Annotated in this window: 46 protein-coding genes (2 of these 46 cut by a window edge); 13 read left to right on the top strand and 33 right to left on the bottom strand. The window is 67.4% G+C overall.

The annotated features are described in order from the left end of the window. Window positions 1–852, top strand: partial view of a COX15/CtaA family protein gene (locus tag ABIB26_RS08325; protein ID WP_354241281.1) — the 3' portion only. The gene continues 93 nt to the left of window position 1, outside the view; 852 of the gene's 945 nt are visible here — the last part of the coding sequence; the start codon falls outside the window, past its left edge; its stop codon occupies window positions 850–852. A gap of 128 nt (window positions 853–980) precedes the next feature. Here ABIB26_RS08325 and ABIB26_RS08320 read toward each other — a convergent pair whose 3' ends face one another. After that, complete coding sequence (locus tag ABIB26_RS08320) at window positions 981–1,940, bottom strand: EAL domain-containing protein (RefSeq protein ID WP_354241280.1); 960 nt, start codon at window positions 1,938–1,940, stop codon at window positions 981–983. A gap of 618 nt (window positions 1,941–2,558) precedes the next feature. Beyond that, complete coding sequence (locus ABIB26_RS08315) at window positions 2,559–3,521, bottom strand: heme o synthase (protein ID WP_354241278.1); 963 nt, start codon at window positions 3,519–3,521, stop codon at window positions 2,559–2,561. Between the two features lie 557 nt (window positions 3,522–4,078). Between ABIB26_RS08315 and tkt the strand changes: the two genes are divergently transcribed. From tkt to pgl, 6 genes are all read left to right on the top strand, one after another. After that, entirely contained in the window at window positions 4,079–6,196 is a 2,118-nt protein-coding gene (tkt, locus tag ABIB26_RS08310) for a transketolase (RefSeq protein WP_354241388.1), read from the top strand. Between the two features lie 68 nt (window positions 6,197–6,264). After that, a complete protein-coding gene (tal, locus tag ABIB26_RS08305; protein ID WP_354241276.1) occupies window positions 6,265–7,407 on the top strand; it encodes a transaldolase in 1,143 nt (380 codons plus the stop codon). A 6-nt stretch (window positions 7,408–7,413) separates the two neighbouring features. Beyond that, window positions 7,414–9,057, top strand: coding sequence for a phosphoglucose isomerase-related protein (locus ABIB26_RS08300; RefSeq protein ID WP_354241275.1), 1,644 nt, complete (start codon window positions 7,414–7,416; stop codon window positions 9,055–9,057). Window positions 9,058–9,071: 14 nt separating this feature from the next. Further along, entirely contained in the window at window positions 9,072–10,631 is a 1,560-nt protein-coding gene (gene zwf / locus ABIB26_RS08295; RefSeq protein ID WP_354241273.1) for a glucose-6-phosphate dehydrogenase, read from the top strand. Next, window positions 10,628–11,569 (top strand): glucose-6-phosphate dehydrogenase assembly protein OpcA, encoded by a 942-nt coding sequence (locus ABIB26_RS08290; protein ID WP_354241271.1) that lies wholly within the window; start codon window positions 10,628–10,630, stop codon window positions 11,567–11,569. Before zwf ends, ABIB26_RS08290 begins: the two co-directional genes overlap by 4 nt. Beyond that, window positions 11,559–12,377 carry a 6-phosphogluconolactonase gene (gene pgl, locus ABIB26_RS08285; protein WP_354241269.1) on the top strand — a complete coding sequence of 273 codons (819 nt, stop codon included), beginning with the start codon at window positions 11,559–11,561 and terminating at the stop codon, window positions 12,375–12,377. Before ABIB26_RS08290 ends, pgl begins: the two co-directional genes overlap by 11 nt. On the opposite strand, the gene ABIB26_RS08280 is transcribed toward pgl, so the two are convergent. The 18 genes from ABIB26_RS08280 to ABIB26_RS08195 form a co-directional block, all read right to left on the bottom strand. Further along, window positions 12,330–12,725: an RNA polymerase-binding protein RbpA gene (locus ABIB26_RS08280; protein WP_354241267.1), complete on the bottom strand. Its 396-nt coding sequence runs from the start codon at window positions 12,723–12,725 to the stop codon at window positions 12,330–12,332. The genes pgl and ABIB26_RS08280 overlap by 48 nt on opposite strands. A 117-nt stretch (window positions 12,726–12,842) precedes the next feature. Then, window positions 12,843–13,100 (bottom strand): preprotein translocase subunit SecG, encoded by a 258-nt coding sequence (secG, locus tag ABIB26_RS08275; protein ID WP_120950437.1) that lies wholly within the window; start codon window positions 13,098–13,100, stop codon window positions 12,843–12,845. Window positions 13,101–13,149: 49 nt separating this feature from the next. Continuing rightward, window positions 13,150–13,965, bottom strand: a complete 816-nt coding sequence (gene tpiA, locus ABIB26_RS08270; RefSeq protein ID WP_354241265.1) for a triose-phosphate isomerase — start codon at window positions 13,963–13,965, stop codon at window positions 13,150–13,152. Between the two features lie 142 nt (window positions 13,966–14,107). Then, window positions 14,108–15,334 (bottom strand): phosphoglycerate kinase, encoded by a 1,227-nt coding sequence (locus ABIB26_RS08265; protein ID WP_354241263.1) that lies wholly within the window; start codon window positions 15,332–15,334, stop codon window positions 14,108–14,110. A 10-nt stretch (window positions 15,335–15,344) separates the two neighbouring features. Beyond that, entirely contained in the window at window positions 15,345–16,355 is a 1,011-nt protein-coding gene (gap, locus tag ABIB26_RS08260; protein ID WP_354241261.1) for a type I glyceraldehyde-3-phosphate dehydrogenase, read from the bottom strand. 266 nt (window positions 16,356–16,621) lie between these two features. Then, on the bottom strand, window positions 16,622–17,245 hold the full coding sequence (locus tag ABIB26_RS08255) for a superoxide dismutase (protein ID WP_354241259.1): 624 nt from the start codon (window positions 17,243–17,245) through the stop codon (window positions 16,622–16,624). Between the two features lie 178 nt (window positions 17,246–17,423). Continuing rightward, window positions 17,424–18,404: a DNA-binding protein WhiA gene (gene whiA, locus ABIB26_RS08250; RefSeq protein ID WP_354241257.1), complete on the bottom strand. Its 981-nt coding sequence runs from the start codon at window positions 18,402–18,404 to the stop codon at window positions 17,424–17,426. 10 nt (window positions 18,405–18,414) lie between these two features. Further along, window positions 18,415–19,434 carry a gluconeogenesis factor YvcK family protein gene (locus tag ABIB26_RS08245; RefSeq protein ID WP_354241256.1) on the bottom strand — a complete coding sequence of 340 codons (1,020 nt, stop codon included), beginning with the start codon at window positions 19,432–19,434 and terminating at the stop codon, window positions 18,415–18,417. Continuing rightward, window positions 19,434–20,357, bottom strand: coding sequence for an RNase adapter RapZ (rapZ, locus tag ABIB26_RS08240; protein WP_354241254.1), 924 nt, complete (start codon window positions 20,355–20,357; stop codon window positions 19,434–19,436). Before rapZ ends, ABIB26_RS08245 begins: the two co-directional genes overlap by 1 nt. Before the next feature lie 927 nt (window positions 20,358–21,284). Further along, complete coding sequence (locus ABIB26_RS08235) at window positions 21,285–21,590, bottom strand: response regulator transcription factor (protein ID WP_354241252.1); 306 nt, start codon at window positions 21,588–21,590, stop codon at window positions 21,285–21,287. Window positions 21,591–22,359: 769 nt separating this feature from the next. Continuing rightward, a complete protein-coding gene (uvrC, locus tag ABIB26_RS08230) occupies window positions 22,360–24,381 on the bottom strand; it encodes an excinuclease ABC subunit UvrC (RefSeq protein WP_354241250.1) in 2,022 nt (673 codons plus the stop codon). A gap of 42 nt (window positions 24,382–24,423) precedes the next feature. Next, on the bottom strand, window positions 24,424–25,092 hold the full coding sequence (locus tag ABIB26_RS08225) for a lysophospholipid acyltransferase family protein (protein WP_354241249.1): 669 nt from the start codon (window positions 25,090–25,092) through the stop codon (window positions 24,424–24,426). Next, the gene (locus ABIB26_RS08220; protein ID WP_354241247.1) at window positions 25,079–25,867 is read right to left on the bottom strand and encodes an HAD hydrolase-like protein; all 789 of its coding nucleotides are present in this window, start codon (window positions 25,865–25,867) and stop codon (window positions 25,079–25,081) included. Before ABIB26_RS08220 ends, ABIB26_RS08225 begins: the two co-directional genes overlap by 14 nt. A gap of 169 nt (window positions 25,868–26,036) precedes the next feature. Continuing rightward, on the bottom strand, window positions 26,037–28,937 hold the full coding sequence (gene uvrA, locus ABIB26_RS08215; RefSeq protein WP_354241387.1) for an excinuclease ABC subunit UvrA: 2,901 nt from the start codon (window positions 28,935–28,937) through the stop codon (window positions 26,037–26,039). Between the two features lie 171 nt (window positions 28,938–29,108). Beyond that, the gene (locus ABIB26_RS08210; RefSeq protein WP_354241245.1) at window positions 29,109–29,501 is read right to left on the bottom strand and encodes a GntR family transcriptional regulator; all 393 of its coding nucleotides are present in this window, start codon (window positions 29,499–29,501) and stop codon (window positions 29,109–29,111) included. Further along, window positions 29,498–31,279 carry an ABC transporter ATP-binding protein gene (locus ABIB26_RS08205; RefSeq protein WP_354241385.1) on the bottom strand — a complete coding sequence of 594 codons (1,782 nt, stop codon included), beginning with the start codon at window positions 31,277–31,279 and terminating at the stop codon, window positions 29,498–29,500. Before ABIB26_RS08205 ends, ABIB26_RS08210 begins: the two co-directional genes overlap by 4 nt. 215 nt (window positions 31,280–31,494) lie before the next feature. Then, entirely contained in the window at window positions 31,495–33,270 is a 1,776-nt protein-coding gene (locus ABIB26_RS08200) for an ABC transporter ATP-binding protein (protein ID WP_354241383.1), read from the bottom strand. A gap of 164 nt (window positions 33,271–33,434) precedes the next feature. Next, on the bottom strand, window positions 33,435–34,214 hold the full coding sequence (locus ABIB26_RS08195) for a trans-aconitate 2-methyltransferase (RefSeq protein ID WP_354241244.1): 780 nt from the start codon (window positions 34,212–34,214) through the stop codon (window positions 33,435–33,437). A 165-nt stretch (window positions 34,215–34,379) separates the two neighbouring features. Here ABIB26_RS08195 and ABIB26_RS08190 point away from each other — a divergent pair, with 165 nt between their 5' ends. The 3 genes from ABIB26_RS08190 to ABIB26_RS08180 all read left to right on the top strand — a co-directional run bounded on the left by ABIB26_RS08190 (window position 34,380) and on the right by ABIB26_RS08180 (window position 38,866). Then, window positions 34,380–36,926: a DEAD/DEAH box helicase gene (locus tag ABIB26_RS08190; protein WP_354241242.1), complete on the top strand. Its 2,547-nt coding sequence runs from the start codon at window positions 34,380–34,382 to the stop codon at window positions 36,924–36,926. A gap of 13 nt (window positions 36,927–36,939) precedes the next feature. Then, entirely contained in the window at window positions 36,940–37,440 is a 501-nt protein-coding gene (locus ABIB26_RS08185; protein ID WP_354241240.1) for a GNAT family N-acetyltransferase, read from the top strand. A 142-nt stretch (window positions 37,441–37,582) separates the two neighbouring features. Continuing rightward, window positions 37,583–38,866 (top strand): alpha/beta fold hydrolase, encoded by a 1,284-nt coding sequence (locus ABIB26_RS08180; protein ID WP_354241381.1) that lies wholly within the window; start codon window positions 37,583–37,585, stop codon window positions 38,864–38,866. Window positions 38,867–38,982: 116 nt separating this feature from the next. Here the strand turns inward: ABIB26_RS08180 and ABIB26_RS08175 are convergent, their stop codons facing one another. The 4 genes from ABIB26_RS08175 to coaE form a co-directional block, all read right to left on the bottom strand. After that, entirely contained in the window at window positions 38,983–40,350 is a 1,368-nt protein-coding gene (locus tag ABIB26_RS08175) for an MFS transporter (protein WP_354241238.1), read from the bottom strand. A gap of 27 nt (window positions 40,351–40,377) precedes the next feature. After that, on the bottom strand, window positions 40,378–41,406 hold the full coding sequence (locus ABIB26_RS08170; protein WP_354241236.1) for a TerC family protein: 1,029 nt from the start codon (window positions 41,404–41,406) through the stop codon (window positions 40,378–40,380). A 178-nt stretch (window positions 41,407–41,584) separates the two neighbouring features. Next, window positions 41,585–43,666 (bottom strand): excinuclease ABC subunit UvrB, encoded by a 2,082-nt coding sequence (gene uvrB, locus ABIB26_RS08165; protein WP_354241234.1) that lies wholly within the window; start codon window positions 43,664–43,666, stop codon window positions 41,585–41,587. A gap of 40 nt (window positions 43,667–43,706) precedes the next feature. Continuing rightward, window positions 43,707–44,972: a dephospho-CoA kinase gene (gene coaE, locus ABIB26_RS08160; RefSeq protein WP_354241232.1), complete on the bottom strand. Its 1,266-nt coding sequence runs from the start codon at window positions 44,970–44,972 to the stop codon at window positions 43,707–43,709. 22 nt (window positions 44,973–44,994) lie between these two features. Between coaE and ABIB26_RS08155 the strand changes: the two genes are divergently transcribed. After that, on the top strand, window positions 44,995–45,693 hold the full coding sequence (locus tag ABIB26_RS08155) for an IMPACT family protein (protein ID WP_354241230.1): 699 nt from the start codon (window positions 44,995–44,997) through the stop codon (window positions 45,691–45,693). After that, window positions 45,677–46,201: a GNAT family N-acetyltransferase gene (locus ABIB26_RS08150; protein ID WP_354241228.1), complete on the top strand. Its 525-nt coding sequence runs from the start codon at window positions 45,677–45,679 to the stop codon at window positions 46,199–46,201. Before ABIB26_RS08155 ends, ABIB26_RS08150 begins: the two co-directional genes overlap by 17 nt. A 266-nt stretch (window positions 46,202–46,467) precedes the next feature. Here the strand turns inward: ABIB26_RS08150 and ABIB26_RS08145 are convergent, their stop codons facing one another. The 4 genes from ABIB26_RS08145 to polA all read right to left on the bottom strand — a co-directional run bounded on the left by ABIB26_RS08145 (window position 46,468) and on the right by polA (window position 52,981). Beyond that, window positions 46,468–46,899, bottom strand: a complete 432-nt coding sequence (locus tag ABIB26_RS08145) for a VOC family protein (RefSeq protein WP_354241226.1) — start codon at window positions 46,897–46,899, stop codon at window positions 46,468–46,470. Between the two features lie 378 nt (window positions 46,900–47,277). Further along, window positions 47,278–48,753 (bottom strand): 30S ribosomal protein S1, encoded by a 1,476-nt coding sequence (rpsA, locus tag ABIB26_RS08140; RefSeq protein ID WP_354241224.1) that lies wholly within the window; start codon window positions 48,751–48,753, stop codon window positions 47,278–47,280. Between the two features lie 228 nt (window positions 48,754–48,981). After that, window positions 48,982–50,271 (bottom strand): GNAT family N-acetyltransferase, encoded by a 1,290-nt coding sequence (locus ABIB26_RS08135; protein WP_354241222.1) that lies wholly within the window; start codon window positions 50,269–50,271, stop codon window positions 48,982–48,984. A gap of 67 nt (window positions 50,272–50,338) precedes the next feature. Beyond that, a complete protein-coding gene (gene polA, locus ABIB26_RS08130; protein ID WP_502913640.1) occupies window positions 50,339–52,981 on the bottom strand; it encodes a DNA polymerase I in 2,643 nt (880 codons plus the stop codon). 220 nt (window positions 52,982–53,201) lie between these two features. On the opposite strand from polA, the gene ABIB26_RS08125 reads away from it, so the two are divergent. Next, window positions 53,202–53,666 carry a hotdog fold thioesterase gene (locus tag ABIB26_RS08125; protein WP_354241220.1) on the top strand — a complete coding sequence of 155 codons (465 nt, stop codon included), beginning with the start codon at window positions 53,202–53,204 and terminating at the stop codon, window positions 53,664–53,666. A gap of 74 nt (window positions 53,667–53,740) precedes the next feature. Here ABIB26_RS08125 and ABIB26_RS08120 read toward each other — a convergent pair whose 3' ends face one another. From ABIB26_RS08120 to ABIB26_RS08100, 5 genes are all read right to left on the bottom strand, one after another. Continuing rightward, entirely contained in the window at window positions 53,741–54,292 is a 552-nt protein-coding gene (locus ABIB26_RS08120) for a dihydrofolate reductase family protein (RefSeq protein ID WP_354241218.1), read from the bottom strand. A gap of 119 nt (window positions 54,293–54,411) precedes the next feature. After that, a complete protein-coding gene (locus ABIB26_RS08115; protein WP_354241217.1) occupies window positions 54,412–54,633 on the bottom strand; it encodes a hypothetical protein in 222 nt (73 codons plus the stop codon). Further along, window positions 54,633–55,844 (bottom strand): inorganic phosphate transporter, encoded by a 1,212-nt coding sequence (locus ABIB26_RS08110; protein WP_354241215.1) that lies wholly within the window; start codon window positions 55,842–55,844, stop codon window positions 54,633–54,635. The genes ABIB26_RS08115 and ABIB26_RS08110 overlap by 1 nt, the downstream gene beginning before the upstream one ends. Before the next feature lie 197 nt (window positions 55,845–56,041). After that, on the bottom strand, window positions 56,042–56,710 hold the full coding sequence (locus ABIB26_RS08105) for a hypothetical protein (RefSeq protein WP_354241213.1): 669 nt from the start codon (window positions 56,708–56,710) through the stop codon (window positions 56,042–56,044). Window positions 56,711–56,811: 101 nt separating this feature from the next. Next, window positions 56,812–57,671 carry the 3' portion of a universal stress protein gene (locus tag ABIB26_RS08100; RefSeq protein WP_354241212.1) on the bottom strand. Its footprint extends 10 nt past the window's final position, so the window shows 860 of its 870 coding nt (coding positions 11–870); its start codon lies beyond the right edge, outside the window; its stop codon occupies window positions 56,812–56,814.

Genomic DNA, 57,671 nt, shown 5'->3' with positions numbered 1-57,671 from the left:
TTGTCCTTGATCGGCCAGACCGTGCTGGTGGTGACCGGCGGCGCTGTCCGGCTGACCGCCTCGGGACTTGGCTGCCCCACCTGGCCGCGCTGCACGGACGCCTCGCTGGTGAACACCCCGGAAATGGGGATTCACGGCATCATCGAGTTCGGCAACCGGCTCCTGACGTTCGCGCTGGCCGCCGTCGCAGTGATGATGCTGGTCTACCTGTGGAACCTCCGCAAGGAGCGCCGAGACCTCTTCCTGCTGGCCCTGGCCCTGCTCGCCAGCATCCCGGCGCAGGCCGTGATCGGCGGCATCACGGTGCTGACCCAGCTGAACCCGTGGGTGGTGGGCCTGCACTTCCTCGTCTCCATGGCCCTCGTGGTCCTCGCGACGCTGCTGGTGAACCGCGCCTACGGCCGCACGGGCAAGGCCCGGGCTGCCGGGCTCACCGCGCTCCCGGGCGCCGCACGCCCGGTGATGACCGCCGTCGCGCTCATCTCGGCCGTGGCGGTCTGCCTGGGCGTGGTGGTGACCGGGGCGGGCCCGCACGCGGGCGACGCCGATGCCCCGCGCAATGGCCTCGACTGGGACCTGTTCTCGCACATCCACGCCGTGCCGGCCTACCTGGTGACCGCCGGCGCACTCTTCGGGCTGTTCCTGGTGCTCCGCGGCCGGATCACCGGGCCGTTCCGCACCGCCGTGCTCCTGCTCCTGGGCGTCACCGTGCTGCAGGCCATCATCGGCTTCACCCAGTACTACAACGGCATCCCGGCGCTGCTCGTCGGCGCGCACATGCTGGGGGCCGCGCTGCTGATGAGCGCGGCCACCAACGCCGCCGACCTGGCCCGCTACAGCCCGGTGAAGTAGGCATCCGCGGCAGGCGCGCAGCGGCCTGCCTTGTCGCTGCATAGGACCCCGGTCCCGGCGGGCCGGGTTCCGCCGTCGAAACAGTGCCGTGGGCTTTGTCCTGCCCGGCGGCAGACCGTCGTTCGTTTTCATGACCGCGCGGACGCGTCAGGATCCGTCAACGACTCGAAAGCGTGCGCGGGGATGCTCCAGCTGTCCCAGTCCTGAGGCCGGGTGGATGGCCGGCCCAGGAAGTAACCCTGCCCGGCTGTTAATCCGAGCCCGGTGACGGCTGCGAGTTCAGCACTGGTTTCGATTCCTTCCGCGGTAACCGACGCACCGATCTGCCCGGCGATGCCGGTCATGGCCTCGCTGAAGGCGTGGCGCAGCGGGTCGGTGTCGATTCCCTCGATGAGGTTCCGGTCCAGCTTGATGATGTCTGGTTCGAGCTGCCTGACGTGGCGGATCGAGGCAAAGTACGAGCCCACATGGTCAATCGCCAGGCGGACTCCCCGCCGTCGTAGGGGTTCCAGCGCTGCAGCAAGGGCAGCGGGCTCCTCGTCGGTCAGCGCCTCGGTGAGCTGAAGTACCGTCCGGCCGGGGGACAGCCCCGATTCCTGAAGAAATTGCGGCAGGAGCGGGTCCAGGCAGATGGCCGGGGAGAGTTTCAGCGCCACGTACAGGTGGGCAGGCAGGTGCTGCGCGGCAGTAAGGGCGGACTCCAGCGCCGCGAATTCAAGTTCGCTACCGAGCTGTGCGTTGGCGGCCTCGGTAAACCAGTAATCGGCGCTGTCGCTCCCGTCGCTGACGAACCGTGTGAACGCTTCGACACCGACGACCGCGGCGGTAGAGAGATCGAATATCGGCTGGAAAGCCGTCAACAGCGTCCGGTGTGCCAGGACCGCCTGAATGCGCGAAGCACTCTCGGTTGTCGCCGTGGCCGTCGTTTCGACGGCGTCTATCCCCTCTGACGGGACGGGCGGGTGCTGCACTTGATGCACGCCACCCGTGTAATCGGCCAGGGATCCGAGGGAGACCAGATGCTCCGCGAGTGCTATTTCCGGGCGTCCTGGGTTGGAGGCAAGGTGTATGCGAAGTTGATCCCGCATGGGGGCGTTCTCTGGTGAAGTCTGTGACAGCACCGCATCGACGATATCCGCGGCCTGTCGGCGTATCCCCGAAGCCTCATCCTCAGGCTTCCCCCTTAGCGCGGGTGCCACTGGGCGTTGGCTGTCGCTGCAGGATGGAAAGGACGACGGCTCCGTCGACATTGGCATTCCTTTGTTCCATGTTCCGGCTAGTCCGGAACCGGCCTGCACACGTCCGGCGTCTCCGGCGCTGGAACGAGGAAGTCCGTGACAGCACTGTACAAGGGGATCAACCGGTCTGTCACGCTAATTGTTCAGCCCGGCAATGTTCCTTACATGCAGAAGAAGGACTTGACATATATGGTTATGCGCTCAGATGCTCATCCGGGCGTGTTCGCCTAGGCTCGGGACCTCAACCCGACCGGGCCGTCGCTCTCCTCGTGGCCGTCGTTCCACGAAATCCTGCGGTAAGTGCCTGCGACGCCTATGGTCCGATTCGCTGGATCCATGCCAGCAGCCTACGGACCCTCCCGGCGCCCGCCTCGTCCGTTCCCCATCCACACGACGGACGCTCCCTCACATCAGGTGAGGGAGCGTCCGGCTAAACCGTGCGAAAGGTGAGGGAGCGTCGTGGGGGGGCTAGCCGCCGACGATGGCGGAACCGACGAACGGGTCCACGGCCAGGGCGATGAAGAGCAGGGTCAGGTAGCTGATCGAGCCGTGGAAGACCTTCATGGCGCCCTTGTTGGAAACGTCCCCGCCCTGTGCCCGCTTGTACAGCGCGTGCGATTCGTACAGGAACCAGGCACCCGCGACGACGGCGGTGACGGTGTAGACCCAGCCGGCGCCACCGGCCGGAACCATCAGCAGCGAGCACGCGACCATGGCCCACGCGTACAGGACAACCTGCACCGAGACCACCTTGGCGCCGGCGATGGCACCGAGCATCGGCACCTTGGCGTTGCGGTAGTCCTCGCCGTAGCGCAGGGACAGCGGCCAGTAGTGCGGCGGGGTCCAGAGGAAGATCACCATGAAGAGGACGACGGCGGGCCACTCCACCGTGTTGGTCACGGCGGCCCAGGCAATCAGCACCGGGAAACAGCCCGCAGCCCCGCCCCAGACGATGTTCTGCGCGGTGCGGCGCTTGAGGATCATCGTGTAGATGACCACATAGAAGATGATGGCGCCAAGGCCGAGCCACGCAGCGAGGGGGTTGGCTCCGAACCAGAGAATGCCAATCGCCGCCGCGCCCAGGAGCCAGGAGAAGACGAGGGCCTCGCGCGGCGTCACTTCGCCCGTGACCAGCGGCCGGTTCTCGGTGCGGTGCATGAGCTTGTCAATGTCGCGGTCGATGTAACAGTTGAAGGCACCGGCGCTGCCTGCCGCGAAGGCGCCGCCCACGAGCGTTGCCAGGATCAGACCGATTGACGGGAACCCGCGTTGCGCGTAGATCATGGTCGGCAGCGTGCTCACGAGCAGGAGCTCGATGACGCGGGGCTTTGTGAGCGCCAAGTATGCCTTGGCTTTGCGGGAGAAGCCGATCCTTCCGGGGATCGTGGAGGCGTTCAGCGGCGTATCGGTTGTGCTCACGGTGGCAGTCACTCTGTTCTGTCTGGCTGTTCAGTCGGGCTGGTTTTCGCAGGGCGTCTTGAAGCAGTGCGTCTTGAAGCAGTGCGCCTTGGATCCGGCGCGTTGCTGGAGGGGGTCCACGCACCGCGTACGGGTGTGTCCTCGCCCCCGTTGGTAGCCACGCACCATCATACCGTGACCCCGCCGACGTCGGGGTCCCGGGTTGCCGTCGTGAAGTTGCCGTGCTGAGGCCGCCGGAACACCGCCGTGATTCGAACAGGTTAATGCGGGCTCACCGCCGCGGCGCCGGGCGGTGATTCATATAAGCGACAAATCCGGTCCAATTGGTGAGATATACGCCACCCGACGGGTGGAATAGGGCTAAGCTATCTGCAGATCAGCGCGCACGGGCGATAGCCGCGAGAGACGTAACAGTTTCACGTGCAGTTGCCGGCGCGACTGAATGATTGATCAACGTTTCGATGGTGAACGGCTGGTACGTACCGCAGCGGGCACCGAACTGTGCCCGGACGGGACTGACCATTCCACCCGCCGTCAGCACAGAGAGGGGCCCGGTTTTCGTGCCACATTTGGAAGAGCAAGAACTGTCTTGGACCAGTTTGGACCAGCGTGCGGTGGACACTGTCCGCGTTCTCGCTGCGGACGCCGTGGAGAAGGTCGGTAACGGCCACCCGGGGACCGCGATGAGTCTGGCTCCGGCCGCGTACCTGCTGTTCCAGAAGCTGATGCGGCACGACCCGAAGAACCCGGACTGGCTGGGACGGGACCGGTTCGTCCTCTCCCCCGGCCACACCTCCCTGACCCTGTACATCCAACTGTTCCTCGCCGGCTACGGCCTGGAGCTGAAGGACCTGCAGGCGCTGCGGACCTGGGGCTCGCTGACCCCGGGCCACCCGGAATACAAGCACACGGCCGGCGTCGAGATCACCACCGGCCCGCTGGGCCAGGGCCTCGCGTCCGCGGTCGGTTTCGCGTACTCCCAGCGCCGAATGCGCGGCCTGTTCGACGCCGACGCCGCCGCGGGCGCCAGCCCGTTCGACCACACGATCTGGGTGATCGCCTCCGACGGCGACCTGCAGGAAGGCGTCACCTCCGAGGCCTCCTCGCTCGCCGGGCACCAGGAACTCGGCAGCCTCGTGGTGATCTACGACGAGAACCACATCTCCATCGAGGACGACACGGATGTGGCGTTCACCGAGGACGTCCTCAAGCGCTACGAGGCCTACGGCTGGCACGTCCAGCGGGTCGACTGGACCCGGACCGGCGAATACGTCGAGGACGTGGCCGAACTGCACGCCGCGCTGCTCGCCGCGAAGGCCGAGACGAACAAGCCCTCCATCATCTCGCTGCGGACCATCATCGGCTACCCGTCCCCCAAGAAGCAGAACACCGGAAAGATCCACGGTTCCGCCCTGGGCGCCGAGGAAGTCGCCGGCCTGAAAAAGGTCCTCGGCTTCGATCCGGAGCGTTCCTTCCAGGTCGACGACGACGTCCTCGCCCACACCCGTGACGCCGCCGGCCGCGGCGCGGCGGCCCGCAACGACTGGCAGGACGCGTTCGAGGCGTGGCAGGCGTCCAACCCCGAGGGCGCCGCGCTGCTGGAGCGCATCGAGGCCCGCAAGCTTCCGGCCGAGCTCGACGCGGCCCTCCCGGTCTTCGAAGCCGGCAAGGACGTCTCCACCCGCGCCGCGTCCGGCAAGGTCCTGAACGCGATCGGCCCGGTCATGCCGGAACTGTGGGGCGGCTCCGCGGACCTCGCGGAGTCGAACAACACCACGATCGAAGGCTCGCCCTCGTTCATCCCCTCCTCCCGGCAGACCGAGGCGTGGAAGGGCAACCCCTACGGCCGGGTCCTGCACTTCGGCATCCGCGAACACGCCGCCGCGTCGATCGTGAACGGCATTTCCCTGCACGGGAACACCCGGGCGTTCTCCGGCACCTTCCTGATCTTCAGCGACTACCAGCGCCCGGCGATCCGGCTCGGCGCCCTGATGGGCGTCCCGTCGCTGTACGTCTGGACCCACGACTCGATCGGCCTGGGCGAAGACGGCCCCACCCACCAGCCGGTGGAGCAGCTCGCCAGCCTCCGGGCCGTCCCGGGCCTGGACGTCGTCCGCCCGGGAGACGCGAACGAGGTCGCAGCGGCCTGGAAGATCATGCTGGAAAACCACGGGAACCCCGCCGGGATCGTGCTGACCCGGCAGAACATCCCCACCTACGCCCGCGGCACCGGCGACGCGGAGGCCGACACCTTCGGCTCCACCGCCGGCGTCGCCAAGGGCGGCTACGTGCTGGCCGAAGGCTCCGCCGACGGCGCCACCGCCGCGCCGAAGGTCATCCTGATCGGCACCGGCTCCGAGGTCCAGCTCGCCGTCAAGGCCCGCGAAGCCCTCCAGGCCGAAGGCATCCCCACCCGCGTCGTGTCCATGCCCTGCGTGGAATGGTTCAACCAGCAGGACCCCGCGTACCGTGAAGCGGTCCTGCCCGCCGCAGTCAAGGCACGCGTCTCGGTCGAAGCCGGACTCGCGCTGGGCTGGAAGGAATTCGTCGGCGACGCCGGCCGTTCCATCTCCCTCGAGCGCTTCGGCGCCTCCGCCGACTACAAGCGCCTCTTCCAGGAATTCGGCATCACCGCCGAAGCCGTCACCGCGGCCGCCAGGGAATCCCTGGCCGGCCTCACCGCCTGATCCACACCTTGTTTCCCGGGCCGCCGCCCCAACTGACGGCGGCGGCCCCAGACTTTCAGGAGTTAAACATGACCACCAGCCCCAGCTCCACCCCCACCTCTTCCCCTACTCAAAAGCTGTCCGACGCCGGCGTCTCGATCTGGCTCGACGACCTCTCCCGCGGCCGCCTCACCACCGGCTCGCTGCGCAAGCTGATCGAAGAGCGGAACGTGGTCGGGGTCACCACGAACCCGAGCATCTTCCACGCGGCCATCTCCACCGGCCACGACTACGACGCCAAGATCAAGGAAATGGCAGCCGCCAACGCCAGCGTCGAGGAGACCGTCTTCGCGATCACCACCACCGACGTCGCCGACGCCTGTGACCTCTTCGCCCCCGTGGCCGCCGCCACCAAGGGCGTCGACGGCCGCGTCTCGATCGAGGTGGACCCCCGGCTCGCCTGGGACACCGCCGCAACCATCGCCGAAGCCAAGCACCTCTACGGCCAGGTCAACAAGGACAACGTCTACATCAAGATCCCCGCCACGCTCGAAGGCCTCGAAGCCATCACGGCAACCCTCGCGGCCGGCATCAGCGTGAACGTGACCCTGATCTTCTCCCTCGAGCGGTACCGCGCCGTCATCAACGCCTTCCAGGGCGGCCTCGAGCAGGCCAAGGAGAACGGCCACGACCTCTCCAGGATCCACTCCGTGGCATCCTTCTTCGTCTCCCGCATGGACACCGAAATCGACAAGCGGCTCGACGCGATCGGCACCGACGAAGCCCGCGCCCTGAAGGGCAAGGCCGGCGTGGCCAACGCCCGCCTGGCGTACCAGACCTACGAGGAACTGTTCTCCACCGAACGCTGGGCGCTCCTGGCCGATGCCGGCGCGCTCCCCCAGCGCCCGCTGTGGGCCTCCACCGGCGTGAAGGATCCGGCCTACCCGGACACCCTGTACGTCACGGAGCTCGTCGCTCCCGGCGTCGTGAACACCATGCCGGAGAAAACGCTCAACGCCACCTTCGACCACGGCACCGTCACGGGGAACACCATCACCCGCGGCTACGACGACGCCAACGCCACGCTCAACGCGATTGACGCCCTGGGCATCTCCTACAACGAGGTTGTCGCGGTGCTCGAGTCCGAAGGCCTCGACAAGTTCGTGGCCAGCTGGAAGGAACTGCTGGGCGACGTCGAGGCGGCCCTCGCCGCTGCACGGAAAGACGCATAGTCCACCGTGACGACTCTCAGCTACGACGCCACGGGCGCTGCCCGTCAGGCCCGCGAACAGCACCTCCCGGCCCTGCTGGAAGACAAGATCGCCACCCGGATCTTCGCCAAGGACGCCACCCTGTGGGGTCCCGACGCCGAGGCCGAGGCTTCCGTCCGGCTCGGCTGGGTTGAGGCGGCCACCGTCTCGCAGCCGCTCGTCGCGGACATCCTTGCGCTTCGTGACGCGCTCCGCGCCGAGGGCGTCAGCCGGATCGTGCTGTGCGGCATGGGCGGTTCCTCGCTGGCCCCCGAGGTCATCGCCGGGACCGCCGGCGTCGAGCTGACCGTGCTGGACAGCACCGATCCCGAACAGGTTTCGGCCGCCCTGGCGGACCGTTTGCGCGAAACCGCGATCGTGGTGTCCTCGAAGTCCGGCTCCACCCTGGAAACAGACTCGCAGCGCCGGATTTTCGAACACGCCTTCACCGAGGCCGGCGTCGACGCCAAGAGCCGGATCATCATCGTCACCGATCCCGGATCGCCGCTGGACAAATCCGCCCGCGAGGCCGGCTACCGTGCCGTCTTCAACGCGGATCCGAACGTCGGCGGCCGCTACTCGGCCCTCACCGCGTTCGGGCTGGTGCCCTGCGGCCTGGCCGGAGTGGACATCCAGACCTTCCTGGACGAGGCCGAGGAAGCCGCGGAAGTCCTGAACGATGACTCGGAGGAGAACATCGGCCTCGCCCTGGCCGCGGCGCTGGGCGGCACCAACCCGCTGCGCAACAAGATCGTGATCGCCGAGGACGGCTCCGGGATGGCGGGCTTCGCCGACTGGGCCGAACAGCTCATCGCCGAATCAACCGGCAAGCTCGGCACCGGCGTGCTGCCGGTCGTGGCGGGACCGAAGTCACCCGAGGCCACCCTCGGTGCCCCGGACGTCCTCGTGATCCGCCTTGTTGGGGTGGATGCCGACGTCGAACTCGGCTCAAACGAGGTGGCCATCGCGGGCGGGCTCCCGACCCAGATGATGGCCTGGGAATTCGCCACCGCGGTGGCCGGCCGCCTGCTCGGCATCAACCCCTTTGACCAGCCCGACGTCGAAACTGCGAAGGTGGCCGCCCGCGGCCTCCTGGATGCCCAGCCGGAACCGACGCCGGCCAACTTCACCGACGGTGCCATCGAGGTCCGCGGCGGGGAATGGCTTGGCGGTGCCGGCACGGCAGCCGACGCGGTCAGCGCGCTGCTCGGCGAGCTTGGCCCGGACGGCTACCTGAGCGTCCAGGCCTACTTCGACCGGCTCGCCTACGCGCCCCTCGAGGGTGTCCGGGACCAGCTGGCGGCGCTCAGCGGCCGGCCCGTCACGTTCGGCTGGGGCCCGCGGTTCCTGCACTCCACCGGCCAGTTCCACAAGGGCGGACCCGCCATTGGTGTGTTCCTCCAGGTGACGGCGGCGTCCGCCACCGACCTGGCCATCCCGGACCGTCCCTTCACCTTCGGCGAGCTGATCTCCGCCCAGGCCGCCGGGGACGCCCAGGTCCTGTCCGAACACGGCCGGCCCGTCCTCCGGCTGCACCTCACGGACCGCGCCGCGGGCGTCCGGCAGCTGCAGGACCTGGTCTCGGCCCTGGCCGGCCAGGGCCGAGACCAGGCCCCCTCCACCAAGAGCTAAGGCACCACGCAACCATGCCAGAAACAATGACCTACGGCCCGAAGGCCACGGGCCGGCGCAACCCGCTCCGGGACCCGCGGGACCGCCGCCTGAACCGTATTGCCGGACCGTCGTCGCTGGTCCTCTTCGGGGTCACGGGGGACCTCGCCCGCAAGAAGCTCATGCCGGCCGTGTACGACCTGGCCAACCGCGGGCTGCTCCCGCCGAGCTTCGCCCTCGTCGGCTTCGCCCGGCGCCAGTGGGACAACGAGGACTTCGCCGCGGAGGTCAAGGCCGCGGTCAAGGCCTACGCCCGCACGCCGTTCGACGAAGTCGTGTGGAAGCAGCTGTCCCAGGGCATCCGCTTCGTTCAGGGCGAATTCGACGACGACGAGGCGTTCGAGCGGCTTTCCGCCACGATCAAGGAACTGGACGAACACCGCGGCACGCGGGGAAACCATGCGTTCTACCTGTCCATCCCTCCCAAGGCGTTCGAACTGGTCTGCCGGCAGCTCTCCAAGCACGGCCTGGCCCAGGCCGGGGAGGACCAGTGGCGGCGGGTGGTGATCGAGAAGCCCTTCGGGCACGACCTCGAATCGGCCCGGCAGCTGAACGACATCGTCGAGTCGGTCTTCCCGCAGGACGCGGTCTTCCGGATCGACCATTACCTGGGCAAGGAGACGGTGCAGAACATCCTGGCGCTGCGCTTCGCCAACCAGCTCTTCGAGCCGCTGTGGAATGCCAACTATGTGGACCACGTCCAGATCACCATGGCCGAGGACATCGGCACCGGCGGCCGCGCAGGCTACTACGACGGCGTCGGCGCGGCCCGCGACGTCATCCAGAACCACCTGCTGCAGCTGCTGGCGCTGACCGCGATGGAGGAGCCGATCTCCTTCAACGCCGACGACCTCCGCGCGGAGAAGGAAAAGGTCCTGGCCGCCGTCCGGCTGCCGGAAGACCTCTCCACCCACTCGGCCCGGGGGCAGTTCACGGGCGGCTGGCAGGGCGGCGAAAAGGTCGTCGGCTACCTGGACGAGGACGGCATCCCGGCCGACTCCAAGACCGAGACCTTCGCCGCGATCCGGGTGGACATCAACACCCGCCGCTGGTCCGGTGTGCCGTTCTACCTGCGGGCCGGCAAGCGGCTGGGCCGCCGGGTGACCGAGATCGCCGTCGTGCTCAAGCGCGCGCCCAACCTGCTCTTCACGGACCACGGCGAGGACGACTTCGGCCAGAACGCCGTCGTCATCCGGGTCCAGCCCGACGAGGGCGCCACGATCCGTTTCGGGTCCAAGGTGCCCGGCACCCAGATGGAGGTCCGCGACGTCACGATGGACTTCGGCTACGGCCACTCCTTCACCGAATCCAGCCCGGAGGCCTACGAGCGGCTCATCCTCGATGTGCTGCTCGGCGAACCGCCGCTGTTCCCCCGGCACGCCGAGGTGGAACTGTCCTGGAAGATCCTGGATCCCTTTGAGGATTACTGGGCGAGCCTGGACGAACAACCCGAGCCCTACGCGCCCGGAAGCTGGGGCCCCGCCTCCGCCGGCGAGCTGCTAGCCCGCGACGGACGCACCTGGAGAAGGCCATGATCGTAAATCTTCCCGACACCACAACCTCGAAGATCTCCAAGGAGATCATGGCGCTGCGCGAGCAGGGCGGCGTGATCGCCCTGGGCCGGGTGCTGACCCTCGTGGTGGTCACCAAGTCCGGGCTCGAAGATGAGGCCATCGAGGCGGCCAACGAGGCCAGCCGTGAGCACCCCTGCCGGATCATCGTGCTCGCGGACGCCGGGGCCTCCGCCCCGACGCGGCTTGATGCGCAGATCCGGGTCGGCGGGGACGCGGGCGCCTCCGAGGTGATCCTGCTCCGCGGCTACGGCGAACTCGCCGAGGAAAGCGAGTCGCTCGTGGCGGCCCTGCTGCTGCCGGACGCGCCGATTGTGGCCTGGTGGCCGCACGGTGCCCCGAAGAACGCCTGCGAGACGTCCATCGGGCGGATCGCGCACCGCCGGATCACGGACTCGGCCAACGAGGCCGATCCGCAGCGTGCCCTGGACAACATCCGCAGGACCTACAAGGCCGGCGACACGGACCTTGCCTGGACCCGCCTCACCAACTGGCGGATCCAGCTGGCCGCGGTGCTGGACCAGGTGGACGGTTCCCCCGTGACGGCCGTCGCCGTCGAAGGTGCCTCGGACTCCCCCAGCACCATCCTGCTCGCGGCGTGGCTCACCCTCGCGCTGGACGCACCGGTCACGATCGTGGCGGATCCTGCAGGCACCGGCATCCGGCGGGTCCGGCTGACCAGGACCAGCGGCGATGTCCAGCTGTTCCGACCCGGCCTCACCATCGCCGAACTGACCCAGCCCGGCCAGCCCATGCAGCGGATCTCACTCCCACGACGCAGCCTCAAGGACTGCCTCGCCGAAGAGCTCCGCCGCCTCGATCCGGACGAAGTGTTCGGCGAAGTGATTACCATCGGACTGCCACGTACCAATCTAAGGAGTGTCCGTCCCAGTGAGCGCTGACCCCAGAGTAAGCATCCATCCCGACTCGACCGTCCTGATGGCTGCCATCGCGGCCCGCCTGATCACCAAGCTGGTGGACATCCAGGACAAACACGGCGAGGCGACGGTGGTGCTTACCGGGGGCTCGATGGGGATCGGTTCGCTCAAGGCTGTCGCGGAGTCGCCCGCGGCCCCGGCCGTCGACTGGTCCAAGGTCAATTTCTGGTGGGGTGACGAACGCTTCGTCACCGCCGACGACGCCGAGCGCAACGCGCGCCAGGCGCATGAGGCGCTGCTCTCGCACATTCCGGTGGACCCGGCCCGGGTGCACGTTCCGGGCGCCGCGGGCGACTTCGGCACCCCGGAAGAGGCCGCTGAGGACTACGCCCGCCGGCTGGCCGAGGCGGCGGCGGCGGAACACGCCGCAGACACGTCGGATGAGCGCCCGGAACACGCCCGCATGCTCCCCCGCTTCGACGTGGTCCTGCTCGGCGTGGGGCCTGATGCCCATGTGGCGTCGCTGTTCCCGGAGCAGGCAGGCATCCGTGAGAAAGAGCTCTCGGTGGTGGGGGTGCGCAATTCGCCCAAGCCCCCGCCGGCCAGGATTTCCCTCACCTTGCCTGCGATCAATACGGCCTCGGAGGTGTGGATGGTGGTGGCGGGCGAGGACAAGGCCGGAGCCGTGGGACTGGCACTCGCCGGCGCCAACCCGGTCCAGGTTCCGGCGGCAGGTCCCCGCGGGCGGGACCGGACGCTGTGGCTAATCGACGAAAACGCGGCCTCACGGGTCCCGGAGCAGCTCGTCCGCAAGGGCCTGGCCGGCGCGTAGTCTCTCGAGCGCTCCGGCCAGCACGTCTTCGGCGTCCTGGCTGGAGCGCCGTTCTTTAACGTATTCCAGGTGGCTTTTGTAGCCCTCGGCCGGAGCGTCCTCGAGGGCGAACTGCGCCTCGTCCCGGGTGGCGGTGCCGCCGCAGCGGCGGCAGTCCCAGACCCCGGGGATCTGGTCCTCGGGAAGCTGGGCGAACACCAAACCCGTTTCGTGGCCTTTGGCGCACCGGTAGGCGACGCGGATCCGCGGCTGCCGGGAGCCGACGCCTTCAAGGGGCTCGTGGCGGGGTGGGGCGCCTTCGGTGGCACCCACGCGGATGCCCCTGAATCCGGAAGCAGAATGCAGCATCGGGAACTCCTGGCTACTGGGCGGACGGAATGCGCATGCAATCACCACAGTGTAGTTTGGAGTTCCCGATGCCGGGAGGGCCAGAAGGACCCCTTATCAAGTTTTTGGGAAGGCGGGCTAGGAGTCGGCCCCGGTGCTGAACCGCATCAGCAGCCCGAGGGCGATGATCACGACGCCCCAGGTGACACCCAGGATGATCGTGAAGCGGTTGAGGTTCCGCTCGGCAACGCCGGAGGAGCTGAGTCCCGAGCTCATGCCGCCACCGAACATGTCGGACAGACCGCCGCCACGTCCCTTGTGGAGCAGGATGAGCAAGGTCAGCAGGAGGCTGGTGATGCCCAGAAGAACCTGCAGAATGACATGAAGAACGTCCACGACGGCCTTTCAGAAGAATTGGATTGCGGGGGCCAAGCCTGCGTCCGGACTAATCCGTCAGCAGGTGACTCTCGAACCTCACAATATTAGCAAACTCGGCAGCATCAAGGCTGGCACCGCCGACAAGCAATCCGTCCACGTCGCGTTCCTTGAGGATGGACGCCGCGTTGTTGGCCTTGACCGAGCCGCCGTAGAGCAGCCGGGCCTTGGCGGCGACGTCCGCACCGAAGAGGGTGGACAGCTCGGCGCGGATGGCGGCGCACATTTCCTGCGCATCCCCGGCACCGGCGACCTCGCCGGTTCCGATGGCCCAGACCGGCTCATAGGCGACCACGAGCTCGGCGGCCTGCTCCGGCGTGAGGCCTGCGACGTCGGCGCGGAGCTGGGTGAGGCTGTGCTCGACGTGGGTGCCCGCCTGCCGGATTTCGAGGCCTTCGCCGACGCAGAGCACGGGCGTGAGGCCGTGGCGGAAGGCGGCCTTGGTCTTGGCGTTCAGCAGCTCATCGGACTCCTGGTGGTGGGTGCGGCGTTCGCTGTGGCCCACGAGGACGTACTGGCAGCCGAGCTTGGCGAGGAACTGCCCGGAGATGTCTCCGGTGTACGCGCCGGAGTCGGACGGGGAAAGATCCTGGCCGCCGTAGACAAGCTTCAGCTCATCGCCCTGGACGAGGGTCTGGACGCCGCGGAGGTCCGTGAACGGCGGGAAGACGGCAACCTCCACCCGGCTGTAGTCCTGCTTGGCGTCGGACAGTGTCCAGGCCAGCTTCTGCAGGAGGGTGATGCCCTGGACATGGTCCATGTTCATCTTCCAGTTGCCTGCGATGAGGGGCGTGCGGTCAAACGTGCCGTTGGTTGACGTTGTCACATGGTCTCCAAAGAGGTGCGGATCGAAAGAGGCGGATCGAAAGAAGCAGGTCGAAAGAATCAGTCAGCGAAGCAGCCGGCAGCGCGCCCGAATAGTTGCGGACCCGCGTTGTGCGGTACGGGCGCGCCGCCGGCTGGATTGCTTAGCGGTCCAGGACGGTCAGTCCGGGGAGTTCCTTGCCTTCAAGGTATTCCAGGCTGGCGCCGCCGCCGGTGGAAATGTGGCCGAACTGGTCATCGGCGAAGCCGAGGGTCCGGACTGCCGCTGCGGAGTCGCCGCCGCCGACGACCGTGAACGCCTCCGTCTCCGTGAGCGACCGGGCGATCGCGCGGGTGCCGGCCGCGAATGCCGGGAACTCGAAGACGCCCATCGGACCGTTCCAGAACACCGTCCTGGCACCCTTGATACGTTCCGCGAAGGCCGCTGCCGACTCGGGGCCGATGTCCAGGCCGATCCCCCGGGGGCCGAAGCTGCTGTCCTCGATCGCCTCCGCCCGGACCGTCTCGTGGTCCGCGTCGGCGGCGAACTTGCTGGCCACCACTACGTCGGTGGGGACCACGAATTCGGTTCCGGCGTCCGCGGCGCGCTTGAGGTAGTCCTGGACCACCGGAATCTGGTCCTCTTCCAGCAGGCTGCCAGCCACCTTGTGGCCCGCCGCGGCGAGGAAGGTGAACAGCATGCCGCCGCCGACCAGGATGGTGTCCGCCTTGCCGATCAGGTTGTCGATCACGGCGAGCTTGTCCGAGACCTTGGAACCGCCGAGCACCACCACGTAGGGGCGCTGGGTGTCGGTGGTGAGCTTGCGCAGCACCTCGACCTCCGTGCGGACCAGGTCGCCCTGGTAGGACGGCAGCCGGGCCGCGACGTCGTACACGCTGGCATGCTTGCGGTGCACGGCGCCAAAGGCATCGTCCACGAAGGCGCCGCTGGCTCCGGTGAGGGCCACCAGCTCATCCGCGAAGGCGCCACGCTCGGCGTCGTCCTTGGACGTTTCGCGGGCGTCGAAGCGCACGTTCTCCAGCACGAGGGCTTCGCCGTCCAGCAGCGCCGCGGCGAGTTCCTTCGCCGAGTCGCCGACGGTGTCCTTCGCGAGGGAGACCTTGAACGAGGCAAGCTCGGCCAGCCGCGACACAGCGGGCTTGAGCGAGTACCTCTCTTCCGGGGCGCCCTTGGGGCGGCCGAGGTGCGCCGTGACCAGCACGCGGGCACCGGCGTCCGTAAGCTTCGCCAGCACTGGCAGGGAGGCCTTGATGCGGCCGTCGTCAGTCACTGTAGAGCCGTCGAGCGGCACGTTCAGGTCACTTCTGACCAGAACGTACCGCCCGCGGACACCATCAGCGATCAGTTCGTTGAGGGTGTGGAATGTCATGTGTCTTACCCTAGCCCAGCTTGGCTGCGACAAGCTCCGTCAGGTCCACGAGGCGGTTCGAGTAGCCCCATTCGTTGTCATACCAGGCAACAACCTTGACCTGGTTGCCGATCACCTTGGTAAGGCCGGAGTCGAAGATCGACGACGCCGGGTCGCCGACGATGTCCGAGGAGACGATCGGCTCGTCGGTGTAGGTCAGCAGGCCCTGGAGCGCCTCGGTCTCGGAAGCTGCCTTGAGGGCGGCGTTGACTTCCGCGACCGTGGTTTCGCGGGACACGGTGACGGTGAGGTCCGTGGCCGAACCGGTCGGGACCGGGACGCGGATGGCGTAGCCGTCGAGTTTGCCCTTGAGCTCCGGCAGGACCAGGCCGATTGCCTTGGCCGCACCCGTGGAGGTGGGGACCAGGTTGATGGCGGCGGCGCGGGCGCGGCGGAGGTCCTTGTGCGGGCCGTCCTGCAGGTTCTGGTCGGCGGTGTAGGCGTGGATGGTGGTCATCAGGCCGCGCTCGATGCCGAACGAATCGTTGATGACCTTGGCCAGCGGGCCGAGGCAGTTGGTGGTGCAGGACGCGTTGGAGATGATGTGGTGCGCTGCCGGGTCGTAGAGCTCGTGGTTGACGCCCATCACGATCGTGATGTCCTCACCCGAGGCCGGAGCGGAGATCAGGACCTTTTTGGCGCCGGCGTCGATGTGCTTCTGCGCGTCCGAGGCCTTGGTGAAGAAGCCGGTGGACTCGATGACGACGTCGACGCCCAGCTCGCCCCAGGGCAGCTTGGCCGGATCGCGCTCGGCGAGGACCTTGATGATGTTGCCGTCGACGACGATGTTGCCGTCCTTGACCTCGATGGTCTCCTGCAGGCGCCCGCCGACGGAGTCGTACTTGAGCAGGTGGGCGAGGGCTTCCGGGCTGGTGAGGTCGTTGACGGCAACGATCTCCAGGTCTGCCCCCTGGGCCAGGGCGGCGCGGAAGTAGTTGCGGCCGATGCGGCCGAAGCCGTTGATACCAATACGGGTGGTCACGTTTTCAGTCTCCTTGGTGCTTTTGCAAGCACGACTAGTTGAGTCGGGCGTTCAAGCCAACTAACAGATCCCGCACGCCATTGGGCAGAGATGATTACCAGATCGGAGGGCGACCAGCCACATTGCTGAAGGCTAACCGCCTTCCGTGACCTATCTTACGTTTAACTAAGCCTGCCCCCGCAAGTGCGGGGGCAGGCCGTCCACGATTCGGCCTCAACGGCGCGAAATGTGAGCTTTGTTACAACCGGATGTGCACTACACCACCCTTAGAGGGTAATGAGCCCGGTGGCGTTCCTGCGGGCCCCGTCGAACCGCTTGGCGACGTCGGCCCAGTTGACGATGTTCCAGAAGGCCTTGACATAGTCTGCCTTGACGTTGACGTAGTCCAGGTAGAAGGCGTGCTCCCACATGTCCAGCATCAGCAGCGGGGTGGTGCCCAGCGCGACGTTGCCCTGCTGGTCGTAGAGCTGCTCGATCACGAGGTTTCCGCCGATCGGCTCGTAGGCCAGGAAACCCCAGCCGGAACCCTGCAGGCCGAGGGCCGCCGCGCTGAACTGGGCGCGGAAGGCGTCAAAGGAGCCGAACGCGTCGTCGATGGCGGCCGCGAGCTCGCCCTCGGGCTTGTCGCCGCCGTCCGGGGAAAGGTTCTTCCAGAACACGGAGTGGTTGATGTGGCCACCGGTGTGGAAGGCGAGGTCCTTGGACAGCCGGTTGATGTTGGCGAAGTCGCCCTTCCCGCGGGCTTCGGCGAGCTGGGCCAGGGCGTTGTTGGCGCCCGTCACGTAGGCGGCATGGTGCTTGCTGTGGTGCAGCTCCATGATCCTCGCGGAAATGTGGGGCTCCAGCGCGGCATAGTCATAATCGAGGTCTGGCAGTACGTACTCGGTCACAAAGTCCTCCAATGTCGTGGACGGGTTGTCCGGTTCGGTAACTCTCGGATGGTGCATCCGGATGGTATGTCACCCGGACAGTTGTGGGGAATCCGGAATCCGGTGGGCATAACCTCCGGCGTCGCTGAGGTATTTCCGCCGTCTGGATCCGATTCGGCAATTGTTTCTGCGGGAGAGGCTACTCGTCCAGCATGTCCGGAGTCACATTGGCCTCCGTGCCGGGGATGCCAAGGTCCTGGGCCCGTTTGTCCGCCATGGCCAGGAGCCGCCGGATCCGGCCGGCCATGGCGTCCTTCGTCATCACGGGATCGGCAATCCTGCCGAGCTCGTCCAGGCTGGCCTGTTTGTGCGCCACGCGCAGTTCGCCCGCGTACTTGAGGTGCTCCGGGACGTCGTCGCCGAGGATCTCCAGGGCACGGTCCACGCGGGCCCCCGCGGCCACTGCGGCCTGCGCCGAGCGGCGCAGGTTGGCGTCGTCGAAGTTGGCCAGCCTGTTGGCGGTGGCCCGGACTTCCTTGCGCATCCGGCGTTCTTCCCAGACCATCAGCGCGTCGTGCGCGCCCATCCGGGTCAGCAGCGCGGCGATGGTGTCGCCGTCGCGGATCACGACGCGGTCCACTCCCCTGACCTCGCGGGCCTTGGCCTGGATGCCGAGGCGGCGCGCCGCGCCGACGAGGGCCAGTGCCGATTCCGGCCCGGGGCAGGTGACCTCCATGGCGGAGGAGCGTCCGGGTTCGGTGAGGGAACCATGGACGAGGAAGGCCCCGCGCCACACTGCCTCGGCGTCGGAGGCGGAACCGTTCACCACCGCCGAGGGGAGGCCGCGGACCGGGCGCCCGCGGGCGTCAAGGAGGCCGGTCTGGCGGGCCAGGGCCTCGCCGTCGCGCACCACCCGGACCACGTAGCGGCTGCCGCGGCGCAGTCCCCCGCCGGAGACGACGATGATTTCACTCTGATGCCCGTAGACCTCGGCGATGGCCGCGCGCAGCCGGCGGGCGGTCGAGGCGAGGTCGACTTCGGCCTCGATCACGATCCGGCCGGAGATGATGTGCAGTCCGCTGGCGAAGCGGAGCATGGCCGACACTTCAGCCTTACGGACCGAGGACTTCTTGATGTCCAGCCGGGAAAGTTCTTCCTTGACTGATGCTGTCAGTGCCATGGCACCTTTCTTAACTGTTCCCGAAAATGTCATGGTAAGCCGTTGCCAGACGCAGCGGGTCGTGGATCGGCCGGCGGCTCGACGCCCCCACTTTACCCAACACCACCTCGGCACCCAGCATCCCGGCCGCCCGTTCGAACTCGCGGAGGTCCGGGACCGACGCCGGATCGGCCAGGACGACGTCCACCGTGAACTCCGGGGCGTACTGGCGCAGCACGCGCAGATGGTCGGCGGCGGTCATCCCCAGGGTTTCCTTGGTGTCGGTGGCCAGGTTCATGGTGAGGCAGCGGCGGGCCGCGGTGTTGCACAGCGCTTCCCGCATTTCCGGCAGCAGCAGGTGCGGCAGCACCGAGGTGTACCAGGACCCCGGGCCTAGGATCACCCAGTCCGCCAGTTCAATGGCGGTGAGGGCCTCGATGCAGGCCGGGGCGTCCTCGGGCAGCAGGCGGACCCGCTCCAGCGACCCGGCCACAGCGCATTTCGCCTGCCCGCTGAGGGTCTGCAGCACCGAGGTGCCGTCCGGCGCGGTGACGCGGACCTGGCCTTCGATGGTGAGCGGCACGCTCGACATCGGCAGGACCTCGCCGCGGGCGCCCAGCAGGGCACCCGCCCACTTGAGGCCGGCCACGGTATCGCCGAGGAGCTCCCAAAGAGTCACGATCAGCAGGTTGCCCATGGCGTGTTCGTCGAGCGAACCGCCGCGGCCCTTGCCCGGCACGAAGCGGTGCTGCATGACGTCACGCCAGGTGCGGCCCCAGTCCGTGTCGTCGCACAGCGCCGAGAGTGCCATCCGGAGGTCGCCGGGCGGGAGGACGCCGTACTCCTCGCGCAGCCGCCCCGAGGAGCCGCCGTCGTCCGCCACGGTGACGATAGCGGTCAGTTCGGAGGTGAGCAGGCGCAGGGCGGACAGCGAAGCGGACAGGCCATGGCCGCCGCCGAGGGCCACCACGGAAGGACCCTTGTCCTGCTGGCTGGCGAAGGCGGCGCTGGCCGGCGGGACGAGCGGCAGGGGCCCGGTGAGCAGCGCCATTATTCGCGGCCCAGGTCCCGGTGCGTCGTGGTCACGGTGACGCGCGGATACTGCGCGAGCCGGCGGGAAAGCTCGACGGCGACCGCCACCGAGCGGTGCTTCCCGCCGGTGCAGCCGATGGCGATCGTTGCGTAGTGCTTGTTCTCGCGCCGGTAGCCGTCCAGGACCGGTTCCAGGGCCAGGACGTAGCGCTCGACGAAGTTGCTGACCCCCTGGGCCTCAAGCACGTAATCGCTCACGTCCTGATCCAGGCCGGTGTGCGGGCGCAGCGCCGGGACCCAGTGCGGGTTCGGAATGAAGCGGGCGTCCGCGACGAAGTTGGCGTCCACGGGAAGGCCGTACTTGAAGCCGAAGCTCATGACGTTCAGGCGCAGCGCGACGGGGCCGGTTTCGCTGAACAGCTCCGTGATCGCGGTAGCCAGTCCGTGCACGTTCAGGGCCGAGGTGTCCAGCACAATGTCCGAGGAGGTCCGGAGCTCGTGCAGCAGCTCGCGTTCGGCGGCGATCCCGTCGAGGATCCTGCCGCCGCCCTGCAGCGGGTGCGGCCGCCGGCCCTGTTCGAAACGGCGGACCAGGACGTCGTCGTTCGCGTCGAGGAAGAGTACGCGGAAGGTGACGCCACTGGCCTCAAGGTTGCGGAGGGCGGCGCGGATGTCCGGGAAGAGCTCCTTGCCGCGGACGTCCATCACGACGGCGAGCTTTGAAATGGAGCCGGGCGCATGGGAGACGAGTTCGGCCAGGGTGCCGAGCATCTGCGGCGGGAGGTTCTCCACGACGTACCAGCCGTGGTCCTCCAGCGCGTCCGATGCTGTGCTCCGGCCTGCTCCCGACATCCCGGTCACCACCAGCAGTTCCGCCTCGACGGGTTTGACCGGCGTCATGCCGTCCGTCTCCGTGCCGGATCCTGCCGTTGACTCTGCCATCTGTGAAGCCCCGTTCTGCTGCGAAATTCTTTGTTGTCACGTCTTAGTTGTCACGTCTGTGTTTTCACGTCTGTGTTGTCACGGCCCTGCGGCGTCCGCCGCAACCGAATGTGCCGTTTCCCAAGTCCTTACCCTAGCTAAGTTTGCAGGGGCTAGCTAAGTTTCGAGGATTTCGCCCAGCGTTGGCGCGGCTTTTATGGTCTTACCTCGATATGACTTCCGTTGTGGGCAGGAGGCAGCCGGGCTGCTGGGCTGCGCAAGGGACACCTTCGGGTCACTGCCGAACGCGATTTACGGTCTGGAGACCCATCTTCACCGGCGTTGTCTTCCAGGCTTTGGCCGGGGAACCGCGGGCCGAGTGCACGCGGGCCTTGCGGGCGGCAGTGCGGTGTTCATGTCCGGATGTCCCAGCAGCGGCATCCGGTACCAGCCGGGCAACGCCTCTACCGCCGATCACCCAGTAAATGTTCATGGTCCTCCCAGCCGGCAGTTGGAGCATGAAGGCATGTACTTGGTCGATACCAGAGACTACGAACACCGGTCCCCGCACTTGGGCAGCTGGTTCCGAACGATGATCCGTCGGCATCTGATCACCAGGGACCCCCATCTCAATTGCTCTCGCTTCGATCATTTCGACGGCCTGCCAGGACCAACCGGGAGCACTTACAGGAAGCGCATGGCCAGCGGGCTGGAACGGGCATGGCGGAACGGCGAAATCTCCTACCAGGACGCCTGCAATGGGATGGAAGAACTTGACGGGGAACCGTGAAGACCACTGATCGGCTGCTCAATGTCGGCGTTCGACTGGGGCGTCCTCTGCTGAAACCGGTATCCCGGGGTGCACTACCCCAGCGGGGTGATCGGATCCGTCCTCATCAGCCGCGCACCTTCCTTGATTCAGGTGATGGGCTCGATGACCCGAAACGGCTACGTCAGATAATCATCGGCGCCGGACTCCAGCCCGAAGACCACATCCAGGACCTCCCTCCGCGCCGTCAAAACCACAATGCCGGCGCCAGGCAAAATGCTCCGAAGTTCCCGGCAGAAACCGAAACCGTCGCCGTCCGGCAACCCCAGATCCAACAGCACCAGATCGGCTCCCGCGGCCGCGGCCTCAGCCAACCCGCCGCCACCGTTCAGCTGCCACTGGACGGTATAGCCGTTGGCGCTCAACGCGGACACCAGAATGCCGCCAATGGTTTGGTCATCCTCAATTACCAGGATTCTGGACATACCGGAAGTCCAGACTCCGGAGGCGCCGGACCGGGTAGTGTCCGGAGGCAGTCAGACGCCGCTAACTTTTCGGCGCCTACGGCACCATTGGCGGTAGACGAGGCGGCGGAGAGCGATAGGAAAGACGCCGATAACGGCGCAGACGTCGCCTAGCTAGCCAGCTAAGTTTGCCTCAGGCTAGTAGGCATTTTCGTTAGTTCGCCGGGGGTTTAGGTCCAGGCGGCGGGGTGGCCGGGCTCAAGGGCATGCCGCGCGCCGGGGTCGGCGGATGGACGGCTCCGGTTGTGCCCGGTCCCGGGCGCGAGGATTGGGCATGTCCTCCCGGGAAGTAGCCCGACGCCCGGTCCGGCCACCGGAAACGCCCCACGCACCCCTGCCGTGACGTTCCTGCCCGGTTGCTTGCCGCCCGACCGCCTGCCTGCCGTGGCGAACCTCGGATTCCCGCGGGCGGTTTGCGCGCGGCGCCGAAGCAACCGGGGAGGAACGTCACGCTGACTGCCCGCGTCCACGTGCCCAGTATCCGGCCAGGGAACGTCACGGTGTCGCCGGTCCCGGGCGCGAGGACTGGGCGGTCCTCCGGAGAGTAGCCGATCCCGCAGCGGAGCCACCGCAAATGCTCCCGGGATCCGGACATGCCCTCCGCCGGTGCCGGCAGATGGACATTTTGCGATTGTGTCCGGTCCCGGGCGCGACGAATGGGCATGTCCTCCCGACCCGAAGCGGTCCTGGCCCTCTGAACCCACGACGAATTTACGAAAATGACCACTAGCTAAGTTTCGAGGATTTCGCCCGTTGTCATATTGATGGCGGGTACGGTGGCGGCCTCGGACCCGTCCTCCGCATTGAAGTGGCGCACGATCGCCGAGGCCAGGGACGGCCCGATCCCCTTGGCGACCGTGAGTTCATCCGCCGTCGCCGCCTTGATGCTCTTGACCGAGCCGAACTGCGCCAGGAGCGCCTTGCGCTTGGAGTCGCCGAGGCCAGGCACGGCGTCGAGCGCGGACACGGTCATGGCCTTGCCGCGTTTCTGCCGGTGGAAGGAGATCGCGAAGCGGTGTGCCTCGTCGCGGACGCGCTGCAGCAGGTACAGCCCGGCCGAGGCACGCGGCAGGATCACCGGGAAGTCGCTGTCCGGCAGCCAGACCTCTTCGAGCCGCTTCGCCAGGCCGACGACGTACACGTCCTCGATCCCCAGCTCGGCCAGCGCACGGGCTGCCGCGTTGACCTGGGGCTGGCCGCCGTCGACCACCACGAGGTTCGGCGGGTAGGCGAACCTGGTCCGCGGCGCCGGCGTCGTGGTGTCCGCAAGCGCGACCGCCACGGCAGCCTCCACAGCCGCCCGGTGGCCCGGCTGGTGGCCCGTCATCCGGGCCGCCTCCGCCTGCTCGGCCTTCTCCTGGAGATAATGCCGGAACCGGCGGGTCAGCACGTCATGCATGGCTGCCGTGTCGTCATTCGCGGCGGCGCCGGTGACGGAGAACTTCCGGTAGTCGGATTTCTTCGGCAGACCGTCCTCGACCACCACCATGGAACCGACCACATTGGTGCCCTGGACGTGCGAGATGTCGAAGCATTCGATCCGCATCAGCGCCACGGGCAGGTCCAGGGCCTCCTGCAGTTCCTGCAGTGCCTGGGACCTCATGGTCAGGTCGCCGGCGCGCCGGGACTTGTGCAGCTTCAGGGCGTGTTCGGCGTTCTCCCGGACGGTGGACATGAGGGTGGCTTTGTCGCCGCGCTGCGGGACGCGGACGTCCACCCGGGCCCCCCGCAGTCCGCTGAGCCACTCCGCGAGCTGCGCCGCGTTGCTGGGTTCCGCTGGGACCAGGACCTCGCGGGGCAGCCGGCCCTGGCTGCCGGCTTCGTCCCCGTACACCTGCTGGAGGAGATGCTCCACCAGGTCCGGGGTGGTGGAGTCCTCGACCTTTTCCACCACCCAGCCGCGCTGGCCGCGGATCCGGCCGCCGCGGACATGGAACACCTGCACGGCGGCTTCGAGCTCGTCCTCGTGCAGGGCGAAGATGTCCGCGTCCGTGCCCTCCGCCAGCACCACGGCGTTGCGCTCGAAGACCTTCTTGAGTGCCACGATGTCGTCCCGGAGGCGGGCGGCGCGCTCGTAGTCCAGCTCGGCGACGGCGGCGGCCATCTCCTTTTCCAGCCTCGCGACGAAGGGTTTGGCTTCGCCGCCCATGAAGGTGCAGAGGTCCTCGGCCAGGGCGCGGTGGTCCTCGGCCGAGATGCGGCCCACGCAGGGGGCCGCGCACTTGTCGATGTAGCCGAGCAGGCACGGCCTGCCGCTGGACTCGGCCCGCTTCAGGACACCGGCGCTGCAGCTGCGGACGGGGAAGACGCGCAGCAGGGTGTCCAGGGTGTCCCGGATGGCACCTGCGGTGAACGGGCCAAAGTAGCGGGTGCCCTTCTTGCGTTCGCCGCGCAGCACCTGGACGCGGGGGTACTTCTCCCCCATGGTGACCGCGAGGTACGGGTAGCTCTTGTCATCCCGGAACATGACGTTGAAACGCGGCTTGAATTCCTTGATCCAGGTGTATTCCAGCTGCAGGGATTCGAGCTCGCTCCCGACGACGGTCCATTCGACGCTGCTGGCCGCGTGGACCATCGCATGCGTCTTCGGCAGCAGTCCGGCGGGGTTGGCAAAGTAAGAATTCAGCCGCGAACGGAGGTTCTTGGCCTTGCCGACGTAGATGATCCGGCCGTGCGGGTCGCGGAAGCGGTACACGCCCGGGTTGGTTGGAATCTCACCCGTCTGGGGTCGGTAACTCGCTGGATCTGCCACGCTTCAAGTCTACTGAGGCGCCAGGGGTGCCGGGGACAGCGGCTACTCCGCGGCTTTGCTCTGGTTGTAGCTCGTGGAGCGCTCCTGGCCGCTGAGCTCCGCGATCGCGTCCATGATGCGGTCCGTGGCCTGGCGGCGTGCCGGCAGCGAATGGTCCGGTCCGGTCTTATCGAAGTAGAGCGGCTCGCCGACCTTCATGGTGAAGTGCTGCGGCTTGACGGATTTGCTGTCCGCCGGCTGCAGGTTCTCGGTGCCGATCAGGCCGACCGGGATCACCGGGGCGCCCGTGGTCAGGGCGAGCCAGCCGACGCCGGTGCGGCCGCGGTACAGGAGGCCGTCACGGGAGCGGGTCCCTTCGGGGTAGATGCCGATGCCCTTGCCCTCGTCCAGGATCGCCAGCAGCGTCTTCAGCGCCTGAACGCTGGCGGCCTGCTCGCCGCGCTCAACCGGGATCGAGCCCACGGCCTCGAAGAAGGACTTCATGACCTTGCCCTTGACACCGCGGGTGGTGAAGTACTCGGCCTTGGCGAAGAACCCCACGGGGCGCGGCATGAGGGCCTGGACGATCACGCTGTCCAGGAACGAGAGGTGGTTCGGTGCCACGATGAACGGGCCCTCCGCGGGCACGTTTTCAAGACCGATGACGGTGGGCCGGCAGGTCGAGGTGACAAGTCCCCGCGTGGTCCAGCGGATTGCATCAAACATTGCCATCGGTGGGCACCTCGTCCGGGGCAACAGTTGTGGGGACGGTCCTCGCCGGTACCGACGTCGAACCGGCGGACCTCGAAGCGGCGGACGTCGGAGTCGCGGTGCGGGCAGCGTCCCGCCTGATGATCGACTCGTGCAGGGCCGTGGCGGTCTGAACAATCTCGACGGCGCCTGCCTCGTCGAGTTCGCCGTCGGCAGCAAAGCCCCAGCCGACGCCGATGCACTCAAGGCCGTTGGCCGCTGCCCCGGCCACGTCCTGGGCGCGGTCCCCCACCATCACGGCGTACGGCGTGCGGAGGTCGGACAGGGCGGCGGCAACGATGCCGGCCTTCCCGGACGGTCCGCCGGCGGCCCCGGCCTCATCGGCGGCGGAACCGCGGATGGTGTGAAAGAGGGCCGCGATGCCATGGTGTTCCAGCACGGTCCGTGCCAGCCCCTCCGGCTTCTGCGTGGCGACGGCGACCGGACGCCCGGCGTCGACGAAGGATTCCAGCAGTTCCCGGACGCCCGGGTAGAGCCGGCCTTGCGCGATGCCGGTGGAGACGTAGTGCGCACGGTAGATCCGGACAGCGTTTTCCAGCTGCGCGGCCGGGACCCCGGCGATCTCGGTGAGGGAATGGCTGAGTTTCGGCCCGATCATCGCGTCCATCCGGGCTTTGCCGGGGACGGCGATTCCGAGCTCCGTGAGGGCCGCTGCGATTCCGTCCGATATCCCCCCGGCGGGATCGACAAGAGTGCCGTCCAGGTCAAAGATCACGGGCACTGTTGTTTGGGTCACCGGCCTAGTTTCTCACGAGTGCCGGAATGCCAGAAACTCGCATACCCCGAAGGGAATACATCAGGCCGCGCTTTTCGCCCGGCTGACACACAGGGAATGCCCCGGCGCTACGGGAATTCCCGGTAGCGCCGGGGCATGTGCGCGTCACACGGCAGATCGCGCGTCGGGCTCAGGCCAGGATATCGGCGAGGAAGGCCGCCGTGTAGCTCTCTGTCGACTTGGCCACCTGCTCCGGCGTGCCGGAGGCGATGATGCGGCCGCCGCCGGACCCGCCGTCGGGCCCGAGATCCACGATCCAGTCGGCGCTCTTGATGACGTCGAGGTTGTGCTCGATCGTGATGACGGTGTTGCCCTTCTCCACGAGGCCCTGGAGCACCAGGAGGAGCTTCCGGATGTCCTCGAAGTGCAGGCCCGTGGTGGGTTCGTCCAGCACGTAGACGCTGCGGCCGTTGGAGCGCTTCTGCAGTTCCGCCGCGAGCTTCACGCGCTGGGCCTCGCCGCCGGAGAGCGTGGTGGCGGGCTGGCCCAGCCGGACATAGCCGAGGCCGACGTCGACGAGGGTGGACAGGTGCCGGGCGATCGGCGAGAACGCCGCGAAGAACTCGGCGCCCTCCTCGATCGGCATGTTCAGGACATCGGCAATGGTCTTGCCCTTGTAGTGGACTTCCAGGGTTTCCCGGTTGTAGCGCGCCCCGTGGCAGACCTCGCAGGGCACGTAGACGTCCGGCAGGAAGTTCATTTCGATCTTCAGCGTGCCGTCACCGGAGCAGGCCTCGCAGCGGCCGCCCTTGACGTTGAAGGAGAACCGGCCCGGCTGGTAGCCGCGGACCTTGGCCTCGGTGGTCTCGGCGAAAAGCTTGCGGATGTTGTCGAACACACCCGTATAGGTCGCCGGGTTGGAGCGCGGCGTGCGGCCGATGGGGCTCTGGTCGACGTGCACCACCTTGTCCAGGTGCTCGAGGCCCTGGATGGACTTGTGCCGTCCGGCCACCTGCTTGGCGCCGTTGAGCTTGTTGGCCAGCACCTTGTAGAGGATCTCGTTGACGAGGGTGGACTTGCCGGAACCGCTGACGCCCGTCACCGCGGTGAAGAGGCCCAGCGGGAAGGTTGCATCCACGTTCAGGAGGTTGTTCTCCTTGGCGCCGATGACCTTCAGTTCCCGCTTCTTGTCGTACTTGCGGCGCTTCTTCGGGATCTCGATCCGCCTGCGGCCGGAGAGGTAATCGCCGGTGAGCGATTCCGTGTTTTCCAGCAGTTCCTTGTAGGACCCGGAGTGCACCACCATGCCGCCGTGTTCGCCGGCGCCGGGTCCGATGTCCACCACCCAGTCGGCTTCCTGGATGGTGTCCTCGTCGTGCTCCACCACGATCAGGGTGTTGCCGAGGTCCCGCAGCCGGGTGAGCGTCTCGATGAGGCGGCGGTTGTCCCGCTGGTGCAGCCCGATGGACGGCTCGTCCAGGACGTAAAGGACGCCCACGAGGCCGGAACCGATCTGGGTGGCGAGCCGGATGCGCTGGGCCTCGCCGCCGGACAGCGTGCCGGAGGGCCGCTCCAGGTTCAGGTATTCCAGGCCGACGTCGAGGAGGAAGGTCAGCCGGGCCTGGATTTCCTTCAGGACCTGGTGCGCGATCTGGGCCTCGCGGTCCGTCAGCACGAGGTTGTCCAGGAAGTGCGCGCATTCGCGCATCGGCAGCGCGGCGACCTCGGCGATGTTCTTGCCGTTGATCAGCACGGACAGCGACGCCGGGTTCAGCCGGGCGCCGTTGCAGGCCGGGCACGGGATCTGCCGCATGTATTCCTCGTAGCGGTCCCGGGCCTTGTCCGAGTCGGTTTCGAGGTGTTTGCGGTGCACGTACTGGATGACGCCTTCGAAGCCGGTGCTGTACTTGCGTTCCCGGCCGAAGCGGTTGCGGTACTGCACCACCACCTTGTGGTCCTTGCCGTGCAGCACGGTCTGGCGGGTGTCCTCGGAGAGCTTGTCCCACGACGTCTTCATCGAGAAGCCGAGTTCCGTGGCGAGTCCGCCGAGCAGCCGGCCCCAGTATTCCGACGTCGCCGTCCCGAGGGACCAGGGCGCGATGGCCCCCTCCGCCAGGGAGAGTTCCCCGTTCGGGATGATGAGTTCCTCATCGACCTCCAGCTTCGTGCCGATGCCGCTGCAGGCGGAGCAGGCGCCGAAGGGGTTGTTGAACGAGAAGGAGCGCGGCTCGATCTCGTCAATCGCGAGCGGGTGCTCGTTGGGGCAGGCGAGGTGCTCGGAGAACGCCCTGACCCGCTCCGGGTCGTCCTCGTCGAGGTCGACGAATTCGGCCAGGATCCGGCCCTCGGCCAGCCCGAGCGCGGTTTCCACCGAGTCGGTGAGGCGCTGGCTGATGCCCTCCTTGACCACCAGGCGGTCCACCACAACCTCGATGGTGTGCTTGAACTGCTTGCCGAGCTTGGGCGGATCGCTCAGCTGGATCAGCTTGTCGTCCACCCGGGCGCGTGAATAGCCCTTGGCCGTGAGCTCCTTGAACAGCTCGACGAATTCACCCTTGCGGCCGCGGACCACGGGGGCCAGGACCTGGAAGCGGGTGCCCTCCGGCAGTTCCAGCAGCTGGTCCACGATCTGTTGCGGGGTCTGCTTCGTGACAGGCTCCCCGCAGACAGGGCAATACGGGCGGCCGACGCGGGCCCACAGGAGGCGCATGTAATCGTAAATCTCGGTGATGGTGCCCACGGTGGAGCGGGGGTTCTTGCTGGTGGACTTCTGGTCGATGGACACCGCGGGCGAGAGGCCTTCGATGAAGTCGACGTCGGGCTTGTCCACCTGTCCCAGGAACTGCCGGGCGTAGGCGGAGAGCGACTCGACGTAGCGGCGCTGGCCCTCGGCGAAGATCGTGTCGAAGGCGAGGGACGACTTACCGGAGCCGGAGAGCCCGGTGAAGACGATCATGGAGTCCCGCGGCAGGTCGAGGTCCACGTTGCGCAGGTTGTGCTCGCGGGCGCCCTTGACGACGAGCCGGGACATGTCCGGACGCTTCACCTCGGGGCGGGATTCGGCCGCGCGGCCCGGTTTTGCGGAGCCCATCGGAACGGTACTCATCGGAACGGCGGGCTGGTCATCAACGGCTGGATCTTCAGCTACGGCTTTAGGCACGCTACCAATGCTAATCGAAAACTTCTTCGAATATCTATTCCCGGCTGTGTCCCAGGCTGGAGAATCAGGCAAGGTGTGCTATCGGGGAGTGTTAGCTGTGTGCTATTCGCGGTCGTACGCTGCGGCGAGCAGTTGCACGGCCGCGGCGAAGCTGGCGCCCTGGGCCTTCGCGGCGGCGGCGAAGTCGGCGGCGGCGGCGGAGAGCGAGCCCCAGGCCTCGTCCCGGGCGCAGACCACCGTCCCGTTCCGGCCCCGCGTGATCACGACGCCGGCGGCCTCGAGTTCCTTGTAGGCCCGCGCCACGGTGTGGGGGGCAACGCCCAGTTCGGCGGCGAGGCTGCGGACTGCCGGCAGCCTGGTTCCCGGTGCCAGCGTGCCGTTGTCCGCCCGTTCGATGACATTGAGCCGGAGCTGTTCGAACAACGGCACCGAGCTGGCCTGGTTGGGCTTCCAGGCGCCGGGAAATCGGTCCGCCACGTTCTCGGTAGGGCTCACTGTTCCGGCATCCTCAGGCCGCCCCGCTGTTCGCGGCCGGCGAACTGGGCCCCGTAGAGATCCGTGTAAAGCGCGCCCCTGGCCATCAGCTGCTGATGGGTCCCGTGTTCAACGATCCGTCCGTGGTCCATGACGAGAATTAGATCAGCGTCCCGGACGGTGGACAAGCGGTGGGCAATCACGAAGCTGGTCCGGCCGTGACGGAGGCGCTGCATCGCCTGCCGGATTTGGACCTCGGTGCGGCTGTCCACCGAGCTCGTGGCCTCGTCCAGGACCAGGATGCTGCGGCCTGCCAGTTGCGCCCTCGCGATCGAGACCAGCTGGCGCTGCCCCCGGCTGAGCGAGCCGCCGTCGTCGCCGAGCAGGGTGGCGTAGCCGTCCGGCAGCGAGCGGACGAACTGGTCCACGTGGCTGGCCTGCGCCGCGGCGACGACGTCGTCCTCGCTGGCGCCGGGCCTGCCGTATTCGATGTTCTCCCGGATGCTGCCCGTGAACAGCCAGGCGTCCTGCAGCACGGTGCCGATGGCGGAGCGCAGCTGGTCCCGGGGCATCTCCGCGATGTCCGTGCCGTCGACGGTGATCCGGCCGGAGTCCAGTTCGTAGAACCGCATCAGGAGGTTCACCACGGTGGTTTTGCCGGCGCCGGTGGGGCCCACGATCGCCACCGTCTGCCCCGGCTCCACGGCAAAGGACAGATCCTGGACCACGGGGGAACCGGGGCTGTAGCTGAAGGTGACGTGTTCGAAGGCGATGCGGCCTTCGGCCCCGGGCGCCGTCCCGCCGGCCGGCGTCGTCCCGCCGGCCGGTGGCTTCCCCGCGCCAGCCGGCGGATCCCCCGCCCCGGCCGCCTGGTCGGGGGAAATCTCCGGGGCGTCCAGCAGGGCAAAGACCCGCTCAGCCGAAGCCAGGCAGGACTGCATGAGGGTCAGCATCCCGCCGATCTGGCCCATCGGCTGGCTGAAGAGGCGGCTGAACTGGATGAAGGCCTGGATGCCGCCGATCGTCATGGCGCCCGCCGTGACCTGGAGGGCCCCCACCACGGCGACGGCGACGTAGTTGAGGTTCGAGACGAAGACCATCAGCGGCTGCACCACGCCCGACACGTACTGGGCGCGGGCACTGGCGCGGCTGAGTTTCCCGTTGCTCTCCCTGAAGCTGGCCGCCGAGGCTTCCTGCCGGCCGAAGGCCTTGATCACCTCGTGCCCCGTGAAGAATTCCTCCAGCTGTGCGTGCAGCTCGCCGGTGCTCCCCCACTGCTCGGTGAAGTATGCCTGCGACTTCCGGGCCACCAGGACAGTGATCAGGGCGGATACCGGCACGGACACCAGCGCGATCACCGCCAGGACCGGCGAGATCCACAGCATCATGGCCAGTGCCCCGGAGAGCATCAGCAGCGACATGATCAACTGGTTCAGCAGTTGGTTCAGGGCCTGGGAGATGTTGTCGACGTCGTTGGTGGCGCGGCTCAGGACCTCACCCCGGTGCTGTTCGTCGAAGTGGCCGGACGGCAGTACGTGCAGTTTCTCCTCGACGGAGGAGCGGAGATCAAAGCCCAGACGCTGGACGGCCGTGGCGGCCAGGGCGCCCTGGATCCAGTTGAAGACCGAGGCACCCAGGTACATGAGGGAGACAGCCGCGAGCAGTGCCGCCAGCTTCCCCACGTTGAAGGTGCCCCGCACGACGCCGTCAACCACGACGTCGGTGGCGTCCCCCAGGGCCTTGGGGGCCGCCACATTGAGGATCACGAAGGCGCAGGTGGCCGCGATGACACCGGTCATCCGCCACTTCGACGGCCGGAGCAATCCGAGCAGCCGGCCAATGGCCCGGCGGCCGGACCGGGCAGCCCCGGGGGCCGCCGTCCGGCCGGCCGTCCGGGCGCCGCCGTCCGTGGAGGCCGGGGAATCCTTCGAGGATACGGGCGCAGCCCAGGCCCCGGCCTTGTCTGCGGCCTCGTCTTCGTCTTCGTCTTCGTCTTCGAGGGCAGGTTTGCGGCTCACGGAGTCTCCTCCAGCACAAGCTGCGAGGCTGCGATCTCCTGGTAGCTCGGTGAGGCGTCCATCAGTTCCCGATGGGTGCCCTGCGCCACGATCCGGCCGCCTTCCAGCACCAGGATCAGCCCGGCGTCCACGATCGTGGCCACCCGCTCGGCCACGATCAGTACCGTTGCAGAGCGCAGCAGCGGTTTCATGGCCTCCCGCAGCCGGTAATCGGTGCCATAGTCCAGCGCCGAGAAGCTGTCGTCGAAGAGGTAGACGGGGGCACGCCGGAGCAGCGCGCGGGCAATGCAGAGCCGCTGCCGCTGGCCGCCGGAGAAATTCGTGCCGCCCTGGCTCACCGGGGACTGCAGTCCGTGCGGCAGCTGGCGGACGAAGCCCGCGGCCTGGGCCGTGGTGAGCGCAGCCCAGAGTTCCTCGTCGGTGGCCGCGGGGGACCCCATCCTGAGATTGTCCGCGATCGTCCCGGAAAACAGGTAGGAGTGTTGTGGCACCAGACCGATGAGACCGCGGAGCACCTCCAGCGGCAGGGCACGGACCGCGTGGCCCCCGATCGTGATGTTCCCGGCAGTGGTGTTCAGGAAGCGCGGCAGCAGGTTCAGCAGCGTGCTCTTGCCGCTGCCGGTGGCGCCGATGATGGCCGTCGTGGTGCCGGGCAGCGCCTTGAAGCTGATGCCGGCGAGGACTGGCGCTTCGGCGCCCGGGTAGGCGAACGCGACGTCGCGGAACTCCACCGTGTTGTCCGCCGGACCGGGGCCGTTCGGGCCGTGGCCATCCACACCGGACTCCACCGTGTTGTCCGCCGGACGGGGCCCGTCCGGGCCGGGCCCGTCCGCGATGGCCGGAACCGTGTCCAGGACCGCCTGGATCCGTTCCGCGCAGGCAGCCGCGCGGGGGGCCGTCATGAAGACGTACATGGCCATCATGATGGCGATCAGGATCTGCAGGATGTAGGCGATGAATGCCGTCAGCGCTCCCAGCCGCATCTCGCCGGACTCGATCCGGTGCCCGCCGAACCAGACGACGCCGACGGAGGACAGATTGACCACGAGCATGATCATCGGCATCATCCCGGCGACGAGCAGGGCCGAGCGCAGGTTGTTCCGGGTGAGGTCCTGGTTCGCGCCGTTGAACCGCCGGATCTCGTGGCCCTGCCGGACGAAGCCGCGGATGACGTTGGCTCCTATGATCTGCTCACGCAGTACCCGGCTGATCCGGTCGATCAGCCCCTGGCCCTCCCGGTACAACGGAACGAGGCGCCGCACGATCACGGCCATGATGACGGTGAGCAGCGGCACCACGGCGATAACGATGCCTGACAGGGCCAGGTCCTGGTGGATGGCCAGGGCAATCCCGCCGAGGAAGATGGCGGGGGCGGCGACCAGCATGGTGAACACCAGGACGGCCAGGTTCTGGATCTGGGCCACGTCGTTGGTGGCCCGCGTGACCAGGCTGGCGGCGCCGAACACGGCCACCTCCTGGGAGGACAAGGACTGGACCTTGGCGAAGAGCTCTTCGCGCAACTGCCGGCCCACGTCCATGGCCACGACGGCGCCCAGGTAGCCGGCGATGATCGCCGCCACGACCTGGACCGCGGCGATCCCGGCCATCCAGACGCCGAGGTCCAGGATTTTCGCCGTATTGCGGCCGACAATCCCGTCGTCGATGATGGCGGCGTTGAGGGTGGGCAGAAGCAGGTTGGCGCTGGACTGCACCAGTTGGAGGAGAACGATGGCCAGCACGGTCACCTTATGGGCGGACAGCAGGCGCCCCATCAGGCCAATAAGCACCGAACCTCCATCCCTGGATCAGGACTCCGATCCAGAATCAGTGTGGCGGCCGCCCCCCGGGCCGCTTCGTCATTCTAGGCCCAGCCGCCTGGTGTTGATTGTCATACGCTTCCGGGCCCGGAGACGGGGGTCCGGAAGCCCGTCTCCGCTCAGTCGCGTTTGCGGGCCACGGCAAATATCCGGCGGAACGGGAAGACCGTCCCGTGCGCCCCGGAGGGGTACGCCTCAGCCAGCCGTGCGGAATATTCGCTCTCAAATTCGCCGGCTTCCTCGGCGGACAGGGCGGCCAGCACAGGCCGGAGCCCGGTGCCCCGGACCCACTCCAGCACCGGGTTTTTGCCCGGGAGCAGCTGCAGGTACGTGGTTTCCCAGGCATCGGCGTCGCAGCCGGCGTCGAGCATGATCTCGAGGTATTCGGCGGCTTCGCCGACGACGTCGTCATGGCGGAGCACACCGCCGAGCCGGCCGGCCCAGGCCCCGGACTCCGCCAGCCCGCGCATCAGGGTGTGGGAGGGCGAGTTGAAGTTTCCGGGCACCTGCAGGGCGAACCACGCGCCGGGCCTGAGGGCGGCGAGCCAGCGCGGCAGCAGCTCGCGGTGGCCGGGAACCCACTGCAGGGCAGCGTTGGTGACCACAGCGTCCGTCTGTTCAGAAGGCATCCAGGCGGCGATGTCGGCCACGCCGAAGGAGAGATTGGCGAACTTGTCCGCGTAGGCGTCTGCTTTCGCCAGCATCTCCTCGGAGGAATCCAGGCCCACCACCCGGGCGTCGGGCCAGCGCTCCGCGAGCGTGGCGGTGAGGTTCCCGGGGCCGCAGCCGAGGTCCACCACCAGCCGGGGATCGTCCGCGTGGATCCGGGACGTCAGGTCAAAGTAGGGCCTGTCACGGTAGTCCCCGAACTGCACGTATTTGACGGGATCCCATTTCATTATTTCCTCCAGTCAGCGGCGTGGATGCGACGTCCGAAGCGTAACCCCGGCCCGGGGCGGGACCAAGGAGGCGCGCGCCCTGCCGGCCGGCCGCCGGCCCCTCCTGCAGGTCCTCCCCTTCAGGGTCCGGCCCACTAAGCTTCCGGCCCACTAAGCTGGGGCGTAATGAAACTTGTTGATCAGCTCCCCGCCCCGGCCGCCCGAGTCCCAGGCAGGACCGGACTGGATCCGGACGAGCTGTATACGAGGTTCGTCGAATGGACCGAAAGCCGCGGACTGGCCCTGTACACCGCCCAGGACGAGGCCATCATGGAACTGGCCGCCGGCTCCAACGTGATCCTGGCGACCCCCACGGGTTCCGGAAAGTCCCTCGTTGCGATCGCCGCGCATTTCCAGGCCATGGCCCGGGGGCAGCGCAGCTATTACACCGCGCCGATCAAGGCCCTCGTGTCCGAGAAGTTCTTTGCCTTGTGCGAGATCTTCGGGGCCGAAAACGTCGGCATGATCACGGGTGACTCCGGCGTCAACCAGGACGCCCCGATCATCTGCTGCACCGCCGAGATCCTGGCCAACACCGCCTTGCGGGAAGGTGCAGCCGCGGACCTGGGCTCCGTCGTCATGGACGAGTTCCACTTCTACTCCGACCCGCAGCGCGGCTGGGCGTGGCAGGTTCCGCTGCTGGAACTCCCGCAGGCCCAGTTCCTGCTGATGTCCGCGACCCTCGGCGACGTCAGCCGGTTCGAGGCGGGCATCAGCGAACTGACCGGGCGCCCGACGACGACCGTCAGTTCCGTGGAACGGCCCATCCCGCTGCACTACTACTACGAGCAGACTCCCGTCCACGAGACCCTCGAGGAGCTGCTCGCCACCAAGCAGGTGCCCGTGTACGTGGTGCACTTCAGCCAGGTGGAGGCCATCGACCGCGCGCAGAACCTGATGAGCATCAACGTCTGCACCCGCGAGGAGAAGGACAGGATCGCCGAGCTGATCGCCGGCTTCCGCTTCGCCGCCGGCTTCGGCAAGACCCTGAACCGGCTGGTCCGCCACGGCATCGGCGTGCACCACGCCGGGATGCTGCCGAAGTACCGCCGGCTCGTGGAACAGCTGGCCCAGGCCGGACTGCTCAAAGTCATCTGCGGCACGGATACCCTCGGCGTCGGCATCAACGTGCCGATCCGCACGGTGCTGCTGACCGCCCTGAGCAAGTACGACGGCGTCCGCACCCGGGGGTTGAACTCCCGCGAGTTCCACCAGATCGCCGGCCGGGCCGGCCGGGCCGGCTACGACACGGCCGGGACCGTCGTCGTGCAGGCCCCCGAGCACGTCACCGAAAACGTCAAGGCGATGGCGAAAGCCACGGCAAAGTTCGGCGACGACCAGAAGAAGCTGCGCCAGGTGGTCAAGAAGAAGCCGCCCGAGGGTTTCGTGTCCTGGGGCGAGCCCACCTACAAACGCCTGGTGGAGTCCGTCCCGGACCCGCTGACCTCCAGCTTCACCGTGACCCACGCGATGCTGATGAACCTGATGGAACGCCCGGGCGACCCGTTCAAGGCCGCCCGCCGGCTGCTCACCGAAAACCACGAGCCGCGCTCCTCCCAGCTGCAGCTCATGAAGAAGGCCCTCGGCATCTACCGCGAGCTGCTGGCAGCCGGAGTCGTGGAGCGGATCCCGCCCGAGGAGCAGGGGCGGGACGGCCGCACCGTCCGGCTGACGGTCCACCTGCAGGCCAACTTCGCCCTGAACCAGCCGTTGTCCCCCTTCGCCCTCGCGGCGCTGGACTTGCTGGACCCGGAGTCGCCGTCGTACGCCCTGGATGTGGTGTCCGTGATCGAATCGACCCTGGAGAAGCCGCGGCAGATCCTCTCCGCACAGCAGAAGAAGGCCCGCGGCGAGGCGATCGCGGCGATGAAGGCCGACGGCATCTACTACGACCAGCGCATGGCCATGCTCGAGGACGTCACGTACCCGCAGCCGCTGGCTGAAATCCTCGGCGAGGCGTTCGACGTCTACCGCAAGGCCGCCCCGTGGATCGGCGACTTCGAGCTCGCGCCCAAGTCAATCGTCCGGGATATGTACGAACGGGCCATGAACTTCGGCGAGTTCGTCCAGTTCTACGGCCTGGCCCGCTCCGAAGGCATCGTGCTGCGCTACCTCGCCGACGGCTTCAAGGCGCTGCGCCAGACCGTCCCGCAGGACGCCCTGCGCGAGGACCTCGAGGACCTCATCGCCTGGCTCGGCGAACTGGTCCGCCAGGTGGACTCGAGCCTGCTCGACGAATGGGAGGAGCTCACCTCCGGCAAGGCGCCGACACCGCACGACGCTCCACCGCCACCGCCGCCGTCTCTGACCTCCAACGTCCGCGCGTTCCGGGTGATGGTGCGCAATGAGATGTTCCGCCGCGTGGAGCTCTTCGCGGATGAGGCGGCCACCGCCCTCGGCGAGCTCGACGGCGGATCCGGCTGGGACGCCGAACGCTGGGAAGACGTGCTGGATGACTACTTCGATGAACACGACGACATCGGCACCGGCCCCGACGCCCGCGGACCGGGACTGCTGATCATCACCGAGGAACCCGGCACGTGGAAGGTCCGGCAGATCTTCGAGGACCCGGCCGGCAACCACGACTGGGGCATCTCGGCCGAGGTGGACCTCGCGGCCTCCGACGAGACCGGCACCGCCGTCGTGCGGGTGACCAACGCCAACCGGCTGTAGGTAAACTCGGACAATGAGCGTAATCCGGCCCGCGACGGCGAACGACGTCCCCGCAATCCTGCAGATGATCCATGACCTGGCCATCTACGAAAAGGAGCCGGACGCCGTCCGGAACACCCCGGAGATGCTCGCCGACGCGCTGTTCGGCGCAAACCCGCGCGTCTTCGCCACGACGGCCGAGAACGAATCCGGCGCCGTCCAGGGCTTCGCGCTCTGGTTCCTGAACTACTCCACCTGGGAAGGGGTCCACGGGATCTACCTCGAGGACCTGTACGTCATGCCCGAGGCCCGGGGTGCCGGCCACGGCAAGGCGCTCCTGCAGCACCTGGCCGCGACCGCCGTCGAACGCGGTTACGCGCGCGTCGAGTGGAGTGTCCTGGACTGGAACGAGCCCTCCATTAACTTCTACAGGAACCTCGGCGCCGCCCCGATGGCGGAATGGTCCACTTTCCGGCTCACCGGCGACGCGCTCGTAGCCTTCGGCACCGCACGCCAGGCCCACGCCCGTGGCTGACCGCCCCCTGGCTGACCTGCCGGTGGCAGGACTGGCCGCCGGGGGCCTGCTCGAGGCAGCTGCGGAGGCCGCCCCGGAGGCCGGGGCCACCGTCCCCCACACCGTCCCGCACACCGTCAGGGCACGGCACGAATACCGCGGCATGCGCACCGCCGAGCATTACTTCGAGGTGCCCCTGGACCACTTCCGCGCCGACGGGACGGGACAGGGCCGCGGCGAGACGATCACCGTATTCGCCCGCGAATACGTCTCCATCGACCACAGCGAGCGGGAGGCGGCCGAGCTGCCCTGGCTGCTGTACCTGCAGGGCGGTCCCGGCGGGCGCGGCAACCGTCTCCCGTCCCTCGGCGGCTGGAGCAAGGCGGCCGCCAAGGATTTCCGCATCCTCATGCTGGACCAGCGCGGCACCGGGCTGTCCTCCGCTGTCGACCGCAACACGCTGCCGTTGCGCGGCAGCGACGCGGACCAGGCGGAGTACCTGGCGCACTTCCGGGCGGACTCCATCGTCGCCGACGCCGAGGCCATCCGGCACGCCCTGGGCTCGGGTCCCTGGACCATCTACGGCCAGAGTTACGGCGGCTTCTGTGCGCTCAGTTACCTCTCCTTCGCCCCCGAGGGCCTGCGCGGAGCCCTCATCACGGGCGGACTGGCTCCGCTGGCGGGTCCCGCGGACCGGGTGTACCGGGCCACGTTCCGGCGCGTCGCCGCCCGGAACACCGAATACTTCAGCTGGTACCCCGACGACCGGAACACGGTCAACAGGATCACCCAGCATTTGAGGGACACCGAGGAACTCCTGCCCGACGGCGAACGGCTGACGGTGGAGCGCTTCCAGATGGTGGGCTCGTTCCTGGGCGGGAACACCCGCGTGGACGCCCTGCACCACCTGCTGGAGGACGCCTTTGCCGGCACAGCCGACGGCGGCCGGCTCTCCGATGCTTTCCTCGAACAGGTCCGCAGCCTGGTGTCCCGGTCCGGCAACCCGCTGTACGCCCTGATGCACGAGTCCATCTACGGGCAGGGCGAGGCCACCGGCTGGGCTGCCTGGCGCGTCCTGCAGGAGTTTCCGGAGTTCCGCCCGGACGTCCCGGAGCCGCTGCTGACCGGGGAGATGGTCTACCCCTGGTACTTCGAACAGGATCCGGCCCTCCGCCCGCTGCGGAACGTGGCGCAGCTGCTGGCGGAGAAGGCCGGCTGGGCGCCGCTCTATGATCCGGACCGGCTGGCCCTCAACAGCGTTCCCGTGGCCGCCGCCGTCTACAGCGACGACATCTACGTGGACCGGGAACTGTCGCTGGAGACCGCGGCCGCGGTCCGCGGCCTGCAGGTCTGGGAGTCCGCGGACTTCCACCACGACGGCATCGCGGACGACGGCGAAGGGATCTTCGCCCGGCTGCTGGGCATGACCCGCTCCGCCCGGGACTGACGGGGCAGCCCGGGTATGGCCGCTGCCTGGCCCGGCTTTCAGCTGGCCGGCCCGGCTTCCCGGCCCGGCTTCCAGCTGGCCGGCCTCGGGTTTCAGCTCGCCGGCCCGGGTTTCAGCTAGCCGGCCTGGGCGGCTGCCTGTGAGGTGCTGCGGCTCCGGACCATGGCATGGACGGCGACGGCCAACACGGCCGCGGCGAGGGCTGCAGCTGCCAGGTTGAGGCCCTGGTAGCCCACACCGCTGATCACGACCCCGGAGAACCCCGCACCCACTGCGCCGGCAACTCCCATCAGGGTGTCGGCCACACCCTGGACCAGGACCCGGTCCTCGGCGCCGACGCTTTCGGCGAGCAGGGTGGACGCGGCAATGGTGGCCGCGGACCAGCCGAGTCCCAGCAGGACGAGGCCCGCGGTCACCAGAACGGGCTGCTGCTGCCCGAAGCCGGCAACACAGACCGCGAGCAGGATCAGCCCGTGCCCCAGGATGATCACGGGCCGGCGCCCCGCCTTGTCCGTGAGCCAGCCCATCACCGGGGACAGCGCGAACATGCCGGCGATGTGCAGCGAAATGGTGAAGCCGATCAGGACCAGGACATCGGTGCTGGCGGCATAGGCATGGCCGGCCGGCATGCCAGCCATTGACCCTTCGCTCAGCAGCTGGAGATGCAGCGGAGTCATCGACATGACAGCGACCATGCAGCCGTGCGCGGCCACAATGGCCAGCAGGGCCAGTCGGGCCCGCGGCGACGCCCCGACCGCCCGCAGGCCGTTGCGGAGGGCATGCCGCCGTCGGACTCCCGTGGTTCCCTTCGCGGCCGGCACGGCTCCGGCAGCCCTGATCCGGGCGGCCAGCAGCAGCGGATCCGGCCGCAGGCCGACCACCAGCAGCAGGGCTGCGAGGGCCAGGCCGGCGGTCGAAAACACGAACGGGCCGGCCAGGGCCGGCAGCCCCAGCGCCTCCCCCACAACAGCTCCCGGACGGATCAGGTTGGGCCCGGCGACGGCACCGATGGTGACCGACCACACGACGATGGCGAGGGAGCGGCCGCGGTGCCCGGTGTCGGCCAGGTCGACGGCGGCGAAGCGGGCCTGGAGGTTGGCGGCGGTCCCCAACCCCAGCAGGGCGGCCCCGAGCAACAGCACCGGAAAGGCTCCGGTCACGGTTGCGAGGATGATGAGCAGGGACCCGGCCATCGCGGCCAGCTGCCCGGTCACGAGGGCGGCCCGACGGCCCCGGCGCCCTGCCAGCCCGGCCAGAGGGAGAGCTGCGACGGCGGCGGCAAGCGTCACGGCCGTCGTCACCGAACCGGCCCAGGCATTGGAGCCGGAAAGCTGCACGGCGAGCAGGGATCCGACGGAGAGGCTGGCACCGCTGCCCACCCCGCTGAGGAGCTGGGCCGCGCTTAACACCGAAACGGTACGGTGCTGGACCCGTCGGGGATCCAGCACCGTACCGCCGGGTGCTGCTGCTTCAAATATTTTCACGCTCCGAGCCTAGCCGGACCTGTGGAGTTACTCGACGTCGCTGAGGCTCTTGCGGGAGTCCTCTTCGAGGCGGGCATCCAGCTTGGCCTGCGACGCCCTGGAGCTGACCAGGCTGGCGATGACGGCCACAATGATGGTGCCGATGATCACCCCGAGGGAAACGTAGGTGGGGATCTCGGGAGCCCACTCGATGTGCTGGCCGCCGTTGATGAAGGGCAGTTCGTTGACGTGCATTGCGTGCAGCACCAGCTTGACGCCGATGAAGGCGAGGATCACGGACAGGGCGTGCTTCAGGTAGATGAGCCGGCTCATCAGGCCGCCGAGCAGGAAGTACAGCTGCCGCAGCCCCATCAGGGCGAAGATGTTCGCGGTGAAGACGATGAAGGCGCTCTGGGTGAGGCCGAAGATGGCCGGGATCGAGTCGACGGCGAAGAGCAGGTCCGTCAGGCCGATGGTCACGAAGACGATCAGCATCGGGGTGAAGACCTTCTTGCCGTCCACCTCGGTGCGCAGCTTGCCGCCGTCGAGCTTCTCGGACATCGGCAGGATCTTGCGGATCCGGGCGATCAGCGGGTTTTCCTTGTCTTCCTCGTCCTCGCCCTCGTCCTGGGCCTGCTTCCAGGCGGTCCAGAGCAGGAAGGCACCGAAGATGTAGAAGACCCAGCTGAACTGTTCGATCACGATGGCGCCGAGCATGATGAAGATGCCGCGCAGGATGAGCGCGATGATGATGCCCACCATGAGGACTTCCTGCTGGTACTTACGCGGTACCGCGAAGCGCGCCATGATGATGATGAACACGAACAGGTTGTCGATGCTGAGGCTGTATTCGGTCACCCAGCCGGCGAGGAACTGCCCGCCGTACTCCGGGCCGGTGAAGGCGAACATGGCGCCGGCGAAGACCAGGGCCAGGGCGATGTAGAAGGAAACCCACAGTCCGGCCTCCTTCATGGAGGGCTCGTGCGGTCGCTTCAGGACCAACAGCAGGTCGATGGCGAGGATGATGCCGAGAGCGACAAAGGAGCCGATCTCAAACCAAAGGGGAAGTTCGGGCACGGAGAAACCTTTCGCAGGGTGCGACTGAGCGGTGTAAGTCTCTCCGACCGCCCTGCATGTCCGGTACTACGTACCTGTGTACTGCCTGGCTGCCCGCTACGCCCGGCAAGGCATCGGTGCCGTGCGTGTTGACGATCGTAGCGCTTGGGATACTCCCCTACGTCCGGATAACTCTACCCTAGGCGTGCCCCGCAGCCTGCATCTGGCGCAGTTCCTTCTTCAGCTCCCCCACCTCGTCGCGGAGCCGGGCGGCGAGCTCGAACTGCAGTTCCCCGGCGGCGGCGTGCATCTGCTCCGTGAGCTGTTCGATCAGGCCCACGAGGTCCTCGGCCGGCGCGGCGGCGAGCCCGTCCGCCCGGACCTTCGAGGCGCCCGTGCCCTTGCCGCGTGCCTTGCCCGCGCTGGCCAGCAGCTCGCGGGTGTCCGCGTCCTCCTTGGCAATCTGGTCCGTGATGTCCGCGATCTTCTTCCGCAACGGCTGCGGGTCGATCCCTTTTTCGGTGTTGTAGGCGACCTGGATCTCGCGGCGGCGGTTGGTCTCGTCGATGGCCTTGGCCATGGAATCGGTGATGCGGTCCGCGTACATATGGACCTCGCCGGAGACGTTGCGGGCGGCACGGCCGATGGTCTGGATCAGCGAGGTCGCCGAGCGCAGGAAGCCTTCCTTGTCCGCGTCCAGGATGCTGACAAGCGACACCTCGGGCAGGTCAAGGCCTTCGCGGAGCAGGTTGATGCCCACCAGCACGTCGAAGACGCCCATCCGGAGCTCGCGGAGCAGTTCCACCCGGCGGAGGGTGTCCACGTCCGAGTGCAGGTATTCCACCTTCACGCCATGGCCCAGCAGGTAGTCGGTGAGGTCCTCGGCCATCCGCTTGGTCAAGGTGGTGACCAGGACGCGTTCGTTCTTCGCGGTACGGGTCCGGATCTCGCCGAGCAGGTCATCGATCTGGCCCTTGGTGGGCTTGACGATCACCTCGGGGTCGATCAGGCCGGTCGGCCGGATGATCTGCTGGACAAAACCGTCGGACTTGCCGAGCTCGTACTTGCCCGGCGTCGCGGAGAGGTACACCGTCTGGCCCACGCGGTCCTGGAACTCGTCCCACTTCAGCGGGCGGTTGTCCATCGCCGAGGGCAGCCGGAAGCCGAAGTCCACCAGGTTCCGCTTGCGGGACATGTCGCCCTCGTACATGGCGCCGATCTGCGGCACGGTGACGTGGGATTCATCAATCACCAGGAGGAAATCGTCCGGGAAGTAGTCGATGAGGCAGTGCGGCGCCGTCCCGCGGGCGCGGCCGTCGATGTGCCCGGAATAGTTCTCGATGCCGTTGCAGAACCCCATCTGCTGCATCATTTCGAGGTCATAGGTGGTGCGCATCCGGAGCCGCTGCGCCTCCACCAGCTTGTTCTGGCTTTCCAGGACCTTGAGCCGCTCGGCGAGTTCGTCTTCGATTCGCTTGATCGCCCGGCCCATGCGTTCCGGACCGGCCACATAGTGCGAGGCCGGGAAGACGTACATCTCGTTCTCATCCCGGAGGATCTCCCCGGTGAGCGGGTGAAGGGTGTGGATGTTCTCGATCTCGTCCCCGAAGAACTCGATCCGGATCGCCAGCTCCTCGTACATCGGGATGATTTCCACGGTGTCGCCGCGGACCCGGAATGTGCCGCGGTGGAAGTCCATGTCATTGCGGGTGTACTGCATGGCGACGAACTTCCGGAGAAGGTCGTCCCGGTTCATTTCCGCACCCTTGCGGAGCGTGACCATGCCGGCGATGTATTCCTCCGGCGTGCCGAGGCCGTAGATGCAGGAGACTGTGGCCACGACGATCACATCGCGGCGGGTCAGCAGCGCGTTGGTGGCGGAGTGCCGGAGCCGTTCCACTTCCTCGTTCACGGACGAGTCCTTCTCGATGAACGTGTCCGTCTGCGCCACGTAGGCTTCGGGCTGGTAGTAGTCGTAATAGGAGACGAAGTACTCGACGGCGTTGTTCGGGAGCAGCTCGCGGAATTCGTTGACCAGCTGCGCCGCGAGGGTCTTGTTCTGCACCATCACGAGGGTGGGCCGCTGGACCTGCTCGATCAGCCACGCCGTCGTCGCGCTCTTACCGGTACCGGTGGCGCCGAGCAGCACCACGTCCTTCTCGCCGTTCTTGATGCGCTCGGTCAGTTCCGCGATCGCGGCGGGCTGGTCACCCGCCGGCTGGAAGTCGCTGATGACCTCGAAGGGGGCCACGACGCGGTTGATTTCCTGGGCAAGACTCATGCATCTAATCTACCGCCGGCAACCGACAGGAACTCCTGATTCAGCTTTGGGCCGTACCGGAGGCGGCATCATCCGCGCTACCGCCCGCCTGATCGGCGGCGTACGACGGCGGCTGCCAACCGCTGCGGCGCACCCACTCTTCCATCTGCGGCGCGGCGTAGTCGGTGAACCACGCCTCCTTGTCGGCGGCGTAGCCGGCGGTGGATTTGTCCACACCGTGCCGCCGTGCCACCCGCCGCTTTTCGGCGAGGTAGTCCGTGCGGGCTGCGGCGTCGTCACGCAGCCAGTCCCGGAAGCACAGCGCGTACCGCCAGCCCGGCGACCCGGCGGCACGGACGTGGAGGTTCACGGCGCGGCCGGGGTCCGCGTTGCCGTGCAGGCGCTTGTCCCAGTCGACCGGGTCCGGGTGCGAGGGCTTGGGGTTGTCGGCGATGGCCCCCGGCCAGCGCGGGAACCCGGCCTGGGCCAGCACGGGCTCGAGCCGGTCCGCCGTCGCCAGGTCCGTCACACTGAGCTGCAGATCGATCACGTCTTTCGCGTCGAGGCCGGGCACTGCCGTGGAGCCGATGTGCTCGACGGACAGGATCTCCTGCGGCGCCGCCGCCTGCAGGCGGGCAATCAGCCGGCCGGCCTGGGCCGGCCACGCGGGATTCGCGGGGCTGAGCACCGGCCCGCCGCTGCGCGGGGCCAGGCGGTGTTTGGCCAGGTTCTCCGCGAAGGGTGCGAGCCGCTGCCGCCAGAGCAGATCCACCGCATCCCGGGCCTCTTCCTTTGACCCGGAGTTGTCCAGGACGACGTCGGCGGAGGCGAGCCGCTCCTCACGCGTGGCCTGCGCCGACATCCTGGACGCGGCGTCCTCGGGCGTCATTTTCCGGTGTTCGACCATCCGCTGCACGCGGACGGCGTCGGGGGCGTCCACCACCAGCACCAGGTGGAAGTTTGCGGCCTGCCCCGTCTCGACCAGAAGAGGAATGTCCTGGACGACGACGGCGCCCCGTGGCGCGGCGGCCACCAGTGCGGCGGCACGCTGCCGGACGAGGGGATGGATAATGCCGTTGAGGACGGCGAGGCGTCCCGGGTTGCCGAAGACCAAAGCACCGAGTTTCGCCCTGTCCAGGCCGCCGTCGGGAGCCAGGACGGCCTTGCTGAAGGCATCGACCACCTGCGCGAGCCCGGGAGTCCCCGGCTCCACCGCTTCCCGCGCCAGCGCATCGGCGTCGACCAGCACCGCGCCGAGTTCGCGCAGGCGCGCGGCAACCACTGACTTCCCTGAGGCGATGCCGCCCGTCAACCCGATCTTCAGCACCCCACCAGACTAAACTGATCCGGTGGCAGAAGATGCGGTGACCCCGGAGAGCAGGGCCACGGCGTACACCACTCTGGCCGGACCGGAGCTCCGCCACGAGATCGACGTCAAGCGGTCCCGGTTCATCACCGTGCTGCACCGCACGGCAGACGAGGCAAGCGCCCGGTCCGTGCTCGCCGGGCTGCGCCGGGAGTTCCACGACGCGCGGCACCACTGTTCCGCCTTCGTGCTTGGCCCCGACCGCGACGTGCAGCGCTCCAACGACGACGGCGAACCCTCCGGGACGGCGGGCATCCCGATGCTCGAAGCACTGCTGAAACGCGAGACCGCCCCCGGGGTGACCGATCTCAGCGACACGACCGCCGTCGTCGTCCGTTATTTCGGCGGGATCCTGCTTGGCGCCGGCGGGCTGGTGCGGGCCTACTCCGAATCGGTGTCGGCAGCTTTGGATCGGGCGCCGCTGGTGCAGCGGCGCCGGCTGCGGATCTGCGCTGTTTCGGTGCCGCATACGGCGGCTGGGCGGCTGGAAAACGACCTGCGCGCCGCGGGCTACGTCATGGCGGAAACCAGCTACGAGGCGCAGACTACTGTTCTCAGGCTTGCCCTGCCGGACGATCCGGCCGGGCTGGCCGAGGCCGGTGAGCGGCTCGCCGCCCTCTCAGCCGGAAGCGCAGTGCTGCTGCCCGGAGAAACGGAGTGGACCGATGTCCCCATCAGCTGAGTTGCCTGTTGCCGTGGCGCTGGTGGATGTCAGCGAGGAGGTGCTGGAGCATCTCCTGACCGTCGCCATCCAGGACGCCGACGCCGACGAGGTGACGCCTCCGCTGGGCAGCGCTGCCGGCTGGAACTCGGAACGGATCAGCTGGTTCCGCGAGTACCACCACGACGCGGCGTCCGGGCTGGACGGTCCCGCGCGGCAGAAGAGCTGGGCGATCAGCTGCAACGGCGAGCTCGCCGGGTCCATCCGGCTCCGCAGGGCCGGTCCCGGGGCGTTGGAAACCGGGATCTGGCTGGCGCGGAGCTTCCGCGGCCGGGGAATCGGCAGCGAGGCACTCCGGCTGGTCAGGGCGCAGGCCGAGGCGTCAGGAGCCACGGTCCTGGAAGCTGATACCACGGCCGGCAATGCCGGTGCGCTGGCGCTCCTGCGAGCAGCGGGCGCCGAACTGGTGGCCGGGGATGCCTCCGGCGCAGAGGCTGTTCCGGTGAAGGCCCGCATCTTGCTGGGCTGACCCCCACGCTCCCCGCGGCCACTGGACAGATACCCACCATGCGCATTCCCCGGTCCCAGGACTGGACATGTCCCCCTGAACCCGAGAGCTAAGACTGGACATGCCCTCTTGGACCGGGACCCACGACGGGACATGCCCCGTCCTCCCCGCGGCCACTGGACATATACCCCATTTGCCCATCCCCCGGGCCCAGGACTGGACATGTCCCCTCGAACCGGAGGCCTAGAGCGGACATGTCCTCCTGAGCTGCGGCAGACGCGGTCCTGCTAGTGCGCGATCTCCCAGATGTGACCGGCCGGATCGCGGAAGCTGGCCGTGCGGATCCCCCATGGCCGGTCCATCGGGCCGTTCAGCAGTTCGACGCCGCGGCTCGCCAGTTCGGCGCACATGGCGTCGACGTCGTCGACCTCGATGGTGAACTGCATCCGGGCCCCGACCGTGGGAGGGGCCACAGCCGCGGGCTGAATCAGCTCGGGTGCCGCGCAGGTCTTCAGTAGGTTGATCGTGGTGTTCTCAAATCTGAATACGGCCGAGGCATCGTCCTCAAAGGCGATCGTCAGGCCGAAAACCTCCTGATAGAAGTGCTTGGTGGCCGCCAGGTCCTCGACGAACAAGGTGATGGCGCCGATCCCCCGCGGCCACGGGCCGGGGCCGTCGGGTGCTGCTGCGGTTTGTGCCGTTCGTGATGCTTCAGTCATGAATAGTCCCCCGGGTAAGACGCGGTGTGCACCTGCAAAGTGTGGACTCGGGGCCGCGCCGCCGTCAAGGCTCTGTCCGTCCGGTTTGACGGCCCCTCCACGGGACATGCCCCACGCTTGCCGCAGCCACCGGACATAATCCCCAAGTGCTCATTCCCCGGGCCCAGGACTGGACATGTCCCACTGGATCCTTACCGGCCACTGGACATGTCCCACCGGATCCTTACAGGACTGGACATGTCCCACGGGATCAACCGCCCAGCACGCGTCCGGGCGTACCACGAAAGGTGGCCGCCCCCGAGGGGACGGCCACCTTCACGGTGCAACGGAGCTAACTGCCAAGGCTCAGGGAGCGGACCCCTCGAGCGTCAGGGGCAATTAGTTGCCGGTCAGCTTCTCGCGCAGTGCTGCAAGAGCCTCGTCCGAAGCAAGCGTGCCTGCACCGGTCTCGGCTGCAGCCGGCTCGGAGGAGTAGCTGGTGGTGCCGGAGTCGCTCTCGCCGGACGTTGCTGCTGCAGCGTCGTCGGCAGCGTGCTGGGTGACCTGCTTCTTGTGGGCTTCCCAGCGGGTCTGGGCGTCAGCGTACTGCTGCTCCCAGGCGGTGCGCTGCGTCTCGTAGCCTTCAAGCCACTCGTTGGACTCCGGATCGAAGCCCTCCGGGTACTTGTAGTTGCCCTCTTCGTCGTACTCGGCGGCCATGCCGTAGAGAGCCGGATCGAATTCGGTGGACTCGGCGTCAACGCCCTCGTTAGCCTGCTTGAGGGAGAGGGAGATGCGGCGACGCTCGAGGTCGATGTCGATGACCTTGACGAACAGCTCGTCCCCTACGGAGACAACCTGCTCGGCCAGCTCAACGTGGCGGACTGCGAGCTCGGAGATGTGGACCAGGCCTTCGATGCCGTCTTCAACGCGAACGAACGCGCCGAACGGAACCAGCTTGGTGACCTTACCCGGAACAACCTGCCCGAGGGCGTGGGTGCGGGCGAAGGTCTGCCACGGATCTTCCTGCGTAGCCTTGAGCGACAGGGAAACACGCTCGCGGTCCAGGTCCACCTCGAGAACCTCGACGGTGACTTCCTGGCCAACTTCGACAACCTCGGACGGGTGGTCGATGTGCTTCCAGGACAGCTCGGAAACGTGAACCAGGCCGTCTACGCCGCCCAGGTCCACGAAGGCACCGAAGTTGACGATGGAGGAAACGACGCCGGGACGGACCTGGCCCTTTTCCAGCTTGTTGAGGAACGTGGAGCGGACCTCGGACTGGGTCTGTTCGAGCCATGCACGGCGGGACAGCACAACGTTGTTGCGGTTCTTGTCCAGCTCGATGATCTTGGCTTCGATCTTCTGACCGATGTACGGAGCAAGGTCGCGCACACGGCGCATCTCGACGAGGGATGCGGGCAGGAAGCCGCGCAGGCCGATGTCGAGGATAAGACCACCCTTGACAACCTCGATGACGGTACCGGTGACGACACCGTCTTCTTCCTTGACCTTCTCGATGTCGCCCCAGGCACGCTCGTACTGAGCACGCTTCTTGGAGAGGATCAGGCGGCCTTCTTTGTCTTCCTTGGTGAGCACCAGGGCCTCGACGAGATCCCCAACGGAGACAACGTCTCCGGGATCAACGTCGTGCTTGATGGACAGCTCGCGGGAGGGAATGACACCTTCGGTCTTGTAACCGATGTCGAGCAGAACTTCGTCGCGGTCAACCTTGACGACCGTACCTTCGACGAGATCTCCGTCGTTGAAGTACTTGATGGTGGCGTCGACTGCTGCGAGGAAGTCCTCAGCGGTACCGATGTCGTTGATCGCGACTACGGGGGTACCGGGCTTCTCGGTGGAGGTGATGGTCATGTAGTAGGGGCTCCGTTGTGGATAGTGAGTCGGTCAGGCAAACCGCTGCGCCCGCATTATGGAATGCCGACGAAGCACACGGCATCTCACCTGAGATCAGCCGGGTCATCCTGATTTGTGGATTCTAGATGCGCGCACGTAGTACACGCCCGTTTAGTCTAGTCGTTTACGTCAACGCCGGTCAAAGCGCAAGGCGGCTCGTCGAGGCTCTCCCGGGGCGGCATCCGCCTAGAAATGCGTGAGGCAGTGCGGGGCGCGTTCGACGCCGAACATCCGCCGGGCGGTCAGCGCAGCTCCCTCGGTGGGCTGGCTGATCCGGCCCGCCGCGGCCAGCGTGACCGGGCAGACGCCGCCGAGGTAAATGGAGCCCAGCGCCGCGACGTCCATGACAAGGTCCGGTGCGCGGTCCCCTTCCACGCGGCTGACGGTGGCGCCGCCGTCGTGCACGGCCAGCTCAAACGTTCCGCCGGCAAGGTCCAGGCCGTCCAGGATCCGCACCACGAGGGTGCCGTCCGCGGCATAGCGGCGTGCCGCCAGGGCCGCCTCCGTGTCCAGGATCCTGAGCCAGAGCATGTCGCGGTGGTCCGAGGCCTCAATGCAGCGCGGGTCCTCCAGCGCCCAGCCCAAGGGATCGTCAACCGGCGCCTCCTGCCAACTGACCCGCTCCACCAGGTCAATACCGCCCAGGAACTGCCACAGCTCCAGCTGGGCGGCGTCGCTGGCAGCCAGCAGGTCAACAATCTTGACCGTGGGAGGTTTGGCCTCCCAGCCGGCAAACTTGTAGGAGACGTAGCCGTCCACCGTACCGTCGGCGTCGTAGTGCAGGGCACACTTGACCCCGTCATCCTCGGTGCCGTCCTTGGACAGTGCGCCGGAAACCCTTTGCCGGTACGCCTCCTGACGGCCCAGCGAACCCGGGGTAAGCCGGTGGACGCGGGCGAACACCTCGGGGGCAAGGTCCAGCAGGACCCTGGGGTCGGCGATTTCCGCCCGGCCGGTGGCGCTGTGCCGAAGCTGGAAGCGCGGCCCGGTGTCCACAGTGATGCTGCGCTCGAAGGTGGCGACGCCGTAGCCGAACCGGCCGTAGATCGACGCTTCCGAGGCGGTCAGGGCCGCTATGGCCATCCCGTCCGCCCGGGCGGCCGTCAGGTCCTCCGTCATCATCCGGCGCAGCAGCCCCTGGCGACGGTGCGTGCCGCGCACCGTGACCGCGGTGACCATGTGGGCCGGCAACTGCCGGCCGTAGCCGATGTTCAGCTCCTTGCGCAGCGTGGCGAAGGTGGCCACCGGCACGTCGGACGCCAGGGAGTGGGCCGCGACGTCGCCGGTCTGGTAGACCCCCGTCATCTCGCGGTTGTCCACGCGGTACATGGCCAGGACCTTGTCCACGAACTCGTCCTTGTGCCGGTCGTCGTAGAAGCCGACGCCGACGCCGCGCAGCCACTCCGTGCCCCAGGCGTAGCCGGCTCCGGCTTTTTCTGCCGCGCGGAACCGCCTGATCTCATACTTCTCTGCCACGTATTTCTCCCACTGTGAAAAGACCTGCCGCTGAAGCCTGTTGCCCCGGCAGGCCGGAGCAGTAAACCTAGTGCCCGGCGTCGTACCAGCTGGAACCGACGCCGATCTGGACGTCCAGCGGAACGGTCAGCTCGGCAGCCGCCCCCATCTGCTCCGTCACGAGTTTCTCCACGGCCTCCCGCTCGCCGGTGGCGATCTCGAGGACCAGTTCGTCATGGACCTGCAGCAGCATCCGCGATTTCAGCCCCTGCCCGGCCAGCGCACCGGAGACGCCCAGCATGGCCCGCTTGATGATGTCCGCAGCCGAGCCCTGGATCGGTGAGTTCAGCGCGATGCGCTCCGCGTTCTCGCGAAGCTGGCGGTCCGTGCTGGTGAGGTCCGGGAGGTAGCGCCGGCGGCCTTCGATGGTGGCCGTGTAACCGTCGATGCGTGCCTGGTCCACGACGCCGCGCAGGTAGTCCCGGACGGCGCCGAACCTGTCGAAGTAGTCCTTCATGAGGGTCCGTGCCTCGTCCACGGAAATCTCCAGCTGCTTGGAGAGCCCGAAGGAGGTCAGCCCGTAGGCAAGGCCGTAGGACATCGCCTTGACCTTGGAGCGCATGGCGCTGGTCACCTGCTCGGTGGGCACGTGGAAGATGTTGGAGCCCACGAACCGGTGGAGGTCCTCGCCGTCCTTGTAGGCCTGGATCAGCCCGGCGTCCCCCGAGAGGTGGGCCATGATGCGCATTTCGATCTGCGAGTAGTCCGCCGACAGCAGGCATTCGTAGCCCTCGCTGACGACGAAGATGCCGCGCACGCGCCGGCCCTCCTCGCTGCGGATGGGGATGTTCTGGAGGTTCGGGTTGTTGGACGAGATCCGTCCCGTGGCGGCCACGTTCTGCGCGTAGGTGGTGTGGATCCGGCCGTCCTCGGTCACGGATTTCTTGAGTGACTCCAGCATCTGGCGCAGCTTCGACGACTCGCGGTGCGCCATCAGCTGGACCAGGAATTCGTGCCCGGTCTTTTCCAGGAGGTTCTTCAGCGAGGCGGCGTCGGTGGTGTAGCCGGACTTGATCTTCTTGGTCTTGGGCAGCTGGAGCTCGTCGAAGAGGACGGTCTGCAGCTGCTTGGGCGATCCCAGGTTCACCTCGTGTCCGATTGCGGCGAAGGCCTGCTCCTGCGCGTTGTCGATCACCTTGGCAAGATCGGCCAACTGCTCGTCCATGCGCCGCATGTCGATCGCGATCCCGGCCAGTTCCATGTCGGCCAGGACCTGGCTGACCGGAAGCTCGAGGGTGGACAGGAGCTCCTGCGCCTGGCGCTCCTTCAGCTCCGCTTCGAAGTAGCGGCTCAGGGCGTGGACGACGGCGGCGGCCTGGACGAGTGCGCCGGCGGCGGCGGCTTCATCGCCGTCAAGGTCCAGCTCCAACTGTCCTGCCTTCGCTGCGGCGGTGGAGATTCCGATGTTGAGGTGGTGCTGCGCCAGCTCCGCGAGCTCGTAGCTGCGGCGGTCAGGCTCGATCAGGTAGCCGGAGATCGAGGTGTCATCCACCACGCCCTCGAGTTCCAAACCCCGGGCGGCCAGTGCCTTCAGGGCAGCCTTGTACCCGTGCATCACCTTGGGCGATTCGGGGTCCCGCAGCCACGCTGCCAGGACGTTTTCGGAGCCGGCGTCCTGGCTGGCCAGGTCGATGTACGCGGCGGCGCCGTCGCGGACGATCGCCAGCGCGGCGGCGTCCTCGCCGATCCGTCCGGGGACCAGATCGACGGCTACTGCGGATCGCTGCGTGGCGCCTGCCGCCAGGAAGGCGGCCAGCTCAGCCGCCTGTGCGGGGGTCACGAAATCCGGCGTGTCGATGCTTTCCCGCTCCGCCGTTTCCGGGGCCTCACTGCCGTAGAGGGCAAAGAGCCGGGTACGGATGGACTTGAATTCGAGGGTGTCGAACAGCTCCTCCAGTGCGGCCTGGTCAGGCCGTGGTTCGGAGAGCTCGTCCAGCGTTACCGGGAGGTCGAGATCGGTGTGGAGCCTGTTCAACCGCCTGTTGCGCTTGACGGCCTCCACATTGTCGCGGAGAGCGTCCCCTACCTTCCCGCCGATGGAATCCAGGTTTTCGAGGACTCCCTCGAGTCCGCCGTAGAGGTTGATCCACTTGGCTGCCGTTTTGGGACCGACGCCGGGAACGCCGGGAAGGTTGTCCGCTGACTCCCCCACCAGGGCGGCAAGGTCCGAGTATTGCGTGGGGCTGACGAAGTACTTCTCCTGGATGGCTGCCGCGTCCAACCGGGGAATATCGCTCACGCCTTTTTTGGGGTAGAGCACGAACACGTTTTCCGTGATGAGCTGGAAGGCGTCGCGGTCACCGGACACGAGCAGCACCTCATAACCGGCCTGATCTCCCATGGCGGCGAGTGTGGCAAGGATGTCGTCGGCTTCGTAGCCGGGCATCTTGATGGTCTTGATGCCCCACGCGCCCATGACCTTGTCGATGAGGTCGATCTGGCCGCTCATCTCCCGGGGAGTTTCGTTGCGGCCACCCTTGTAATCGCTGTACTCGGCCTTGCGGTGCGTGGTGTCATCCGAGACGTCGAAGGCTACGGCAATGTGGGTGGGCTTCTGTTCCTTGATGAGGTTGATGAGCATGGAAGTAAACCCATGGATCGCGTTGGTGTGCTGCCCGTTGGCGGTGGAGAACTTGTCCGCCGGCAGGGCGAAGAAGGCACGGAAGGCCATGGAGTGGCCGTCGAGGACCATCAGCCGGGGCTGGTCCGTGATCGGGACGGCGGGCGCCTCGGTTGCAGACACCGCCGCCGCGGAGCGGAGCTTCTTGACGGGCTCAGCGACCAGGAGGGAGGCGTTCTCCGCCGCTGCTGCCGTGTCTGCCGAGATGTCTGCCGAGAGGGGGGAAGGGGCCGGTTTGGTAGTTTCGCTCACAGGTGCCAGCCTAGTTCCCATGATGGACAATTTCACGCCGGGCCCGTTCGCGGCCGAACTGGCGGCTGCCGGAGTGCCCGAGGAAATGCACGACTGGCTCGGACAGCACGGCGTGGGGGCGCTGGTGGTGAAGATGGGGATCCATTTCCTGGAGATGAGTCCCGAGCGCACGGTAGGCACCATGCCGGTGGAAGGCAACACCCAGGTGGCCGGGATTCTGCACGGCGGCGCCCATGTGGTCCTGGCCGAGACTCTTGGTTCCTTTGCCGCCGGAATGCACGCCGGGCCCAAGAGGCAGGCATTGGGAATCGACGTCAGCGCGACGCATCACCGGGCCATCACCAAGGGCACTGTGACCGGGACGTGCACTTCCATCCACCTCGGCCGGACCATCACCACGCATGAGATTGTCATGACGGACGAGCAGGGCCGCCGGCTGTCCACGGCACGGATCACCAACCTGATCCGGGACATCGCAGAGTAGGTCTCGATCCAGCGTTGTTGCGGCACAGCATTGTTGCGGCACAGGCTGCTGCGCACCGCTGCGCCGCACGCCCGTCAGGGACGCTGTCCGCCGAACCGGTAGCGCAGCTCCACGATTCCCCGGCCCATGGTCTGGGAGGAGATCAGCTCCAGCGGCGCCGTCGGGCCGGCCAGCGGAAGCACGGCTTTGCCGTTCCCGAGCACCACCGGGATGATTGAGATGATGAGTTCGTCCAGCACGCCGGCGTCCGCGAACTGCGCTGCCAACACACCGCCGCCTACGATCCAGACGTTCCGCCCGCCCGCCTCCTCCTTGAGGTCCTCGACGAACTCCCCCACGGGGCCGCGGACAAAGGTGATGTCCGTTCCCTTGGGAGCCGAGAGTTCGTGGTGGGTGAAGACCCAGCACGGTGTGGACGGGTAGGGCCAGTTGCCGGGTTCGTGTTCCATGAGCCAGGCGTAGGTTTCGCCGCCCATCACGATGCAGCCGACGTCGGCCATGAACGCATCGTAACTTTCCTTGCCCCCGGCGAAGCCGTCGAACTGCAACAGCCAGTCCAGTTTGTCATCGGCTGTAGCGATGAATCCATCCAGGGATGAGGCCACGAAATACTGGAGACTCGACATGGCCCCAGCCTAGCGATTACCTTCTGGGGTTCCCATAGCCCGCGGCGACCGCGGGCGGCGGGGCCGGAGGGCGAGCGGGCCGTCGTCCGCAGGGCCGGCAGACGGTGCCGTGCCGCCGGCTACTTGCTGAAGTAGGGAATGATCAGGTAGAGCCCAAACAGGACGGCGATGCCACACAGGCCGAAGCACGCGATAGCGAGCGGACGGACCCATACCGGCTTGTTTTCACGCACGTCGCCGGCGATGGCCGTGAGCCGGACTCCGAGGGCGTAGAGGACGACGACGGTTACCGCGGCAACGAGGGTTGCTCCGGCGACCTGCAACAGTTCCAGCCATTTCATTACTGGCCATCCTTCGTCTTGTTGATGCCGCGCCTGACGGCAATCGCCTTCTTCTTGCGGAACTGCACGGCCTGCCCGGCTTCCTCGACCTCGACGGCGTTGTGGTGGCCCACGTGCGATTTCCGCGAATGGAAAAACATGTACAGGACGGCGGCGGTTCCGGCGACGGCGGCGATGACAACGCCGACCACCCCGATCCCCACCAGCATCGCCGTGAGGGCACCCATGATGCCGGCGGCCGGGAGGGTGAAGAGCCAGCCGACGGCGATCCGTCCGGCGGTGCCCCAGCGCACTGTCGTGCCGCGGCGGCCCAGTCCGGAACCGATCACGGAGCCGGAGGCCACCTGGGTGGTGGACAATGCGAAGCCCAGATGGGAGGAGGCCAGGATCGCGGAGGCGGTGCTGGTCTCGGCGGCGAAGCCCTGGGCGGGCTTGACGTCGGTGAGGCCGGACCCCATGGTCCGGATGATGCGCCAGCCTCCTGCGTAGGTGCCGACCGCGATGGCCAGGGCGCAGGCGGTGATGACCCAGAACTGCGGTCCGGTGCCGGCCTGCTGGGTGCCGGCGGAGATCAGCACAAGGGTGATGATGCCCATGGTCTTCTGGGCGTCGTTGGTTCCGTGGGCGAGGGCAACGAGACTGGAGGTGAAGATCTGGCCGGTGCGGAATCCGCCGCGCTTCTGGGTGAGCTTGCTGCCGGTTTCCGGGTCGTGCCGGGACGTGAGGGCGTAAGCCAGCCTGGTGCACAGGTAGGCCACGCCGCCGGCGATGATCGGCGCGAAGATGGCCGGCAGGATCACCTTCTGGAGCAGGGTTTCGAAGTTCACCGAGTGGATGCCGATGCCCGCAATGGCGGCCCCGATCAGGCCCCCGAAGAGCGCGTGCGAGGAACTCGACGGCAGGCCCTTGAGCCAGGTGATCATGTTCCAGAGGATGGCGCCCATCAGTCCCGCGAAGATGATCTCCGGCGTGATCTGGACCCCGCCCGAGCCTTCCTTGATGATGCCGCCGGACACGGTCTTGGCCACTTCCGTCGAAAGGAATGCGCCCACAAGGTTCAGCACCGCCGCGAGGGCAACTGCCGTTTTGGGTTTGATGGCACCGGTCGCGATGGGGGTGGCCATCGCGTTGGCAGTGTCATGAAATCCGTTGGTGAAGTCGAAGAAAAGCGCCAGCGATATTACCAGCGCCACCATTACGGTGATTTCCACCTGTTGCCCAATCTGCAGAGTCGACGGCCAGCATTTTCATTCCTGTCGCCGCGCAACGTTCATCCGGGATTGACCGGGACGACGTGCGGCGTCCAGCAAAGTAGCTTGAAACCCTATAGATCGTACGTGGGAAAGGCATCAGGGCAAAACAAGCTCCGGGACGCCGAACGCCGGACACCCCGCCGGTGTCCGCCCGGCTAGGGCCTCGGTCCGGCGTCGAGCATCCCGGCGATCTTCTCCTCCAGCGCCGCCAGTGCGACGTCGGGCAGCACGATCAGCCCGTCCAGTTCCCGCCGGGCACGCTTGTACGCCGTCTGCCTCTCGGCCGGCGTGGCGGCGGTGTCGGAAGCAATCCTGAGCAGCTTCCGGGCCGTCCCGAGCCTCTCGCGCTCCGGTCCGGTGAAGTTGCTGTCCTTGATCCGCCGGGCCTCCCGCTCCGCCACCTCGAATGCCAGCTCAAAGCTGCGGACGGCCGCACGGTACTCCCCCAGCCGAGCAGCCGTCGTGATGTCCCCGGCCCCGGCGGGACGCAGCCCGTCCGCCTCCCGCTTGGCCCGCAGGAACGCCACCGTGAGCGGCTCACGCACGTCCGTCATGACGGGAAAGTCGATGAGTTTTCCCACGTCCAGCTCGTAGTCCAGCCAGCGCCGGTTGACCTCGTCATGGGCCGCCATCAGCGCCTCGACCTCCGCCTGGCTTGCCTGCTCCACTTCCGCCGCCCTGTTACGCAACTGGTACAGCTCCACGCGGCGGCGGTGCCGGCGTTCGCTGGCTTTGGACCACGAGCGCGCCCAGCCGCCCATCAGCCCGCTCAGCGGAAATACGAGCCACCAAAAGTGACTGACAAAATTGAAAAAGGGATCCACGGCATCATCCTCCCATCCGCCGGCGGCAGCGGAAAGACCCTCCGGGAGCGGGCTTCTGTTCTTCCCGCGACCGGTGGTGGAAACGGAGTCCTCGCCGGGTGTCAGGCCTCGTGCTTGACCTTGCGCAGCCGGGTGACAATGGTTGGGCACGGCACGTGCAGCAGGACAGCGTGGGCTGTGGAGCCGAGCACCAGCCGGGAGAAGCCTCCACGCCCCCGGCTGCCGACAACCAGCAGGCGTGCCTCCGCAGCGATGTCGACGAGGGCTTTGGCCGGCTCGGTGTCCTTTTCGAGGCGCTGATGGACCACCAGGTCGGGGTACTTGTCGCCCAGGCCGGCCACGGATTCGGCAAGGACGATCCGTTCCTCCTCAACAATGGTTTCGGCGAGTCCGCTCGACGGCAACTTGTTCTCGACCCAGCGCGCAGGGCTCCGGAACCCGAGCACCACGGTCAGCTCATCGCGGCCGCGGTCGGCTTCGGCGGCAGCGAACTGGACGGCCTGGCTAGACTCTTCGGAGCCGTCGACGCCGACGACGACGCCCCCGGCAGCGGCCCCCTGCTTGAGCGGGATGACGGCTACCGGGCTGTCCGAGGCGGAGACGATCTGTAGAGCGCGGTCCGTCAGGGGACCGCCGTCCATCCAATGCCTGTCATGTACGCCGACAACCACCATGGACGCCTGTTTGGACGCCTCCCGCAGTGCCGCGCCCGCGCTGCCATGACGAAGCTGGATCTCCACCTTCACGTCGGGCGCCTGCCGGCTGGCGCTGGCCGCTGCCTTATGCAACAGTTCCATGCCCGATTCCCTGATGAGCTCCTGATACTGGAAATCAGGAGACATCCAACGGTCGTCCACTGCATGAATAGCGATGACTGGGAGCTGGAGTCGGGCCGCCCGCTGAAGTGCCCACGTGAGTGCGGCCTCGCTTCCGGCCGACCCATTGATGCCGACGACGATTG

Origin of the sequence: Arthrobacter sp. UYEF20 (assembly GCF_040546335.1) — a bacterium.
In the GTDB taxonomy this organism is placed as follows: domain Bacteria; phylum Actinomycetota; class Actinomycetes; order Actinomycetales; family Micrococcaceae; genus Arthrobacter.
The sequence above is the reverse complement of the archived record's forward strand: the minus strand, read 5'-3'. Positions and strand labels throughout refer to the sequence as shown.

What these genes read in the sequence shown, in the direction of transcription:
- zwf (WP_354241273.1), top strand. Translation starts at nt 9,072, where the DNA reads ATGCCAGAAACAATGACCTACGGCCCGAAGGCCACGGGCCGGCGCAAC.
- rapZ (WP_354241254.1), bottom strand. Translation starts at nt 20,357, where the DNA reads ATGGCAGAGTCAACGGCAGGATCCGGCACGGAGACGGACGGCATGACG.
- uvrA (WP_354241387.1), bottom strand. Translation starts at nt 28,937, where the DNA reads ATGGGCTCCGCAAAACCGGGCCGCGCGGCCGAATCCCGCCCCGAGGTG.
- polA (WP_502913640.1), bottom strand. Translation starts at nt 52,981, where the DNA reads ATGGCCTTCCGTGCCTTCTTCGCCCTGCCGGCGGACAAGTTCTCCACC.
- ABIB26_RS08115 (WP_354241217.1), bottom strand. Translation starts at nt 54,633, where the DNA reads ATGAAATGGCTGGAACTGTTGCAGGTCGCCGGAGCAACCCTCGTTGCC.
- ABIB26_RS08150 (WP_354241228.1), top strand. Translation starts at nt 45,677, where the DNA reads ATGTCCCCATCAGCTGAGTTGCCTGTTGCCGTGGCGCTGGTGGATGTC.
- tal (WP_354241276.1), top strand. Translation starts at nt 6,265, where the DNA reads ATGACCACCAGCCCCAGCTCCACCCCCACCTCTTCCCCTACTCAAAAG.
- ABIB26_RS08320 (WP_354241280.1), bottom strand. Translation starts at nt 1,940, where the DNA reads ATGCGGGATCAACTTCGCATACACCTTGCCTCCAACCCAGGACGCCCG.
- ABIB26_RS08125 (WP_354241220.1), top strand. Translation starts at nt 53,202, where the DNA reads ATGATGGACAATTTCACGCCGGGCCCGTTCGCGGCCGAACTGGCGGCT.
- rpsA (WP_354241224.1), bottom strand. Translation starts at nt 48,753, where the DNA reads ATGACCATCACCTCCACCGAGAAGCCCGGTACCCCCGTAGTCGCGATC.
- ABIB26_RS08290 (WP_354241271.1), top strand. Translation starts at nt 10,628, where the DNA reads ATGATCGTAAATCTTCCCGACACCACAACCTCGAAGATCTCCAAGGAG.
- ABIB26_RS08265 (WP_354241263.1), bottom strand. Translation starts at nt 15,334, where the DNA reads ATGACATTCCACACCCTCAACGAACTGATCGCTGATGGTGTCCGCGGG.
- ABIB26_RS08185 (WP_354241240.1), top strand. Translation starts at nt 36,940, where the DNA reads ATGAGCGTAATCCGGCCCGCGACGGCGAACGACGTCCCCGCAATCCTG.
- ABIB26_RS08145 (WP_354241226.1), bottom strand. Translation starts at nt 46,899, where the DNA reads ATGACTGAAGCATCACGAACGGCACAAACCGCAGCAGCACCCGACGGC.
- ABIB26_RS08195 (WP_354241244.1), bottom strand. Translation starts at nt 34,214, where the DNA reads ATGAAATGGGATCCCGTCAAATACGTGCAGTTCGGGGACTACCGTGAC.
- ABIB26_RS08245 (WP_354241256.1), bottom strand. Translation starts at nt 19,434, where the DNA reads ATGGCGCTGCTCACCGGGCCCCTGCCGCTCGTCCCGCCGGCCAGCGCC.
- ABIB26_RS08225 (WP_354241249.1), bottom strand. Translation starts at nt 25,092, where the DNA reads ATGGCAATGTTTGATGCAATCCGCTGGACCACGCGGGGACTTGTCACC.
- ABIB26_RS08280 (WP_354241267.1), bottom strand. Translation starts at nt 12,725, where the DNA reads ATGCTGCATTCTGCTTCCGGATTCAGGGGCATCCGCGTGGGTGCCACC.
- ABIB26_RS08190 (WP_354241242.1), top strand. Translation starts at nt 34,380, where the DNA reads ATGAAACTTGTTGATCAGCTCCCCGCCCCGGCCGCCCGAGTCCCAGGC.
- uvrB (WP_354241234.1), bottom strand. Translation starts at nt 43,666, where the DNA reads ATGAGTCTTGCCCAGGAAATCAACCGCGTCGTGGCCCCCTTCGAGGTC.
- ABIB26_RS08235 (WP_354241252.1), bottom strand. Translation starts at nt 21,590, where the DNA reads ATGTCCAGAATCCTGGTAATTGAGGATGACCAAACCATTGGCGGCATT.
- ABIB26_RS08205 (WP_354241385.1), bottom strand. Translation starts at nt 31,279, where the DNA reads ATGACCGGTGTCATCGCGGCCACCTGCGCCTTCGTGATCCTCAATGTG.
- whiA (WP_354241257.1), bottom strand. Translation starts at nt 18,404, where the DNA reads ATGGCACTGACAGCATCAGTCAAGGAAGAACTTTCCCGGCTGGACATC.
- ABIB26_RS08180 (WP_354241381.1), top strand. Translation starts at nt 37,583, where the DNA reads ATGCGCACCGCCGAGCATTACTTCGAGGTGCCCCTGGACCACTTCCGC.
- ABIB26_RS08200 (WP_354241383.1), bottom strand. Translation starts at nt 33,270, where the DNA reads ATGGGGCGCCTGCTGTCCGCCCATAAGGTGACCGTGCTGGCCATCGTT.
- ABIB26_RS08120 (WP_354241218.1), bottom strand. Translation starts at nt 54,292, where the DNA reads ATGTCGAGTCTCCAGTATTTCGTGGCCTCATCCCTGGATGGATTCATC.